General features: G+C 66.6%; 53 protein-coding genes (1 of these 53 only partly in view). 35 read left to right on the top strand and 18 right to left on the bottom strand.

Annotation, left to right across the window (positions count from 1 at the left end):
* Nucleotides 1-91 precede the first annotated feature (91 nt).
* Nucleotides 92-379 carry a hypothetical protein gene (locus tag DMB37_RS40160; protein WP_228540822.1) on the bottom strand — a complete coding sequence of 96 codons (288 nt, stop codon included), beginning with the start codon at nt 377-379 and terminating at the stop codon, nt 92-94.
* 367 nt (nt 380-746) lie between these two features.
* On the opposite strand from DMB37_RS40160, the gene DMB37_RS40155 reads away from it, so the two are divergent.
* From DMB37_RS40155 to DMB37_RS40135, 5 genes are read left to right on the top strand one after another with little or no spacing between them, the layout of a single operon-like run.
* Nucleotides 747-1,625 carry a metal-dependent hydrolase gene (locus DMB37_RS40155; protein ID WP_135237201.1) on the top strand — a complete coding sequence of 293 codons (879 nt, stop codon included), beginning with the start codon at nt 747-749 and terminating at the stop codon, nt 1,623-1,625.
* Nucleotides 1,626-1,657: 32 nt separating this feature from the next.
* On the top strand, nt 1,658-2,521 hold the full coding sequence (locus tag DMB37_RS40150) for a metal-dependent hydrolase (protein ID WP_135237200.1): 864 nt from the start codon (nt 1,658-1,660) through the stop codon (nt 2,519-2,521).
* Nucleotides 2,518-4,056, top strand: a complete 1,539-nt coding sequence (locus tag DMB37_RS40145) for an NAD(P)/FAD-dependent oxidoreductase (protein WP_135237199.1) — start codon at nt 2,518-2,520, stop codon at nt 4,054-4,056. The genes DMB37_RS40150 and DMB37_RS40145 overlap by 4 nt, the downstream gene beginning before the upstream one ends.
* Nucleotides 4,053-4,997, top strand: a complete 945-nt coding sequence (locus tag DMB37_RS40140) for an SDR family NAD(P)-dependent oxidoreductase (RefSeq protein WP_135237198.1) — start codon at nt 4,053-4,055, stop codon at nt 4,995-4,997. Before DMB37_RS40145 ends, DMB37_RS40140 begins: the two co-directional genes overlap by 4 nt.
* 4 nt (nt 4,998-5,001) lie before the next feature.
* The gene (locus tag DMB37_RS40135) at nt 5,002-6,054 is read left to right on the top strand and encodes a ferredoxin--NADP reductase (RefSeq protein ID WP_135237197.1); all 1,053 of its coding nucleotides are present in this window, start codon (nt 5,002-5,004) and stop codon (nt 6,052-6,054) included.
* A gap of 9 nt (nt 6,055-6,063) precedes the next feature.
* Here the strand turns inward: DMB37_RS40135 and DMB37_RS40130 are convergent, their stop codons facing one another.
* The 3 genes from DMB37_RS40130 to DMB37_RS40120 are packed head-to-tail and all read right to left on the bottom strand — an operon-like array spanning nt 6,064 to nt 7,979.
* Nucleotides 6,064-6,783, bottom strand: a complete 720-nt coding sequence (locus DMB37_RS40130) for a TetR/AcrR family transcriptional regulator (protein ID WP_135237196.1) — start codon at nt 6,781-6,783, stop codon at nt 6,064-6,066.
* Nucleotides 6,784-6,840: 57 nt separating this feature from the next.
* Nucleotides 6,841-7,788, bottom strand: a complete 948-nt coding sequence (locus DMB37_RS40125) for a magnesium transporter CorA family protein (RefSeq protein ID WP_135237195.1) — start codon at nt 7,786-7,788, stop codon at nt 6,841-6,843.
* A gap of 2 nt (nt 7,789-7,790) precedes the next feature.
* Nucleotides 7,791-7,979, bottom strand: coding sequence for a hypothetical protein (locus tag DMB37_RS40120; protein ID WP_107656469.1), 189 nt, complete (start codon nt 7,977-7,979; stop codon nt 7,791-7,793).
* A 540-nt stretch (nt 7,980-8,519) separates the two neighbouring features.
* On the opposite strand from DMB37_RS40120, the gene DMB37_RS40115 reads away from it, so the two are divergent.
* The gene (locus DMB37_RS40115) at nt 8,520-8,858 is read left to right on the top strand and encodes a metalloregulator ArsR/SmtB family transcription factor (RefSeq protein ID WP_240772159.1); all 339 of its coding nucleotides are present in this window, start codon (nt 8,520-8,522) and stop codon (nt 8,856-8,858) included.
* 93 nt (nt 8,859-8,951) lie between these two features.
* Nucleotides 8,952-9,476, top strand: coding sequence for a DUF3558 family protein (locus tag DMB37_RS40110; protein WP_167769091.1), 525 nt, complete (start codon nt 8,952-8,954; stop codon nt 9,474-9,476).
* On the opposite strand, the gene DMB37_RS40105 is transcribed toward DMB37_RS40110, so the two are convergent.
* From DMB37_RS40105 to DMB37_RS40080, 6 genes are all read right to left on the bottom strand, one after another.
* On the bottom strand, nt 9,473-11,194 hold the full coding sequence (locus DMB37_RS40105; RefSeq protein ID WP_135237193.1) for an urease subunit alpha: 1,722 nt from the start codon (nt 11,192-11,194) through the stop codon (nt 9,473-9,475). The genes DMB37_RS40110 and DMB37_RS40105 overlap by 4 nt on opposite strands.
* 100 nt (nt 11,195-11,294) lie before the next feature.
* On the bottom strand, nt 11,295-11,612 hold the full coding sequence (locus DMB37_RS40100) for an urease subunit beta (RefSeq protein ID WP_135237192.1): 318 nt from the start codon (nt 11,610-11,612) through the stop codon (nt 11,295-11,297).
* A gap of 50 nt (nt 11,613-11,662) precedes the next feature.
* Entirely contained in the window at nt 11,663-11,965 is a 303-nt protein-coding gene (locus tag DMB37_RS40095) for an urease subunit gamma (RefSeq protein WP_107656465.1), read from the bottom strand.
* 83 nt (nt 11,966-12,048) lie between these two features.
* Nucleotides 12,049-12,438, bottom strand: coding sequence for a PaaI family thioesterase (locus DMB37_RS40090; protein WP_370465442.1), 390 nt, complete (start codon nt 12,436-12,438; stop codon nt 12,049-12,051).
* Between the two features lie 100 nt (nt 12,439-12,538).
* Nucleotides 12,539-13,357: a carbonic anhydrase gene (locus DMB37_RS40085; RefSeq protein ID WP_135237190.1), complete on the bottom strand. Its 819-nt coding sequence runs from the start codon at nt 13,355-13,357 to the stop codon at nt 12,539-12,541.
* 396 nt (nt 13,358-13,753) lie between these two features.
* Complete coding sequence (locus tag DMB37_RS40080) at nt 13,754-14,464, bottom strand: hypothetical protein (RefSeq protein ID WP_135237189.1); 711 nt, start codon at nt 14,462-14,464, stop codon at nt 13,754-13,756.
* Between the two features lie 107 nt (nt 14,465-14,571).
* Here DMB37_RS40080 and DMB37_RS40075 point away from each other — a divergent pair, with 107 nt between their 5' ends.
* The 14 genes from DMB37_RS40075 to DMB37_RS40010 all read left to right on the top strand — a co-directional run bounded on the left by DMB37_RS40075 (nt 14,572) and on the right by DMB37_RS40010 (nt 30,029).
* Nucleotides 14,572-15,618, top strand: coding sequence for an iron ABC transporter permease (locus DMB37_RS40075; protein WP_135237188.1), 1,047 nt, complete (start codon nt 14,572-14,574; stop codon nt 15,616-15,618).
* Entirely contained in the window at nt 15,615-16,700 is a 1,086-nt protein-coding gene (locus DMB37_RS40070; protein WP_206055137.1) for an iron chelate uptake ABC transporter family permease subunit, read from the top strand. Before DMB37_RS40075 ends, DMB37_RS40070 begins: the two co-directional genes overlap by 4 nt.
* Complete coding sequence (locus DMB37_RS40065; RefSeq protein WP_135237187.1) at nt 16,697-17,566, top strand: ABC transporter ATP-binding protein; 870 nt, start codon at nt 16,697-16,699, stop codon at nt 17,564-17,566. The genes DMB37_RS40070 and DMB37_RS40065 overlap by 4 nt, the downstream gene beginning before the upstream one ends.
* Nucleotides 17,567-17,644: 78 nt before the next feature.
* On the top strand, nt 17,645-18,034 hold the full coding sequence (locus DMB37_RS40060; protein ID WP_107656458.1) for a BlaI/MecI/CopY family transcriptional regulator: 390 nt from the start codon (nt 17,645-17,647) through the stop codon (nt 18,032-18,034).
* A 40-nt stretch (nt 18,035-18,074) separates the two neighbouring features.
* Entirely contained in the window at nt 18,075-19,013 is a 939-nt protein-coding gene (locus DMB37_RS40055) for a M56 family metallopeptidase (RefSeq protein ID WP_107656457.1), read from the top strand.
* Nucleotides 19,014-19,207: 194 nt separating this feature from the next.
* On the top strand, nt 19,208-20,785 hold the full coding sequence (locus DMB37_RS40050; protein WP_135238113.1) for a DEAD/DEAH box helicase: 1,578 nt from the start codon (nt 19,208-19,210) through the stop codon (nt 20,783-20,785).
* A gap of 5 nt (nt 20,786-20,790) precedes the next feature.
* Complete coding sequence (locus tag DMB37_RS40045; RefSeq protein WP_135237186.1) at nt 20,791-21,636, top strand: DMT family transporter; 846 nt, start codon at nt 20,791-20,793, stop codon at nt 21,634-21,636.
* Between the two features lie 53 nt (nt 21,637-21,689).
* Nucleotides 21,690-22,229, top strand: coding sequence for a hypothetical protein (locus tag DMB37_RS40040; protein WP_135237185.1), 540 nt, complete (start codon nt 21,690-21,692; stop codon nt 22,227-22,229).
* A 182-nt stretch (nt 22,230-22,411) separates the two neighbouring features.
* On the top strand, nt 22,412-23,848 hold the full coding sequence (locus DMB37_RS40035) for a GuaB1 family IMP dehydrogenase-related protein (RefSeq protein WP_135237184.1): 1,437 nt from the start codon (nt 22,412-22,414) through the stop codon (nt 23,846-23,848).
* Nucleotides 23,849-24,088: 240 nt separating this feature from the next.
* On the top strand, nt 24,089-25,495 hold the full coding sequence (locus DMB37_RS40030) for a hemolysin family protein (protein WP_135237183.1): 1,407 nt from the start codon (nt 24,089-24,091) through the stop codon (nt 25,493-25,495).
* Nucleotides 25,488-26,552, top strand: a complete 1,065-nt coding sequence (locus tag DMB37_RS40025; RefSeq protein ID WP_135237182.1) for a hemolysin family protein — start codon at nt 25,488-25,490, stop codon at nt 26,550-26,552. Before DMB37_RS40030 ends, DMB37_RS40025 begins: the two co-directional genes overlap by 8 nt.
* Nucleotides 26,549-27,448 (top strand): 3-methyladenine DNA glycosylase, encoded by a 900-nt coding sequence (locus tag DMB37_RS40020; RefSeq protein WP_240772158.1) that lies wholly within the window; start codon nt 26,549-26,551, stop codon nt 27,446-27,448. The genes DMB37_RS40025 and DMB37_RS40020 overlap by 4 nt, the downstream gene beginning before the upstream one ends.
* A gap of 344 nt (nt 27,449-27,792) precedes the next feature.
* A complete protein-coding gene (locus tag DMB37_RS40015) occupies nt 27,793-29,367 on the top strand; it encodes an LVIVD repeat-containing protein (protein ID WP_135237181.1) in 1,575 nt (524 codons plus the stop codon).
* 2 nt (nt 29,368-29,369) lie between these two features.
* Entirely contained in the window at nt 29,370-30,029 is a 660-nt protein-coding gene (locus DMB37_RS40010; protein ID WP_135237180.1) for a DUF305 domain-containing protein, read from the top strand.
* A gap of 6 nt (nt 30,030-30,035) precedes the next feature.
* Here the strand turns inward: DMB37_RS40010 and DMB37_RS40005 are convergent, their stop codons facing one another.
* Nucleotides 30,036-30,794 (bottom strand): NAD(P)H-dependent oxidoreductase, encoded by a 759-nt coding sequence (locus tag DMB37_RS40005; RefSeq protein WP_135237179.1) that lies wholly within the window; start codon nt 30,792-30,794, stop codon nt 30,036-30,038.
* 172 nt (nt 30,795-30,966) lie between these two features.
* On the opposite strand from DMB37_RS40005, the gene DMB37_RS40000 reads away from it, so the two are divergent.
* On the top strand, nt 30,967-31,917 hold the full coding sequence (locus DMB37_RS40000) for a hypothetical protein (protein ID WP_135237178.1): 951 nt from the start codon (nt 30,967-30,969) through the stop codon (nt 31,915-31,917).
* 152 nt (nt 31,918-32,069) lie between these two features.
* Here DMB37_RS40000 and DMB37_RS39995 read toward each other — a convergent pair whose 3' ends face one another.
* The 3 genes from DMB37_RS39995 to DMB37_RS39985 all read right to left on the bottom strand — a co-directional run bounded on the left by DMB37_RS39995 (nt 32,070) and on the right by DMB37_RS39985 (nt 34,998).
* Nucleotides 32,070-32,633, bottom strand: coding sequence for a hypothetical protein (locus DMB37_RS39995; protein WP_135237177.1), 564 nt, complete (start codon nt 32,631-32,633; stop codon nt 32,070-32,072).
* A gap of 713 nt (nt 32,634-33,346) precedes the next feature.
* Nucleotides 33,347-33,982 (bottom strand): DJ-1/PfpI family protein, encoded by a 636-nt coding sequence (locus tag DMB37_RS39990; RefSeq protein WP_135237176.1) that lies wholly within the window; start codon nt 33,980-33,982, stop codon nt 33,347-33,349.
* A 275-nt stretch (nt 33,983-34,257) separates the two neighbouring features.
* On the bottom strand, nt 34,258-34,998 hold the full coding sequence (locus DMB37_RS39985) for a hypothetical protein (RefSeq protein ID WP_135237175.1): 741 nt from the start codon (nt 34,996-34,998) through the stop codon (nt 34,258-34,260).
* A 734-nt stretch (nt 34,999-35,732) separates the two neighbouring features.
* Here DMB37_RS39985 and DMB37_RS39980 point away from each other — a divergent pair.
* From DMB37_RS39980 to DMB37_RS39945, 8 genes are all read left to right on the top strand, one after another.
* Nucleotides 35,733-36,773: an iron-containing redox enzyme family protein gene (locus DMB37_RS39980; RefSeq protein ID WP_240772157.1), complete on the top strand. Its 1,041-nt coding sequence runs from the start codon at nt 35,733-35,735 to the stop codon at nt 36,771-36,773.
* Nucleotides 36,767-37,060 (top strand): hypothetical protein, encoded by a 294-nt coding sequence (locus tag DMB37_RS39975; protein ID WP_135237174.1) that lies wholly within the window; start codon nt 36,767-36,769, stop codon nt 37,058-37,060. The genes DMB37_RS39980 and DMB37_RS39975 overlap by 7 nt, the downstream gene beginning before the upstream one ends.
* Before the next feature lie 46 nt (nt 37,061-37,106).
* Nucleotides 37,107-37,802, top strand: coding sequence for a 2OG-Fe dioxygenase family protein (locus DMB37_RS39970; RefSeq protein ID WP_240772156.1), 696 nt, complete (start codon nt 37,107-37,109; stop codon nt 37,800-37,802).
* Nucleotides 37,792-39,870: a molybdopterin-dependent oxidoreductase gene (locus tag DMB37_RS39965; RefSeq protein WP_135237173.1), complete on the top strand. Its 2,079-nt coding sequence runs from the start codon at nt 37,792-37,794 to the stop codon at nt 39,868-39,870. The genes DMB37_RS39970 and DMB37_RS39965 overlap by 11 nt, the downstream gene beginning before the upstream one ends.
* A gap of 22 nt (nt 39,871-39,892) precedes the next feature.
* Nucleotides 39,893-40,498, top strand: coding sequence for a LysE family translocator (locus DMB37_RS39960; RefSeq protein WP_167769090.1), 606 nt, complete (start codon nt 39,893-39,895; stop codon nt 40,496-40,498).
* 12 nt (nt 40,499-40,510) lie between these two features.
* A complete protein-coding gene (gene dapF, locus DMB37_RS39955) occupies nt 40,511-41,320 on the top strand; it encodes a diaminopimelate epimerase (RefSeq protein WP_135237171.1) in 810 nt (269 codons plus the stop codon).
* Between the two features lie 81 nt (nt 41,321-41,401).
* Nucleotides 41,402-41,839 carry a DUF2000 domain-containing protein gene (locus DMB37_RS39950; RefSeq protein WP_135237170.1) on the top strand — a complete coding sequence of 146 codons (438 nt, stop codon included), beginning with the start codon at nt 41,402-41,404 and terminating at the stop codon, nt 41,837-41,839.
* A gap of 219 nt (nt 41,840-42,058) precedes the next feature.
* On the top strand, nt 42,059-43,072 hold the full coding sequence (locus DMB37_RS39945; RefSeq protein ID WP_135237169.1) for a triacylglycerol lipase: 1,014 nt from the start codon (nt 42,059-42,061) through the stop codon (nt 43,070-43,072).
* Nucleotides 43,073-43,238: 166 nt separating this feature from the next.
* On the opposite strand, the gene DMB37_RS39940 is transcribed toward DMB37_RS39945, so the two are convergent.
* Nucleotides 43,239-45,302: an acyltransferase family protein gene (locus DMB37_RS39940; protein WP_240772155.1), complete on the bottom strand. Its 2,064-nt coding sequence runs from the start codon at nt 45,300-45,302 to the stop codon at nt 43,239-43,241.
* A gap of 314 nt (nt 45,303-45,616) precedes the next feature.
* Complete coding sequence (locus DMB37_RS39935; protein ID WP_135237167.1) at nt 45,617-46,255, bottom strand: helix-turn-helix transcriptional regulator; 639 nt, start codon at nt 46,253-46,255, stop codon at nt 45,617-45,619.
* On the opposite strand from DMB37_RS39935, the gene DMB37_RS39930 reads away from it, so the two are divergent.
* Both DMB37_RS39930 and DMB37_RS39925 read left to right on the top strand, forming a co-directional pair.
* Nucleotides 46,254-46,865, top strand: a complete 612-nt coding sequence (locus DMB37_RS39930) for a DUF4386 family protein (RefSeq protein WP_240772154.1) — start codon at nt 46,254-46,256, stop codon at nt 46,863-46,865. The two genes, DMB37_RS39935 and DMB37_RS39930, sit on opposite strands and share 2 nt — an antisense overlap.
* Nucleotides 46,866-46,976: 111 nt before the next feature.
* Complete coding sequence (locus tag DMB37_RS39925) at nt 46,977-47,366, top strand: hypothetical protein (RefSeq protein ID WP_240772153.1); 390 nt, start codon at nt 46,977-46,979, stop codon at nt 47,364-47,366.
* 170 nt (nt 47,367-47,536) lie between these two features.
* Here the strand turns inward: DMB37_RS39925 and DMB37_RS39920 are convergent, their stop codons facing one another.
* Complete coding sequence (locus DMB37_RS39920; RefSeq protein ID WP_240772152.1) at nt 47,537-48,031, bottom strand: hypothetical protein; 495 nt, start codon at nt 48,029-48,031, stop codon at nt 47,537-47,539.
* Between the two features lie 384 nt (nt 48,032-48,415).
* Between DMB37_RS39920 and DMB37_RS39915 the strand changes: the two genes are divergently transcribed.
* The 3 genes from DMB37_RS39915 (at nt 48,416) to DMB37_RS39905 (ending at nt 56,861) form a co-directional block, all read left to right on the top strand.
* A complete protein-coding gene (locus DMB37_RS39915; RefSeq protein WP_135237165.1) occupies nt 48,416-49,399 on the top strand; it encodes a hypothetical protein in 984 nt (327 codons plus the stop codon).
* A 551-nt stretch (nt 49,400-49,950) separates the two neighbouring features.
* Nucleotides 49,951-54,483 carry a HAMP domain-containing protein gene (locus DMB37_RS39910; RefSeq protein WP_135237164.1) on the top strand — a complete coding sequence of 1,511 codons (4,533 nt, stop codon included), beginning with the start codon at nt 49,951-49,953 and terminating at the stop codon, nt 54,481-54,483.
* Complete coding sequence (locus DMB37_RS39905) at nt 54,483-56,861, top strand: SpoIIE family protein phosphatase (protein WP_135237163.1); 2,379 nt, start codon at nt 54,483-54,485, stop codon at nt 56,859-56,861. The genes DMB37_RS39910 and DMB37_RS39905 overlap by 1 nt, the downstream gene beginning before the upstream one ends.
* Nucleotides 56,862-56,913: 52 nt before the next feature.
* On the opposite strand, the gene DMB37_RS39900 is transcribed toward DMB37_RS39905, so the two are convergent.
* A protein-coding gene (locus DMB37_RS39900; RefSeq protein ID WP_135237162.1) for a hypothetical protein crosses the window boundary here: on the bottom strand, nt 56,914-57,154 show its final stretch. It continues 656 nt past the right edge of the window; 241 of the gene's 897 nt are visible here — the last part of the coding sequence; its start codon lies beyond the right edge, outside the window; its stop codon occupies nt 56,914-56,916.

Here is a 57,154-nt window from a genome sequence, read left to right as displayed (position 1 = left end):
ACCAACCCCTCCAGCATGCCCGCACTCCGCTCGGGGCGCACTGTGTTCACCAGAGCCCCAACCAAATCGGCCACGCGCACCGGGGTGACGGTCAGGCGGCGGGGCTCATGGTGGCGCCTTCGAAGAACTCCGCTTCGGTCATGCCGAGCCGCGTGGTGACCAGCTCGAGGGCGAGGCGAAGGACCTCGGGCGCGGTAGGCGCGACCACCTGCGACTGCTCGAGCCGCGTGGTCCCGCATTCGACGCGCACCCGGCAGCGCCAACCGGTGCGGTCAGGGTAGGGCTGGGGTCGTCCGATCGCGACGTATACCGGCACGCCGTCGTGCAGGAACTCGTTCGTGGCCAGCAGGTCGTCGGCCGGCGTGATCATCACAGCCATCTCAGCCACGACCGATCACAAGCAATGTTGCAGCTACAAGTCGGTTCCTCATCGGATGCTCCCGGTAATACTCAACAGGCAGGGCACTTACGACTATCCGTTCGCGATGAATCTAACTCGACTGCCGACACTCCGCAACATTTGAGCAAACATTCAGTCACGGCGGTTGAACCCCCCACCTCTTCGACGGCCGCGCCGCCCGTCGGCCGACGAACTCTGGTCAGCATTACCAGACACGCCAGTCCAACAGGCACAACGGAATTGCCTCTACCTGCGACATCCGAAACGCCTATTGCCTCATCCGTCTGAGACGGTATCGTACTAGTAGTACCGCATACTGACGGTACCGAGCTCAATGAGGTGCGAGATGACCGAGCAGAGTGTGCGAACCAAGGAACGCGCGGGCAGCGGATATCCGAGAGCGAGGCGAATCAGATTCCGCTTCGGCGAGCCGGTGCCCATGTCGAAGTACTACGCCGGCGGCGACATGGTGTTCAGCCACTTCATTGCCGGTCTCTCCGCGGGATTCCCGCCGGGCGAGGAGTCGTTCATCCGCTCGGTGCGCCGATTCGCCGACGAGATCACCGATCCGGTGCTCAAGAAACGAGTCGCCGGTTTCATCGGCCAAGAGGCGATGCACGGCCAGGAACACCGGCGGCTCAACGAGAAGCTGATCGAGATGGGCTACCCCATCGAGTGGCTGGACGCACCGGCGGCCGTCGAACGGCAGAAGCGCCTCGAACAGCGCATCCCCGCGCGGCTGCACCTGGCCGCCACCGCGGCGGCCGAGCATTACACGGCGGTGCTGGCCGAACGCGTGCTGTCCAGTCCTGAGATCCAGGCCCTCGCCGGCGACGACGAAGTGCGAAACCTTTTGAACTGGCATGCTTTCGAGGAGCTGGAGCACAAGTCGGTGGCCTTCGACGTGTACCGCGCGGTCGGCGGCACGGAGACGATGCGCATCCTCACCATGGCGACCCTGGTGGCGCTCACTCTCCCGCTCACCGCTGTCGGCCTCAGCGTATCGCTCGGCCGGGATCCAGACGCGCGACGTTATCCGTTGAGCCTGGCCAGAGAAGCCTTCACGCTCTTCCGCGGGCCGGTCTTCCGTGGCATCGGCCGCGAGCTGGTGCTGTATCTGCGGCCCGGCTTCCATCCCGACGACATCGATTCACGAGAGTTGTTGCAGCGCTGGCAGAAAGAACTCTTCGGCACCGACGGCACCCTCGTCGGCCACCTCGAGTAGCCCCACCGAACCCCGAATCAATGGAGATTCCCATGACTTCCAGTGCGCAGCACACCGGCGCGGGCAGCTACCCGAAGGTGCGGCGGATGAAATTCCGCTTCGGCCAGCCGGAACCGATGACCAAGTACTACGCGGGCGACGACATCGTGCTCAGCCATCTGGTCGCACTGCTCTCGGCCGTCTTTCCGCCCGGCGAGGAATCGTTCATCCGATCGGTGCGCCGCTTTGCCGACCAGATCACCGATCCGGTGCTCAAGAAGCGGGTCGCCGCCTTCATCGGCCAGGAGGCGGTGCACGGCCAGCAGCACGGAAAGCTGAACGAGCAGCTGTTCGCGCTCGGCTATCCCCTGCAACAGGTGGTGAGCCGGCAGCACCGACTCGTCCAGCAGGCCGAGCGGCTGGCGCCGCCCGCCGCCCACCTCGCCATCACGGCCGCCGCCGAGCACTACACCGCGGTACTGGCGGCGCGGGTGCTCTCCAGCAGCGAAATCCAGGCGCTCGCGGGCGATCCCGAGGTGCGCAACCTGCTCAACTGGCACGCCCTCGAAGAGCTGGAACACAAGTCGGTGGCCTTCGACGTCTATCGCGCGGTCGACGGACCGGAGTGGCTGCGGATCGCCGTCATGTCGGTGCTGTACGCCTTCACGATTCCCGTGGTCGGGCTGGGAGTGCTCGCCGCGATCGTTGCCGATCCCGCCGCATGGCGGCCGGTCACCGTCGCCCGGCAGTCCTATCGGCTGGCGCGCGGGCCGATCGTGCGCGGTCTGCTCAGCGAGATCCAGGTGTATCTGCGGCCGGGGTTCCACCCCGACGATGTGGACACCGCCGCCCTGCTGCGGCAGTGGCAGAACGAATTGTTCGGCGCCGAAGGCGCGCTCGTGGATCGCGTCCGATGAGCGCCCTGCTGCCCGATTACGAAGTGATCGTGGTCGGGGCGGGGTTCGGCGGCATCGGTGCTGCCATCGCCCTGCAACGCAAGGGTATTCACGACTTCGTCATCGTGGACAAATGGGATCGGGTCGGCGGGACCTGGCATGCCAACACCTATCCCGGTGTCGCCGTGGATATCCCGTCGTTCATCTACAGTTTCTCCTATGAGCAGCGCGGCGACTGGTCGCGAATCTTCGCGCCGGGCACCGAGTTGCGCGACTACGCCGAGAGCATGGTCGACAAGTACGGGCTCCGGCCGAAGCTGCGACTGAACACGACGATCGTCTCGGCGGCGTTCGACGCCGAGGACAGCGTCTGGTTGCTCGGCACCGACGGCGGCCGCACGCTCACCGCCCGCTACGTCGTGATGGCGATCGGCGGGCTGGAACGCCCGAAGATGCCCTATATTCCAGGCCTGCACGACTTCGGCGGCACCCTGATGCACACGGCGCTGTGGGACGACGATGTCGCGCTGACCGGCAAGCGGGTCGCGGTGATCGGGACCGGCGCGACCGCACTGCAACTGGTGCCCGCCATCGTCGACGAGGTGGCGCACCTGAGCGTCTTTCAGCGGACACCGATCTGGGTGTTCCCGAAAACCGATGCGGCGGTGGGCCGGGTCGGGCGCGCGGTGCTCGAACGGCCGTGGGTGCGTTCCGGTATCCGCCTGATCGGCACCGTCGCCACCGAGATCGGCATGGGCGGCATGGTGGCCGGCCCGACCTGGCTGTCCGACGCGGGCCGGCGGCTGGCGGAGATTCCGGCGCGGCGGTGGATGCGCGGCCAGGTGCACGATCCGGTACTGCGCGAGAAGCTGATTCCGGCCTACGGGCTGGGCTGCAAGCGGCCGTCGATGTCGAACGACTACCTGTCGACGTTCAATCGACCGGATGTCAGCCTGGTCACCGAGCCGATCGGGTTCGTCGGCGAGCGCGGGATCACCACCGAGGACGGGGTCGAGCACCCGGTCGACGTGCTGATCTGCGCCACGGGATTCAAACTGTGGGAGAAGGATTCGATACCGCCCTTCCCGGTCACCGGCCGCGACGGGCTCGATCTCGGCGAGTTCTGGGACCGGCATCGGTTCCAGGCCTACCACGGCGTTTCGGTGCCCGGGTTCCCGAATATGTTCACCATCACCGGACCCTACGGCTTCGTACTCGGCTCCTACATCTGGATGATCGAGGCCACCGCCGCGCACCTGAGCCGGGCCATCGCCGAGACCAAGCGGCGCGGCGCGACCGAGTGCGAGGTCAGCAAGCAGGCGCACGACGGATACTTCGCCAAATGCCTACGCCGCCAGCAGAAGAACTTTCTGTTCACCGACGCCTGCACCGGATCGAACACTTACTACGTCAACAGCCACGGGGATTCACCGTTCCGGCCGTCTACCCACGGCGAGATGTACTGGCAGAACCGGCATTTCGATCTCGACGACTACCACTATCGGAATACCGTTCCCGCACCGCGGACCGGCGCGATCCTCGAGGAATCCGTATGAAACTCACCAACATCGAGCCGAACCTGGTGGTGGTGACCGGCGCGGGCAGCGGCATCGGCCGGGCCATCGCTCTCCGATTCGCCAGGGCGGGCGCACATGTCGTGGTCTCCGACCTCGACCTGGACTCGGCCCTGGCGACCGAGGCGATGATTCGTGCACGCGGCCTGCGGGCCTCGGCGGCCCGCCTCGACGTCACCGATCCGGCCGCGTGGGAGACGTTCGCCCGGGACGTGCTAGCCGACCACGGCGTGCCGGACGTCCTGGTCAACAATGCGGGCATGCTGGTCAGCGGCGCGTTCGTGGACCTCTCGCCCGCCGACTGGGATCGTCAACTCGGCGTGAACCTGCTCGGGGTGGTGCACGGCTGCCGTGTCTTCGGGCAGCAGATGATCGACAACCACAAGCGCGGGCACATCGTGAACATCGCATCGGCTGCCGCGTTCACGCCGACGCCGGTGATGTCGGCGTACTCGGTGTCCAAGGCCGGGGTGAAGATGCTCACCGAGTGTCTGCGACTCGAGTTCGGGCCCAAGGGCATCGGGGTCAGCGCGATCTGTCCCGGTGTGATCAACACCAATATCGGCGAGCACGCGGTCACCGTTGGGGTGGATCAGGACCTGATCGAGCGCGGCAAGGAACTGACCCGGCGCGTACAGGACGCGGCCGCGAAATTGCCGTTCTCGCCGTTGAGTCCGGATCTGGTCGCGCGGGCTGCCCAACGGGCGGTGCGCTATGACCTCGCGGTCGTGCCGGTGCGCGCCGAGGCGTGGCTGGGGTACTTCATGCTGCGCATCGCGCCGGGGGTGAACCGGCGGTTGACCCAACCGTTGGATCTGCAACGGCTCGAACGGATCGGACGGCGCGTGCTGCAGCTGATCGATCCGGCCGCCGCGACGCCGGTAGCCCAGCCCCTTTCACCGCCGCTCGAGGTGTCGAGGTAGCACGATGAACGCGGACAACGGTGTGCGCGGACATGTTTTGAAGGTCGGTGCGGTCGTCGAGGAGACGGCCGATGCCCGCACCCTGATCTTCGAGGTACCCGACGAGCTGAGCGAACGCTTCCGCTACCGCCCCGGTCAGTTCCTCACCCTGCGGGTGCCCAGCGAGCGCAGCGGCTCGGTGGCGCGGTGCTATTCGTTGTGCAGCAGCCCGCACTGTGACGACCGGATCGCCGTGACCGTCAAGCGGATACCGGGCGGCTATGCCTCGAACCTCCTCTGCGACACCGTCGCCGTGGGTGACCTGATCACGGTGCTGGAGCCGTCCGGTTCGTTCGGCCCGCGCGACCTGGACGCCGATGTCCTGCTGTGCGCGGCGGGCAGCGGCATCACACCGGTCATGTCGATCATCAAGTCCATGTTGGTCGGCGGCAGCGGAAATATTGTTGTGCTTTATGCCAATCGGAATCGGCAGTCGGTGATCTTCGCCGACGCGCTCGACAAGTTGGCGAGCCGCTACCCCGGCCGTTTACGCGTAGTGCACTGGCTGGAATCGGAGCGCGGGCTACCCACCGCCAAGGCGGTTGCCGAACTCGTACGGCCGCACTCGAATCGTGACTGGTTTCGTTGCGGGCCCGCCGGATTCATGACTGCCGTGGGCGCAGCGGCCGCGGCGTTGCACGTACCGGCGACTCGTATACACACCGAGGAGTACCGATCTCTGCGGTCGAACCCGTTCGATGAACCTCCCCGCGTCAGCGAAATACCGCCAGCCGCAACAGATGTCGCCATCGCCGAAGTAGAGATCGATGGCGCAACCCACATCCTGAACTGGCCCAAGCACACTCCCCTGCTGGATGTGCTGCTGGACAACGGGATCGACGCGCCCTACGTCTGCCGCGAATCCGCCTGCGGCACCTGCGTCTGCTCGGTGAAGCAAGGCCGCACCCGAATGCGGCAGTGCGAGGCGCTCATCGATGACGAGATCGCGCTCGGCCTGACCCTTGCCTGCCAAACCCTCCCGGAGTCACCCAGGGTCCATATCGCCTTCGACCAATAGCGGGGCGATTCACTCCGGCAAGAACGCGAGGTGAGCCGGCTTGTCCACGTCGATCGACAAACTGTTGAGTTCGGCGACACCGTCGAGCATGCCGCGGGCGATAGTGCTCACGTGCTCGGTGAATCGCTCAGTCGACATCACGTCGGTCCTGGCCCGATTCGCCCCGAGCCACCAGTCGGTCGCCGAGCCCACCGCGCCGAAGATCGCATAGGCGGTGAGCTCCAGACTGCCGGTATCGACATCCTGCCCGGCCAGCCGTTCCTCGATCAGCTGCGCCGCCACCAACGCCGAACGCTGAGCCACCTCGATGGCCCGCTCCGGCTGCTCGGCCTGCTGCGCCATCCGGCTGTGCACCAGGAAGCGGAACACATCGGGCTGCTCCTCCACCACCGCGACATACTCGGCGATCGCGGTGCGCAGCAATTCGGCCACCGAATCGGTGGTCAGGCTGATCTTCGCGAGCACGCGCTCCCACAGCATGCTCTGCACCCGCTCGAGGATCGCCAGATACAGGTCGGTCTTGTCCGCGAAATGCCGGTACAGCTTCGGCTTGGCGCAACCCGCCGCCCGCGCGATGTCATCCATGCTCACGTCGGGCCCGTGCTCGGCCAGCGCGCGGAACGCGGCATCCACGAACTCGCCGCGCACCTGCTCCCGATGCGCACGCCACCGTTCGGTCCTGGCATCCAGGCGCGGCGCGGCGGGCGAGCTACTACCGGCGGCCGTCATGCCAGTCATGATATTGACTACCGAGCCAAGCCACGCCGTGCGGGCCGATCCCCACCGTCAGCGCAGCCAGCCCTTTCGTTTGATGTAGGCCAGCGGGATCACCGCGGCCACCAGGGTCATGCAGGTGGTGGCGACGAAGCCGTGCTGCCATTCCAGTTCGGGCATCCAGGTGAAGTTCATGCCGTAGAAGGTGGCGATGAGGGTGGGCGGCAGGAAGACCGCGGTGATGATGGTGAACACCTTGACGATCTGATTCTGTTTGACGTCGAGCCAGGTCATCACCGACTGTTGCAGGTAGCGGACCTTGTCGTGCTCGAAGCCCGCGTGCTGCTTCACCCCGTCGATATCGGCGATCAGGATGGCGAGCAGGCTCTCCAGTTCGGCGCTGTGCACGGTGCTGTCGGCCATCAGATGTCTTGCGGCACGGGCTAATTGGAGCTGGGTCTCCTGGGTGCGCGAGACGATCTCCTCGGCCGCGTTCATCCGCGACATGGTGCCGCGCATGTCGGCGACGCCGATCTCGCGGCCGCGCTGGTCGTAACCGTTGGTGGCCATCTCGATCTCGTCGTTCATCGCCTCCAGCGCGTCGCTGGCGTAGTAGATGACCCGCTCGGACGCCTCGTTCAGTGCCCAGAGCAGCGCGTACATCACGCCGTGCGCGGAGCCGGTGAGGGCCGGGTTGCGGCGCATCTTCGCGATCGCCTTGTCGAACGGCACGAAGTGCTCGTCCGGCTGCAGCGTCACCAGGAATTCGGAACCTAGTGCGAAGACTATCGTTTCGCGTTCGATGGCGTCGCCGCGCTTGTAGTTGGCGACGACCGGCAGGTACAGGAAGTTGTCCGTCTCCCAGACCCGGTTGCGCGCGGCGGCGAAGTCGACCCCGAGCCGCTCGCGCAGGACCGCGGCGGTGTCGGTATCGCCCGCCGCCAGCGGAATCCAATGTTGTTGCAGGACTTCGGTGTCGAACCGGTCGGCGGGCACGGCGGCGCTACTGAGGGCAGGCATCGCTACCGACCGTAGGACGAGTGGGCGGGCGAACCGGACGAGGAACCGACCGGCCCCTGCGGATGGGCGTAGTGCATGGTCAGCAGTCCCGCACTGATCAGCAGATAGAGGCCGATGGTGAACCAGATCGACTGCCGCTCCAAATTCGGTGCGCGGTGCGCTGTTTCGGCCTTCTTGAACATGATCGCCATGGCGGAACTCCCCTACTTCGTTGCGTCTGGAACTGGCAGTGCCCGCCTACCTCGCGGGTCGAGTGTCCGTGCGCGGGCATGATCGAACCGCGCCCGGATGCCGGCGCGCGGCCTTGCACATTCGCGCTGGTAAGCGCCCTGTGCGACCTCCCGCGCTCACACTTGTCCGCGTTGTATCCGGTGACAAGTGCTCCGTCGGGGGACGGTCGCGCCGACTGGACAGGCTGACGCCGTACGCGCCGACCCGCCGGGTCGAAAAGATCGAGAATTGGTGCCGCGTCAGGCGATCGACCGGCCGCTCAGCACGGCCACAGATCGCGCGGGCAGATCAACGACGAACCGGCACAACCCGTTTCGTTAGGGAGAACCGGCCAGAGACGTCGATACTGTCAACCGGCATCAGCCGCTCACCCCGTTTCGTTGGTTGTTCATTTACGCGGATTCGCGCACTCATTATTAGAAACCCGCTGCCCCACATCCGTCAATCAGTTGCGCAAGTATTCCACTCCGTGCCACGCTACCGACAGGTTGGAGGCGGACGTGACCGAGCACGGCGAGCCGGGTCCCATCCCGGCGGCTCAACTACATGACGCGGCAGCGGTTTTCGGCATGCTCGCGGCCACCGCCCGGCTGCAGATCCTCTGGCTGCTCAGTCAAGGCGAACGCGATGTCGGCACCCTGGCCGGCGAGATCGGCCAAACGGTCCCCGCGGTGAGTCAGCACCTCGCCAAACTCAAACTGACCGGTCTGGTGCGCATGCGCAAGGAGGGCAGGCGCAATGTCTACACGATCGCCGATCCCGGCATCGCCGATATCGTCCACCTCGCCTTCCGCCACCACCGGCTGCACGGTGGCCGGCTGCCCGACGGGGTCGACTGAGACCAAGATCGCCGCTGCTCAGGTCGCATATCTACAGACCGGTCGGTACCGTGACCTGGTCTGACCCCTTTGATGATCGAGAAGGGAGCGGTGATGACCCCGTTCTCTGCCCGCAACGCCGGATGCGCCGTGCTCGCCCTGGCCGGATTGGTGACGGGATGCACCAGCACCCCGGACGCCGCCCCCGCCGCGCCCGCCAGTCCGTTCGCCGACTGCGCGCCGGTGACCACCCAGCAGATCAGCGACGCCGTTCACGCCGACAGCCTCACCGCGCACCGCACCGCGCAGGCCTGCTTCTGGGAGGCGCAGGTGGGTGAGGGCGACGCGGGTATCAGCTTCACCTACTCCGCGCAGGACTCGCTCCAGCAGCTGTGGGACCGTGCCAGAGCAGGCGGCTTCCAGACCGAGCACATGGTGATCACCAAGCACGCCCTCGGCACGGTCACCGCGACCGCGTTCTACGTACGCAACCCGCACGATCCCGGCGACTGCGCGGTCGTCGCCGCGTCCAACGGCGCCATCACGTGGCGGGTCCAGAACCGTTCGCGCACAACAGCACTCGATCCATGCGCGGCCGCCTTGCAACTGGCCACGCTGATGGTCGACCTATCCCCCTAGAACAGGAAATAGCGCTGGGCCATCGGCAGTTCGGTGGCGGGCTGCTCGGTCCAGACCTCGCCGTCGATGCGCACGGTGAAGGTGTCCGGGTCGACCTCGATGCGCGGCATGGCGTCGTTGTGCGGCATGTCGGTCTTCTGGCGATCGCGAACGTTCTTGACCGGCACCAGCTTTCGGTTGATGCGCAGCCGGTCGGCCAGGCCGTCGTCGATCGCCTGCTCTGAGACGAAGTGCAAAGAGGTCGCGGCCGCGACGAGCGGGGCGGCACCGAACATGGGGCGCGGCAGCACCGGCTGCGGGGTCGGGATGGAGGCGTTGGCATCGCCCATCGCGGCCCAGGCGATGGCGCCGCCCTTGAGGACCGCGTGCGGGCGGACACCGAAGAAGGCAGGCTCCCACAGCACCAGGTCGGCGAGCTTGCCGACCGCCACCGACCCGATCTCGTGGTCGAGACCGTGCGCAACGGCCGGGCAGATGGTGTATTTGGCGATGTAGCGCTGCACCCGGGCGTTGTCGGCGGCGCCGTCGCCCGGCAGCGCGCCACGGCGGCGCTTCATCACGTGCGCGGTCTGCCAGGTGCGCATGACCACCTCGCCGATGCGGCCCATGGCCTGGGAATCGCTGCCGATCATCGAGATCGCGCCGAGGTCGTGCAGCAGGTCCTCGGCCGCGATGGTGGACGGGCGGATCCGGCTCTCCGCGAACGCGAGGTCCTCCGGGATGGACGCGCTCAGGTGGTGGCACACCATCAGCATGTCCAGATGCTCGTCGAGAGTGTTCACGGTGTGCGGGCGGGTCGGGTTGGTCGAACTCGGCAGCACGTTGAGATGCGCCGCGACAGTGATGATGTCGGGTGCGTGGCCGCCGCCGGCGCCCTCGGTGTGATAGGCGTGGATGCCGCGGCCCGCGATGGCGCCGAGGGTGTCCTCGACGAAACCGGCCTCGTTCAACGTGTCCGAGTGCAGGGCCACCTGCACGCCCGCCGCGTCGGCGACGGTGAGGCAGGCGTCGATCGCGGCCGGGGTGGAGCCCCAGTCCTCGTGCAACTTGAAACCTGCTGCGCCGCCGCGCAACTGCTCCCACATGGCGTCGGCGCTGACCGTGTTGCCCTTGCCGAGCAGCACAATGTTCAGCGGCCAGCCGTCGGTGGCCTCCAGCATCCTGGCCAGGTGCCAGGAACCGGGCGTGACGGTGGTCGCCTTGCTGCCCTCGGCCGGGCCGGTGCCGCCGCCGATCAGCGTGGTGATGCCGCCGCCGAGCGCCTCGTCCATCAGCTGCGGACAGATGAAATGCACATGGCAGTCGATGGCGCCCGCGGTGAGTATGCGGCCGTTACCCGCGATGATCTCGGTGGACGGGCCGACGACCAGGTCGGGGTGCACCCCGTCCATGGTGTCGGGGTTGCCCGCCTTGCCGATGCCGCAGATGCGGCCGTCCCGAATACCGATGTCGGCCTTGATGATGCCCCAGTGGTCGATGATCACCACCCCGGTGATCACCGTGTCCGGGGCGCCGTCGGCGCGGGTCGCGCGGGACTGGCCCATGGATTCGCGCAGCACCTTGCCGCCGCCGAAGACGGCTTCGTCACCCGCGAGTCCCGGTCCGCCGCTGCGGTCTTCGGTGATCTCGATGAACAGATCGGTGTCGGCCAGCCGAATTCGGTCGCCGGTGGTCGGCCCGAACAGCTCCGCATACCGTGCGCGGCTCAACTCACTCATCGTGCCCTCTCGGAGTCGGCGCACACTTTTTGATTTCCCGCACCGGAAATCCCATGCGATTCCGTATGCGGGAAATCAGAAGTCGTGCGGCTGCGCTTGCTCACTGCGGATCGTCCAGATGGCCGGGAGCGGGGAAGGTGATGCCGTGCACCTCGCGGGTGCCGCCGATGGGGACCAGCGAAACGCGTTGCCCTAGGCCGGGTTCGAAACGCACGGCGGTTCCGGCCGGGATGTCGAGCCGGTAGCCGTGCGCGGCTTCGCGGTCGAACCGCAGCGCGGCATTGGACTGCGGGAAGTGCACGTGGCTGCCGACCTGCACCGGCCGGTCGCCGGTATTGACCACGTCGAGTGCGATCCGGACGGCACCGGCGTTCAGCTCGATAGTGCCCTCGGCACAGCGGTATTCACCGGGAATCATGCCGCGTGCACCCGCCCGTCGGCTTCGCGTCGTTGTCTCATGCGGCGCTCCTAGCCGATCGGATGGTGGACGGTGACCAGCTTGGTGCCGTCGGGGAAGGTGGCCTCGACCTGGACGTCGTGGATCATCTCCGGCACGCCCTCCATCACGTCGGCGCGGGTGAGAACCGTTCGCCCCGAAGACATCAGCTCGGCCACCGAGCGACCGTCCCTTGCGCCTTCGAGCACGTGGTCGCTGATCAGCGCGACGGCCTCGGGGTGGTTGAGCTTGAGCCCGCGCGCCTGCCTGCGCCGGGCCAGCTCGGCCGCGTAGCTCAACAGCAGCCGTTCCTGCTCGTGCGGCGACAGTCGCATGCGGGTTCCTCACCGGGTCGGGGGTGGTCGGGGTGACGGTCATTCTGGCACGCCCGTCCCGGCGATGCGGGACGAGCGCCCGTTCAGTCCCTGGCAGGCAGGTTCTGCAGCCGGACCTGGCCGCGCGCGACCACCCGCTCCTGCTCGTCGGTGATCACCACCTGCCACAGCTGCTGCAACCGGCCGCGGTGGATGGGGGTCGCCTCGCCGTAGAGCGTGCCGTCGCGGACCGCGCGTAGGAAGTCGGTGTTGTTGTTCACCCCGACGACCGTGCCCTTGCCGCCGTACCAGATCCCGCCCGCGACGCTGGCCAGCGTCTCGATGACGGTGCAGTAGACGCCGCCGTTCTGAATGCCCGCGGGCTGGTACAGGTGCGGTTTGACGGTCCACTCGCCGCGCACCCGGTCCGGGCTCAGCTCGGTGTATTGCAGACCGATCAGGTCGCTGAACGTGCCTTCGCTGGCCTCCGTCATCTGTTCCGGCGTGATCGTCGCGAGCCAATCCGCCGCCGGCTTCTCCTGATCTGTCATGCGGTCCACTTTTGCACAGCGGTTTCCACCGATTACCGCTGGCTCACCCGCCTGCCAGCGTGACCGGTCGTCCGTTCAGCGGCTGGGTGGGGCGGTTGCTGTGCGGGAACAGGGCTCGGAACCGGTCCACACCTGCGGTGGCGACCGGCACCGGGTGTTCGAGCACGGTCCACGAGACGCCCTCGCTGCACGGTGGCGTGGTCAGCGAGCCTCGGTAGCGGAACTGGTCGAGGTCCGCGGGCAGGAGGGCGCGTAAGTCGGTCGGGGTTTCGATGATCGTCTCGGCGTCCACCGTTGTCGGTGCGGTCGAAAGGATTTCGTCGAACGGCGAGGCCTCGTCCGCCGCCTCCAGCAAGACGCCGAGCACCGCGAGATTTCCCGCGCTGCTCTTGTGCACCAGGTGCAATTCCATGGCCGTGCCGCTGCCGTCGACGGTGTGTTCGCTCGGCAGGTGGAAGTGGAACTGCGTGAGTTCGTAGGCCACTCCCCCGACGACGAGGCGATTTCCGTTGCCCGCCTGCAGGTTCGCCTGCACGGTATGGCCGTTGTCGACCAGCCGCAGCGTCGGCACCGAGCCGTAGTCGAGGGTGATGTGCTCGGCCGGGTCGAGCCGGGTATGGCTCGGTAGATCGATGGGCGACTGTTCGTGGCCGCTCTTACAAGTGAGGTAGTCGTGGTCCAAATCGGCCCAGTGGTCGGGACCTTCGGCGTCGTAGTCCCAGTGCGGTGCGGCATGCGCGGCCGCGCTGATCGGGACCTGACTGCGCGATTTCGGCTCATCGCCACAGGCGGCGGCGAGCAGCAGCGCCGTCGCGGCCGAGGCCGCGGCGACGGAACGGAAACGGGTTGGTTCGGCGAGCACCCGGCACACTCCTCGGTACAGGATGAGCGACGGCGAGAACGTTTGCCGGACAAGGCAAACGGGCGTCGGCGACTCGGCAGCGGTGCGGCTTCGGTCGCACCGAAAGGTCGGCGACACGGCACCGGACAGCGCGGCGGTTTCCGACCCGCCGTTTTGTCCGAAATGCGACGAATCACCCAGGGGTTCAGGGGATTTCGCTTCCGTGTCGGCGTCACAGTAGACCCGCGAAATCGCGGCACGCCAGGGAACGAAAAAGCGAGATAGGTCACACCTGGACAAAGCGAAGGGCTCCACCCCTGGGGGTGGAGCCCTTCGCGGCAATGGATCGGGGGTCACCGCAGCCCTCGGGACTCTCGACCAATCCTTACGCCGGTTATGACTATAGGTCAGGCTTACCTAACTTAGCAAGGCCGTCGCGCGTCGAACCGGTAATCCACGCTGCTCCAAGGCCGCCAAGAGCCCTTGACCGCGCCGCGTGCCGACCACGGCGTCGGTGCCGGCCAGGTCCGGCACGTACGTCGAGGCGCCCACGATGGATTCACCGACCAGCAACCAGAATCGGCGCGCACTCAGCCCGGAGTAGCGAGCCATGCTCGACTGGATCAGCGTCAGCGACGGCTCGCAGCGATGTGCGAGCCAGACATACATCGCACCCTCGCACGGCAGGCTCACCACACCCGGCTCCTCGGCTAGCGGGTCGCCGTCGAGCACCCGAATAGTGGTGTCGCCCAGCCCGGCCCAGTCGATGCCGCCGTCGTTGTCGGTGTGGATCCACAGGTTCTCCAGGCCCGGATCCCAGGCCCGACCCTCGGCCACCAGCAGCGCGATCACCCGGCCGACCACCGCGTGGATCAGCGCGGTCGCCACCACCTCGGCCGCGACATCGGCGCGGATCATCTCCGCCGCGTGCCTGCGATACATCCGTTCGATCCGGCCTTCACGCACCCCGTCGGCGAGCCGCCACCATCGGCGCTTGCCCTGCTCGACCATCGCCGCCACCGCATACACACGCGGATGCTCGGGCTGCAGCGCGCGCAGCCTGTCACACGTGCGATCGAACGCCAGGTACGTATGGCGCGGCGGGCAGGTGGTCATGAGCTCGGGCATTGAACCTCCTCGAGGATTGGCCGTAGCGGTGCGTACCGCAAGATAGGTTAGGCTTACCAGACCAACCAGTACTCTGCTACAACGAATCTCAGGAGTAGCTCGTCACCGTGACCACGCTCGGCACCACACGGCGGCGTCGCCTGACCGGCCTGCTCGTCCTGACCGCACTGCTCCTGCTCGCCGTGGTTGCCAGCATCGCGATCGGTACCAGGTCGCTGGCGCCGGGCACCGTCTACGACGCCCTGCACAACGCGCTCACCTGTCCCGGCGGACCGTTCAGTTGCCCGGCCGGTTCCACCGCCGAGGAAATCGTACGTGGACTTCGGCTCCCTCGCACGGCACTGGCACTGGTCACCGGACTCGCCCTCGGCATGGCCGGCGCGCTGATCCAGGGCTACACGCGCAACCCGCTCGCCGACGCCGGACTGCTCGGGCTCAACGCAGGCGCGGCGTTCCTCGCGGCGCTGAGCATCTATCTATTCGCGTTCACCGCGCCGGAGCAGTACATCTGGTTCGCCTTCGCCGGGGCACTGATCGCAGGGGTTGTGGTGTTCAGCGCCTCGGCCATCGGCGGCGGCAAGGCGAGCCCGTTGAGCCTGGTGCTGGCCGGCGCGGCAGTCAGCGCATTTTTGCAGGCGATGACGAATGCCATTGTGCTGCTTGACCCCGCGGCGCTGGATACCTACCGATTCTGGGTCGTCGGCACCGTCGCAGGCCGCGACGCCTCGGTGTTGTGGCAGGTACTGCCGTTCCTGGCACTCGGTCTGCTGCTCGCCCTCATCGCCTCCCCCGGCCTGAACCTGCTCAGTCTCGGCGACGATGTCGCGCGCGGGCTCGGGGTGAATATCGGCCGCAGTCGTGCGCTCGGACTGGCCGCGATCGTGCTGCTGTCCGGCGCGTCGACCGCGGCGGTCGGCCCGATCGCATTCCTCGGCCTGGTGGTGCCGCACCTGGCCCGGGTGATCACCGGACCGGATTACCGCTGGCTCATCCCGTACTCCGGATTGTTCGGCGCGCTGCTGCTGCTGCTCGCCGACATCGTCGGACGCGTCGTGGCCAAACCGGGTGAGTTGCAGGTGGGCGTGATGCTGGCCGTGGTGGGTGCGCCGTTCTTCATCGCGTTCGTCCGTCGTCGGAAGCTGGTGAGCCTGTGACACTGTCACTGAAGACCGAGGGTGCCCGGCCCGCGCTGCGGGTCGGGCCCGCCTCGGTGGTGTTGCGTCCGGTGATGGTGCTCGTCGTCCTGGCGCTGGTCGCGCTGCTGGTGCTGTGCTTCTGCCTGGACGTCGCCACCGGCGAATCGCACATTCCGCTCGGCCGGGTGATCGACGTGCTGACCGGCGGCGGAACCAGAGCCCAGCGGTTCATCGTGCTCGACTCCCGGCTGCCGCGGGCGCTCACCGCACTGGTGGTCGGGGCCGCGCTCGGACTCGCGGGTGCGATCACCCAGTCCATCCTGCACAACCCGCTCGCCGCGCCGGACATGCTCGGCATCACCACCGGCGCCAGCCTCGGCGCCGTCGCGGTGGTCGTCGGTGGCGGTGGCACCGGGCTACTCGCGACGTTCGGCGCACCGCTGGCCGCGCTGGCCGGCGGGCTGCTCACCGCGGTGGCGATCTATCTCTTGGCTTGGGGACGCAGTCCGACGGGCGATCGGGGCGTGACGGGTTTGCGCCTGGTCCTGATCGGCGTCGGGATGAACGCCTTGCTGCTGGCCGGCATCAGCTGGTTGCTCACCCGCGCCACGTTGCAAGACGCCCAACGAGCCCAGTTGTGGCTCAACGGATCGCTGAACAACGCCGATCGATCCGGTTTGCTCCCAGCGGCATTCGCGCTGGCCGTGGTAGTGGTCGTCGCGCTGGGCTCGGCCCGCACCTTGGCCGCGCTGCGGCTCGGCGCCGACACCACCCGGTCGCTGGGTGTGCACATCCAAACCCAGCAGGCCATCCTGATCGGCGCGGCGGTGGTCGGCGCCTCGGTGGCGACCGCGGCCGTCGGGCCGGTGAGTTTCGTCGCGCTGTCCGCGCCGCAGATCGCGCGGCGACTGCTGCGCACCCCCGGCGAACCGCTGATCGGGTCGGCGCTCACCGGTGCCATTCTGGTGGTCGGCGCGGATGTCGCGTCGCGCTCGCTCTTCCCGGCCGACCTGCCGGTGGGCATCGTGACCGCGGCTTTCGGCGGACCGTTCCTGCTCTACCTGCTCGTGCGAATGAATCGGAAGGCGACGCTGTCATGACCACAGACGCTGCGACCACCGCGGAATCGGTGCCCGCCCGGCTCGCCGCCGACGACGTCACGCTCGCCTACGGCGACCGGGTGATCATCGACGGGCTGACCCTCGACATCGCGCCCGGCGTGATCACCACCGTGATCGGGCCCAACGGCTGCGGCAAATCCACCCTGTTGCGCTCGCTCGGCCGGCTGCTCCGCCCGCAGCAGGGCCGAGTGTTGTTGGACGGCAAGGCTATTTCGACGATGAAGACCAAGGACGTGGCCAGGGTGATCGGCATGCTGCCGCAGTCGCCGGTCGCGCCGGAGGGGCTGACCGTCGCCGATCTGGTCGCGCGCGGGCGGCATCCGCATCAGTCGTGGTTCCGGCAGTGGTCGGCCGCCGACGAGGACGAGGTGATGACCGCGCTCGCGCAGACCGGCATCGCCGATCTGGCCGACCGCGCGCTCGACGAGCTCTCCGGCGGACAACGCCAGCGCGCCTGGATCTCCATGGCGCTGGCCCAGGGCACCGACATCCTGCTGCTCGACGAGCCGACCACCTATCTCGACCTGGCGCACGCGGTGGACGTGCTCGACCTGGTCGACCGGTTGCACGCCGAGCTCGGCCGCACCGTGGTGATGGTCCTGCACGACCTGAATCTGGCGATCCGCTACAGCGACGAGCTGATCGTCATGCGCGAGGGCCGCATCGTCGCGCAGGGTCGGCCCGCCGACATCATCGACGTCGCTTTGCTGCGCGAGGTTTTCGACCTCGACGCCTCGGTTCTGGAGGATCCGGTGTCCGGTCGGCCGATGGTGGTGCCGATCGGAACGCGCCACGTTCTCGGCAAGGCAGGCGGGCCCGTCATGCCCGAATCCACCGCCGTATGACAAATACCACACCAGCTATTCCATAGTTACGACACCCTGTAGTACGCATGCGCGTCGTTGAGTCCGTAAAATTGTGGAATGGCAGGACTTGGTGAACTCGAGAAAGCGGTCATGGACCAGTTGTGGTCGACCGATGAACCGCAGACAGTCCGGCAGGTGCACGAGGCATTGGCCGCACGCCGCGAGCTCGCGTACACCACGGTGATGACGGTGCTGCAACGACTCGCGAAGAAGAATCTCGTGGTCCAGCAGCGCGACGACCGTGCTCATCGCTACGCGCCCGTGCACAGCCGGGACGAATTGGTCGCCAGCCTCATGGTGGACGCACTGCAACAGGCCGACGCCGCGGGCAGCCGCGCCGCCGCGCTGGTGCACTTCGTGGAACAGGTCGGAAAGGATGAGGCTGCCGCACTTCGCGAAGCACTCGCTAAGCTCGAAGCGAACGAGGACACACCGCCCCCGCAGTAGACTCCTCGCGACCTTGCCCCCAACGCAGTGAGCTGAGTCGATGAACGCAACCGCGCCGGTATTCGCCGGACTCGCATTGCTTCTCGCGGGGCCTGCCCCGGCCTTGCTCAGCCGGGCGACCTGGACATACCGGACGCCCCGCGCCGCGCTCGTGCTCTGGCAGGCCATCGCGCTCGCCGCCGTGCTCAGCGCGTTCGGCTCCGGCCTGGCCATCGCCGCCGAACTGCTGGTGCCCGGACCCGACGGCAGGCCGACCACCGCACCCACCCGCGAGATCGACGCGCTCGGGTTACCGCTGTGGCTGGCCTACGTTTTCGTGTTCGCGCTGACACTGCTGGTCGGCGCGCGGTTGTGTTATGCGATCGTCCGGGTCGGGGTGCACACGCGGCGTAGGCGGGCCAGGCACCGGATGCTCGTCGACCTGCTCGATCAGAGCGGTCCGCGCCGCCGCGCCTCCGATATCCGGGTGCTCGCCGCGACCGAGCCGATCGCCTACTGCCTGCCCGGGCTCCGCCAGCGCGTGGTGATCAGCGAAGGCACCCTGACCAACCTGGACGACGCGGAGATCACCGCCATCGTCAGCCACGAACGCTCACACCTGCGCGCCAGGCACGACCTGGTGCTCGAGGCATTTACCGCTGTGCACGAAGCGTTTCCGCGATTCGTGCGCAGCAAGGCCGCGCTCGGCTCGGTGAAGCTGCTCATCGAATTGCTCGCCGACGACTCCGCGGTGAAGGTGACCGGGCCGAAGCCGCTCGCACGTGCGCTCGTCGCCTGCTCGAAATCCACCGCGCCCCAGGGTGCGCTCGCCGCGGGCGGGCCGACCACCCTGATTCGCATCCAGCGCCTCACCGGGCGGATCGGCGACGTTCGGGTCGCCACCGCCGCCTACCTCGGTTCGGCCGCCATCCTCGTCGTACCCACCATGGCCGTCGCGGTGCCCTGGCTGGTGGAGCTCGAACGCCTGTTCCGCGGCTAGCGGATCATAGGACGTATCCTGGACACTTGGCCTGCTACTCGGCCGGCCGCATCGTCTCTTCGCGCTGCTGTTCTCCCGTAGCGCGCACCGCCCCATCTACAACGCGTTTTCCGAGCACGAGCGCGTCCTACGAAAGGCACACAGCACCCGTGACCCCCTCGACACCCGTCGCCGCGGCGCCCACCGTGACCTTCATGGACCTGGGCCTGCCCGCCGTGCTCGTGCAGGCGCTGCGCAACGACGGCATCGAGGCACCGTTTCCCATCCAAGCCGCGACGGTGCCGGATGCGCTGGCGGGCAAGGATGTGCTCGGCCGCGGCCCGACCGGGTCCGGCAAGACCCTCGCGTTCGGGCTGCCCATGCTGGCCCGGCTCGCCAGCGGATCGACCAAGCCGGGGCGGCCGCGCGGACTGGTGCTGGTGCCCACCCGCGAACTGGCCGCGCAGATCGAACGGGCGCTGGACGGACCCGCGCTCGCGATGGGGCTGCGGGTCGCGTCGGTGGTCGGCGGCGCGCCGATCCGGCGACAGGCCGAGCGGCTCGCGCGCGGCGTCGATCTGCTCATCGCCACACCCGGGCGACTCTCCGATCTGATCGCGCAGGGGTCGGCGGGGCTGTCCGAGGTGCGGATCACCGCGCTGGACGAGGCCGATCACATGGCCGACATGGGGTTCCTGCCGCAGGTCACCAAGCTGCTCGACCAGACACCGAAAGATGGTCAGCGCCTGCTGTTCTCGGCCACGCTGGACGGCGAGGTGGACAAGCTGGTCAAGCGCTACCTGCGCTCCCCCGTCACCCACTCCACCGCGCCCGCGTCCGCGTCGGTCACCACCATGACGCACCACCTGCTCTTCGTGCGCGACAAGCTGGCCAAGCGGTCCGTGGCCGCCGAGATCGCCGCGCGCGACGGGCTGACCATCATGTTCGTGCGCACCAAGCACGGCGCCGACCGGCTGGCCAAGCAGCTGCGCGGGGCAGGCGTCGCGGCGGGCGCGCTGCACGGCGGCAAGGCGCAGAACAACCGGACGCGCACGCTGGCGGCGTTCGCGGACGGGTCGGTTCCGGTGCTGGTCACCACCGATGTCGCGGCCCGCGGTATCCACGTCGACAACATTTCGCTGGTGGTGCACGTCGATCCGCCCGCGGAGTCCAAGGCGTATCTGCATCGCGCCGGGCGGACCGCGCGGGCGGGTGAGGACGGGGTGGTCGTCACGCTGGTGATGGACGAGGAGCGGCGCGAGGTCGAGGCGATGACTCGTAAGGCGGGTGTCGAGATCGTGGGGATCGATGTTCGGCCCGGCGATCGTCGGCTGATCGAGATCACCGGGGCGCGCCAGCCATCGGGCGTTCCGGTGGCCGCGCCCGCGCCGCCCAAGCAGCCTGTGGCGGAGAGTAATTCGGGGACTGGTCGGCGACGCTCCGGAGCGGGGCGGCGGTCGGGTGAGACGCGCGGCGGGGGTGCGCCGGTGCGGGCCGAGCATGCGGCGGCCGATCGGCGCAAGGATGGTTCGGCGAAAGGGTCGTCGCGCGATCAGGGTTCGAAGGGCCGGTCCGGCGCGGGTAGTTCGGGCGGGCGCGCTGCGGGTTCACCGAGTGGCAGTGGTTCGAGCGTGCGTGGGGCCGGATCGGCCAAAGTCGGGGGTGGCGCGGGCGGACGTGGGCGCGGGTCCGGTCCAGCTGGGACTACCGGCGGCGACACGCCCGGGAATGAACGGCGACGCGCCGTGCGCCCGGAGCACTCGCCGGGGACTCGCAACCGTGGGGCAAACTGACGGTTGTGACCAGTCATCCAGCGGGTGCGGTGGGTTGCGCCCTGCTGGCGGCGCTGTTCTTCGCGGTAGCCGCGGTCGCGCAGCAACAAGCGGCGGCTGCGGTACCGGAGGGTGACTCGCTCATCCGGGCACTGCTGCGCAGCCCGCGCTGGTGGGCCGGAATAGCCGGCGATGTAGGCGGTTACGCGATGCAGGTCGCCGCGCTCGCGTTGGGCTCGGTACTGCTGGTGCAACCAATCCTGGTGAGCGCGTTGGTGTTCGCGCTACCGCTGGCGGCCAAACTCAACGGCCGCCGCGTCAGCGCGCGCACCTGGGCGACCGCGCTCGCGCTCACCGCGGCCCTGGCCTGCTTCCTGCTCGTCGGCGATCCGTCGGCCGGCAATACCGATGCACCCCTGCATCATTGGCTGCTGCCGCTAGCCGTCCTGGCCGCGCTCATCGGCGCAGCCACCATCATCGGCCTGCGCAGCGCCGCCCCCGGACGCCGCGCCCTCCTCCTCGGTGCCGCGAGCGGTTCGCTCTACGGCGTCGCCGCCGCCCTCACCTCCTACGTCACCATGCTGTTCGAACACGGCCTCACGGAGGTGCTCGGCAGCTGGCAGACCTGGGCCCTCGTGACCGCCGGGATCACCGGTGTCTACCTGCAACAGCGAGCATTCCAAGCCGGCCCCCTCACCGCGTCCCTGCCCGCGGTCACGATCGCCGAACCCCTCGCCGCCGCGTTCATCGGCGTCACCGTCCTCGACGAACGCTTCCGCACCAACACCTTCGGCCTCGTCATCACCGGCCTCGCGGTGGTCGTCATGTGCGCCACCGCAATCCGCTTATCGAGCGCCCAAGCCGCCGCCTGATCCGGCATCATGAGTAGCGGGCTGTCCGCGATAGCCGAGGATCAGGGGGACGCATGCAAGGGTTTCTGGTTGCCGCGCTCGGGGCCTTCGTAGGCGGATTGGCCGGTTTCCTGTCCTCGCTGATGCTGGCACGGCAGGAAAGACGAGCCACGATCACCAGTGAGCTCATCGCCACGTTCTTCTCGGATTCATTTCTGGCGCACCGTATTTCGATCTCCGACCTCTGGTACAAGTTCAAGGCCGGTGAGGTGCTCGCCGAGGATATCGCCGGTGGGTTCTGGTTCCCCGGCGTCGCCCCGCACTACGTCGGCGACACCTTCGGCACCCTCAACACCCATCAGCACCTCACGGCCTACATCGGCTTCATCGTGCGACTCGATCACGAGATGACGCACCGTCGGCTGCATCGGGACGAGATCCGCAGTGCGTTCGGGATGCAGTTGCACTACGCCGACGAACTGCTCACCCGAGTCGCGCAGGCGACAGCCGCGCAGGCCGAGCGCCACAACGCGCTCGCACCCGCGTGGGTCGAAGCGGCGCGGCGTGTCCACGATGCCCTGGTCGTCTCGACCACCTCGATGAACCGCCGCTGAATCCGTGAGTCGCACCGCAGTCGGGTTCGCTATGAGCGCGCCGGGACGTGGCGGTACGCGGGTCGGCGGCGTGGGTTGCACCGTCCTCCCAGCCAGCGTGCCCGCGCGACGCTGTGAGGTACATCTCCACCGAGTGCTGGAGAATTGCGCGCTACCGACCGGACTTGGTTATCATCGGTTAAGTGCAGTTTCTCCCTGGCCATCAGCCGCCGTATGACCTGACCTACGACGACCTCTTCCTCGTCCCTAATCGGACGGATGTCGCCTCACGGTTCGATGTCGACCTCTCCACCGTCGACGGGTCCGGCACCACCATTCCCATCGTCGTGGCCAATATGACCGCGGTCGCGGGTCGTCGGATGGCCGAGACGGTGGCCCGCCGCGGCGGCATCGTCGTGCTTCCGCAGGATCTGCCGATCAGCGCGGCCGCCGACACCATCGCGTTCGTCAAGAGCCGCTCGCTCACCGCCGACACCCCGGTCACCCTCGACCCCGAACGTTCGGTGTCCGAGGCCGTCGCCTTGATGCACAAGCGCGCCCACGGCGCCGTCATCGTGATCGACGCGGGCCGCCCGGTCGGTGTCGTCACCGAGGCGTCCTGCACCGATGTGGACCGGTTCGCCCGGCTGCGCGACGTCGCAATCACCGATTTCGTGCAGGCCCCCGCCAGCACCTCCCCGCGCGACATCTTCGAACTGCTCGAGGCCAAGCACGCCCAGCTCGCGGTGCTCACCGCCGAGGACGGCACGCTGGCCGGCGTGATGACCCGCACCGGCGCGGTCCGCGCAGGCATCTACCAGCCCGCCGTCGACAACCAGAGCCAGTTGCGCGTCGCCGCCGCGGTCGGCATCAACGGTGACGTGGTCGCCAAGGCCAAGGCACTGGTCGACGCAGGCGCCGACGTGCTGGTGATGGACACCGCGCACGGCCACCAGGCCAAGATGCTCGAATCCCTCAGCGCCGTCCGCGATCTCGGCCTCGGCGTGCCGCTGGTGGCGGGCAATGTGGTGTCCGCGCAGGGCACTCGCGATCTGGCCGCCGCGGGCGCCGACATCATCAAGGTCGGCGTCGGCCCCGGCGCCATGTGCACCACCCGCATGATGACCGGCGTCGGCCGACCGCAGTTCTCCGCGGTCGCCGAATGTGCCGCTGCCGCCAAGGAACTCGGCGTGCACATCTGGGCCGACGGCGGCGTGCGGCACCCGCGCGACGTCGCGCTGGCGCTGGCCGCGGGCGCGTCCAACGTGATGATCGGCTCGTGGTTCGCAGGCACCTACGAATCCCCCGGCGACCTGCGCCTGGACCGTGACGGCAACGCCTACAAGGAAAGCTTCGGCATGGCGTCCAAGCGCGCCGTCGCGGCCCGCACCGCCACTGACAGCGCCTTCGACCGGGCCCGCAAGGCCCTGTTCGAGGAGGGCATCTCCAGCTCGCGTATGCGCCTGGACCCCGAGCGCCCCGGCGTCGAGGACCTCATCGACCACATCTGCTCCGGCGTGCGCAGCGCGTGCACCTACGCGGGTGCCCGCAGCCTGGCCGAGTTGCACGACAAGGCGGTGCTCGGCGTGCAGTCGGCCGCCGGTTTCGCCGAGGGACGCCCGCTGCCCAGCGGTTGGTGAGACACGCCGACACGGCACGACCACCGGCCCACGCGACTCGACGCGTGGGCCGGTAACATAGTGGTTGCCGGTTTCCGGCAGCACATCTTCGGCTTGCGAAAGGATCCAGTTGTCACCCGCGTCCGAGGGCGCAGCACAGGAGGGCTCCTCTACCGAGCCGGGTGACAAACCCGGCGTCCTCCTTCCCCCAGCCCCATTCCCCACCGTGCAGTTCCCAGTCCCGTTCGGCGGGTGCTGACGATGTCCGTCGCACTCACGGTGCTCAGCCTGCTGGGGTTCATCGCTCTCACGGCAGGCACCGCCCTCTTCGTCGCCGCCGAATTCTCGCTCACCGCGCTGGAACGCAGCACCGTAGAGGCGCACGCGCGCGACGGTGACGTCCGCGCCAGGATGGTCCGCCAAGCCCATCGGACGCTGTCGTTCCAGCTGTCCGGCGCGCAGCTCGGCATCACCATTACCACCCTGATCACCGGTTATATCGCCGAGCCCGTGCTCGCGCGGCTGCTGGATCCGCTGTTCACCGGAGTCGGGCTGAGCGACACCGCCGCCCGCGGCATCTCGCTCACCCTCGCCCTGGTCCTGGCCACCTCGCTGTCGATGATCTACGGCGAGCTGGTGCCGAAGAACATCGCGATCGCCAAGCCGCTGGCCACCGCGCGCACCACGGCGCCGCCGATGGTCGCGTTCTCCGTCATCTTCAAGTGGCTGATCCATTTCCTCAACAACACCGCGAACTGGGTCGTCCGCAGGCTCGGTGTCGAGCCGGCCGAGGAACTGCGTTCGGCGCGTTCGCCGCAGGAACTCGGGTCGCTGGTGCGCACGTCCGCGCTGCGCGGCTCGCTCGACCAGCGCACCGCGCTGGTGATCGACCGGTCGCTGCAGTTCGGCGAGCGCAGCGCCGAGGAACTGATGACGCCGCGGGTGAAGATCGAGGCGCTGGACAAGCTGGACACCATCGCCGACCTCATCGACGCCGCCCGCCGCACCGGCTACTCCCGCTTCCCGGTGATCGACGGCGACCTGGACAACACCCTGGGCGTCGTGCACATCAAGCAGGCGTTCACCCATCCCGCGAACGTGCGCCGCACCATCCCGCTGCAGATGCTCGCCCACCCGGTGCCGATCGTGCCCGCCAGCCTGGACGGCGACGAGGTGCTCGAACGAATCCGGGCCGACGGCATGCAGGTCGCGCTGGTCGTCGACGAATACGGCGGCACCGCGGGCATCGTCACGATGGAGGACATCATCGAGGAGATCCTCGGCGACGTCCGCGACGAGCACGACGAGGAAGAACTCGACGTGCGCCGAGTGGCCGACGGCTGGGACTGCTCCGGCCTGCTGCGCATCGACGAGGTCTCCCGCGCCACCGGATACGACGCCCCCGAAGGCGAATACGAGACCCTCGGCGGGCTCGTGCTCACCCGGCTCGGCCGCATCCCCGAAGCCGGCGACGAGGTCGTGCTGCCCAATCCGCGTTCCCAGCAATGGTCTTCGGGCGAGCAGCCGAGCACCGGCGGCTGGATCGCGCGGGTAGAGCGCATGGACGGCCGCCGGATCGACCGGGTTCGGCTGCTTCCGGTCGCCCCCGACGACCTCGCGTTCCGGCAGCTGCAAGCCGAACCAGAGCAGGAGCACAGCCATGGGTGACCTCTTCGGTGTCCTGCTCACCGTGGTGCTGCTCGCGAGCAACGGCTTCTTCGTCGCGGCCGAGTTCGCCCTGATCTCCGCGCGCCGCGATCGCCTGGAAGCACTGGCAGCGCAGGGAAAGCGCAACGCCGACATCGTGATTCGGGCGGGCGAGAACCTGTCGATGATGCTCGCCGCCGCCCAGCTCGGCATCACCATCTGCTCGATCTTGCTCGGCCGCGTCGGCGAACCCGCGGTGGCCCACCTGCTGGAGGGGCCGTTCGATTTCCTCGGCATGCCCGAGCAGCTGCTGCATCCGGTGGCGTTCGCCATCGCCCTCGCCATCGTGGTGGTGCTGCACATCCTGTTCGGCGAGATGATCCCGAAGAACATCGCGCTGGCCGGGCCGGAACGCAGTGCGCTGCTGCTTGTTCCGGTGCACCTGATGTGGTTGCGGGTGGCCCGTCCACTCATCGCCTTCTACAACCTCTGCGCGAATCTCACGCTGCGGATGTTCCGGATCGAGCCGAAGGATGAGCTGCAGGCGACCGTCTCCTCGGTGGAGCTCGCCGAGATGATCGGTGAGTCGCGCTCGGAGGGCCTGCTCGACGAGGAGGAACACCGCAGGCTGACCCAGGCGCTGGGCACCAGTGAGCGAGTGGTCGCCGATGTGATGGTGCCGCTGGCGACGACCAGGACAGTTCCGTTGCGCGGCAACGGAACCACGCTCGGTGACATCGAAAGCGCCGTCGCCGAGACCGGCTTCTCCCGCTACCCCGTGCGCGCGAGCGACGGGTCGCTGGTCGGCTATATGCACGTGAAGGATGTGCTGGACAAGGTCGCCGACGAGAACGCGGGACCGACGACGCCCATCCCGCGCACCGACATTCGGCCGTTGCCGACGTTGAGCGTGCACACACCGCTGTACGAAGCGCTGGCCAGGTTGCGCCGGACGAACAGTCACCTGGGTCGTGTCGTCGACGCCCGCGGTAACACCACGGGCATTGTGGCGCTGGAAGACCTGGTGGAAGAGTTCGTCGGCACCGTCCGCGACGGGACGCACCGGATCGTCGAATGAGCGGGTCGGAAGTCGCCGTCCTAGCCGAAGCGCGGTGGCGCGCACAGGCTGCGGAGCACCTGGTTCGGGTGGATCACCTGGTCGGTCCGTATGTCGAACGGCGGGCCGCCGGGTCGTCACATCCGGTGATCGACTTCCTGTTCACCTATTACGGGCACAAGCCCGCCCAGTTGCGGCGCTGGCATCCGGGATTCGGCGTCGGACTGGCGGGGGCTCGCGAATACGACGGCGCGCGGGGCTACCACCGGCTCGCGGCGGATTCGCAGGTTTTTACGGCGGACCCCGGCTATCTCGCGCGCCGTCGCGACACCATCCAGTTCATCGCAAACCTGTTGCGCGCCACCGCATCCCGGCCCGCGCAACTGTCCTGCTTCGGGCTGCACGAATGGGCGATGGTGTATCGCACCGACGATGTCAGGCATCAGCAGGTGCCGCTGCGGTTGGGCCGGTCCGGCACCGATGAAGTCGTCGAGTCGATGTCGCTGCGCTGCACGCATTTCGACGCGTTCCGGTTCTTCACGCCCGATGCGGTGGGTCGGAATATCGAGCCGTTGACTCGGGCCGATCAGGTCAGCCGGGAACAGCCCGGGTGCCTGCACGCGAATATGGATCTGTACAAATGGGGGTTCAAGCTGGTCCCGCTGGTTTCGTCCGCGCTGATTCTGGACTGCTTCGAATTGGCCTGTGCGGCAAGGGAACTCGATATGCGCGCCAGTCCTTATGATTTGGCAGAGTACGGGTACGAACCTGTGCGCATCGAAACACCCTCCGGGCGGGCGGAATACGTGCGGTCCCAGTCCGCGTTGGCGGAGCGATCGGCGGAGTTGCGCGGTGCGCTGCTCGCGGCCTGCGAGGATCTACTCACCTACGACGTGGCGAAGCTTCTCGCGGACTGAACTCCGCACGGCGAGTGGCCGCCGATCCCCCGCTCGCACTTCCCCAGCCTGCCCGTGGCCCGCCCCCATCGGCGCCTCGCGCCTCACTGCCCGCGCCGCACTGCCCGCCTCCCGCGCCCGCACCCCACGTTCCGAGCCCCGCACCTGCGCTCGCACCTCACGACCCGCGCCTCAGACGGTGCGCCATGCCGACGACACCGTCCTGAACAGCTAGTTCATCGAATTTCCGCAAAACCTCCCGCATAAGTTAACGGTAGTTACTACTATTCAGTCAGTTCCCCGAGCTGTCCCAGTCAGCGGAGGGATGTCAGAGCAACACCTTGATGAAGGTTGGGGAGTCGACGATGCGCTCATTGGCGAGCCTGCGGCGTTTCAAACCATTGGCCCTGGTCACGGTCGGCCTTGCCGCCGTGTTGATGCTGCCCACCAGCGCATCGGCCGACCTGCAATCCGACATCCAGAACGCGGTCCAGGAGTTCCTGGACGTCGGCCGCACCTCGGTTCCTCGGGCCGACTGCGGGCCGGGCTCGCTACCCGAGAACGGCATGCAGGGCGACGTCACGGCGGCCGACCGAGACAGTGGCCGGAGCACCCAGGGCTATCGCTGCAACATGTCGTTCGTGGGCGGCTTCGCCGGTCGCGGCGCAGGCATCACCTCGACCAGCTTCGAGCACTGCTCTTATATGGGCTCCTTCTTCCCAGGTGACCTGATCAGCGAGGGTCGCGGCGTTCAGGTCGTCGACGCGTCCGATCCCGCGAACCCGCGACCGACCGCCAACCTGACCGAACCCGCGATGCTCGCCGGCACCTGGGAGAGCCTGAAGGTCAACACCGCGCGCAAGCTGCTGGTCGGCACCGGGGTCCCGGTCGGCACGGGCGTCGGTTACCTGTCGGTCTACGACATCTCCGACTGTGCGCATCCGCGGCTGCTCAATACCGGGCCCGGCACGAATATGCTGATGCCGCTCCCGATTACGACGCACGAAGGCGGCTTCTCCCCCGACGGCAACACTTACTGGGCCTCGGGCATCGCGCCTGGCTTCGTCAGCGCCATCGATCTGTCCGATCCCACCAACCCGCACGTCGTCTGGCAGGGCCTGACCGGGATCGAGGCGCACGGCTTCGGCATCAGCGCGGACGGCAACCGGATGTACATCTCCGCGCTCGGCGGCTTCACCGTGCTCGATATCAGCGCGGTGCAGCGCCGTGATCCGAACCCGCAGGTGTCCCATATCGGCCGGGTGTTCTGGACCGACGGCTGGGCGACCCAGCACAGCATTCCGGTGACCTACAACGGCAAGCCGTACCTCTACACCGTCGACGAAGGCGGTTCGGGCGGTGTGAAACTCATCGATATCTCCGATGACACCAATCCGAAGGTCGCCGCGAAGATCAAGCTGGAAATCAACCTGCCGCAGAACCTCGACAGCAATATCGGTTCGTCCATGGGTGGTTCGGCTTTCGCCTACGAATCGCACTATTGCACCGCGGACCGCCGGGACAATCCGACGGCGCTCGCCTGCGGCTGGATCTCCTCCGGTATCAGGGTTTTCGATGTGCGCGACCCGTTCGACATTCGTGAGATCGCCTACTTCAACCCACCGGCCCGCACCGGTCAGAACCTCAGCCTGTGGAATTCACCGCACGCGCTCGCCTCGATCATCGGGGTGCCGTTGATGAGCGCGCCGCCCGCGATTCGCGCGGTGCTGGAAGGGCAGTTCAATCCGACGGACGCGCTCACCCCGCGCACCGGCAGGCTCGCCTTCGGCGACGTCTCCACCGACTGGTGCCTCTCGCCGCCGGAATGGCGTGGCTCGCAACTGTATGTCACCTGCTCCGACAACGGATTCATGGTGCTGCAGCTGGAGAACGACGTGTATTCGCCGCCGGCGGACCAAGAGTCGATCGTCGGGTCGTAGCGATGCCACGCTGGATGCGCGGCGGCGCGCTCGCCTCCCTGGCCTTCGCGCTACTGGTGCTCGGCGCCGCGCTGCGCCCGCTCGTCCTGCCGGAATCACACACGGCCGCACCGGTTCTCAGCGCCGTCGAGATCGGTTTCGTGCAGGACATGACCGCGCACCATCAGCAGGCGCTGATCATGGCGCAACGCCTCGACCGCGCCGTCGATCCGGCGGTGTTGCGGCTGACCCAACAGCTCGACGACACCCAACGGCTGGAGATCGGCACCATGCTCGGCTGGTTGCGTTTGGCCAATGCCTCGCCGGTGCCCGCGCGGCCGATGGCATGGATGCACACCGATGAGGCTCTGCCGCACCAGCATTCGGCACCGGTCGCGCAAACCGATGGGAAGAAGTCATCGGACAGCGTGATGCCTGGGATGGCTACCATGGCGGAGCTCGATGCGCTCGCCGCCGCGCGCGGTCGTGACGCCGAGATCCTGTTCTTGCAGCTCATGTTTCGCCATCATCAAGGCGGGATTCTGATGGCGCAGGCCGCCGATCATTTGCTCCCGTCCGGGCCGGTGAAGGAGACCGCGCGTTCGATGATCCACGCTCAGGGGCAAGAGGCCGGGCTGATGGGAATGCTGCTCACCCAACGAGGTGCCGCGCCACTGCCCTGAACCAATTTAGTGGGCAACGTGCAGGCCGAACCCGGCGGACCCAGGCGTTTCCCGGCCCGACTCCAACCGCAGGCTTCGGTCGTAGTCGCCGCCACCTTGCGGCCGATACCGAATCGGTTCGAGCTTTTCCAGTTCCGACATCCGCCGACGCAGATCGTCAGCGATCTCACCGAACCGTTCGTCGTCGACCCGAATCGTCCCGTGCACCACGAACGGCGGCAACACATCCATGCCCGGGTAGTACAAGATTCCGTGCTGAATCGGAAACAACAGATCCTCGATCGGCCCGTTGATCCCCCGATCGGAGTAGGACGGTTCTTTCCCGCCGACCGAAACCACCAGCATCGCCCGCCGGCCGGCCAACACCCCCGCACCGTATCGCGGTATCGAATCACCGCCAGCCCCATAGGCGAACCCGCAGGTGAGGACCCGATCCACCCACCCCTTCATGATCGCGGGCATGCTGAACCACCACAGCGGGAAATGCAGCAGAACGGTGTCGGCCCACAGCAGCTTCTCCTGCTCAGCGCGAATATCAGCGCTCAGCGTCCCTTCCCGATAGGCCTCGCCGGAGGCCAACATGAAGTTCGACTCCGCCACCGCCCCGAAGTCCCCGGCATCCGCCTGCGCTTTCCACCCCATCGCGTACAGATCAGTGATCCGGACCTCATGCCCATCCGCCCGCAACTGTTCCACCGCAACGTCTTTCAACGCTCCGGTCAATGAGCCGGGCTCAGGGTGCGCGTACACGACAAGTACGTTCATTCCAGCTTCCGTCACACCCCCTCGCAACACCCCACCCACCACAGGAATTCCAACCCACATTCGCACCCCGAATACTCAGCACGAATACTGTTGCAGCGGAACCTTTTCCACCAATCCGGTTGCGATAGCAGATGGACATAAGTTGTCGGTGGGCGCCGGTAGCGTGCGGCGCATGCCCTCCTCGGTGCACGAAGCCCTCATCCAATTACTCCGACACAGACCAGGATTGGTCACCGAGCTACTGAGTTCCGTCGTCGGCACCCCATTGCCGGAGTTCGATCACGCCCACTCGGACTCCGGCGACCTGCCGGACATCCGCCCCACCGAATACCGTGCCGACCTGGTCGTCACGCTGACCTCCGACAACGTGCCCGTCTTCGGCATCGTGATCGAGGTCCAACTCAAACCGGACAAGGACAAATGCTGGAGCTGGCCGGTCTATCTGACCACCCTGCGTGCCCGCCAGCGATGTCCGGTCCTGCTGGTGGTGCTGTGCCCGAACCAGCACGCCGCCACCCACTGCCGCCAGCCGATCACCGTCTCACCCGGATTCATCCTGACCCCGGTAGTCCTCGGCCCAGCCGACGTACCCGTGATCACCGACCCGCAGTCCGTTATCGCCCACCCCGACCTCACCGTGCTATCCGCGATCGCCCACCGCAACGACCCCGAACGCGACGCGATCTTGTTTACCCTCGCCGAGACCATGCACTGCCTACCCGCACGCAACGAGTACATTGACGTAATAATGGCCGCACTCCCCGCAGGCGCGGCCCGGCACTTCTGGGAGATGCTGATGACGACTAAATCCGGCCCCTACCTGAGCGCACATCTGAACAAGCAGTACGCCAAAGCCAAATCCGAGGGCATGGCCGAAGGCAAAGCCAAAGGCATGGCGGAAGGCATGGCGGAAGGCAAAGCCAAGGGCAAGGCGGAAGGCAAAGCCGAAGGCGTCGCCGAGGGCAAAGCCCAGTCCCTGCTGACCGTACTGGCCGTCAAACGCTTGCACACCACACCCCAGATAGAGTCCAAGGTCAACGGCTGCACCGATCCGGCGCAGCTCGACCGCTGGACCAGACGAGCGATCACAGCGGACTCGATCGAGGAAGTATTCGCCGACTAGCCAGCGACGCGAATCGAGCGCTCAGGTCGGCCGTCACCACCGAGGTGGCGGCCGACCACGCGGTTGAGGTTGAGAAGTGCAGATTTCTCCGAATCACGGACACCTACGCGTCGCCCCGCGGCCAAAGTGGGCCAGGGCGAAGGCGCAGCTGCTCAGGACTCTTCGGTGAAGCGGTACCAGTTTCCCTGGAAGGTTTCGTATCCGATGCCGGAGGTGGGGGTGCCGAGGTAGGGCGGGGCGGTGTCGGGGAAGTAGGCGAAACCCTTGGCGGAGTTGGATTCTTCACCTTGGGTGTAGAAGAGGCAGCCGCCGTCTCGGCGGGTGATGTAGGTGATGGTGTAGACGCCCAGGCGGGTGCGGTGGCCGGGGTTGGCGCAGTCGGTGGCTTGGTTTTGCAGGATGTTGCGGGAGAGTTTCCAGCCGGTGGTTTCCGGGACGTCGTACCAGACGAGGGCGACGAAGATGCCGATCACCAGTGGGGCGATGAGGCTGTAGAAGAAGGAGCGGTAGCGGAACAGGCCGATCAGCGCGAACAGCAGCGCGACCGCGCCGAGGACGCCGATGGCCGACCACAGGACCACCTGGACGGGGAACGTGCCGTCCGCTGCCAACTGCCAGAACAATGCTAGGCAGCACAACACGATCAGGGCTGTCAGCAGCCCCATCCAGAGAATGAACCAACTCGGGGTGCGGCGCGTGGTTCCGGTGGTGCTCACGGTGCTCAACATACGGGGGCTATACCCGGATGGACGGCGAAATCCCCTTAACCCAACGACGTTCAGCACACGCCGGGCAGGTTCCCGCGCCGAACGAGGCGGCCGAGGTACACACCGGATCTACGCCGGGCCGAAGAACTAACAGCTCGGCCGAGCAGAGTATGGCGGCCAGATTCCCGCGCCGAACGAGGCGAGAGTCCGCACCGGACTACCCGGGCCGAAGAACCAACACCTCGACCGAGCAGAGTATGGCGGCCGGATACCTGCGCCGAGCGAAGCCGGGAAGTATGCACCGAATCTGCGCCGCGCTGAGGACGTCGGCGAATACACGAACGCCCCGGTCGAAAGACCAGGGCGTTCGCGAATTATCCGTTCAGCGCGCAATCACAGCGGCGGAAACCCCGACGACCCGGTGGCCATCCAATTCCAGAACATCGCCGCACGATTGGCGAGCAACGCGACAACGTCGAGGACAACGCTTCCCATAAATCTTCCTCACATCCGACAACCTCCAGTGCAGCGCCCAGGGTAGCCGATCCAGCCTGCACCGACCTGGACGCCAACCACAATCCCACTGCCCCACCGCAGCGGACCAGGGGATTTCTTGCAGCCTAACGCTTTACCGGCAATGCAGCGCCTTGGTCTCGCGCTGACGACCGTGCGCAACATGATCCCGACAGCGCCGAGCCGGGTGTGAGCTTCTGGTTGCGTTGTCAGCCCTCGTGCCGATTAGCGGCTTTGAGGTTCGCCACCAGATCTGCGGGCGCTTTGTCGGGAGATCCGGCTTGGTACGGCGGTTGCGGGTCGTATTCGGTCATCAGCTGCACCGCCATCGCGAACTGTTCACCGGCGATGGTGCCGAGCAGACTCAAGCCCATATCGATACCGGCGGAAACTCCGGCCGCGGTCACATACTTGCCGTCGACAACCACCCTCTCAGCCGTGGGTGTCGCGCCGAGACGGCCGAGGGTTTCCAGCGCCAACCAGTGTGACGTGGCGCGGCGCCCGTCGAGCAGTCCGGCGGCGGCGAGCAGCAGCGACCCGGTGCACACCGATGTGGTCCATGTGCTGGTCCGGTCGACGGCGCGCAGCCAGTCCAGCAGCACGGTGTTGCTTCGTTGCTTCGTTTCACCGGGGCCGCCGGGCACCACGATGATGTCGGGAGCGTCGACCTCGTCGAACGCGCGATCGGCGACGATCGCGAGGCTGCCCGCGTTGTCGTTGCGGATCGCGCCACGCTGTTGGGCCACGAAGACCGTTTCGGTCTCGGGTAACCGGCTGAGAATGTCGTAGGGTCCGACAGCGTCGAGGGCGGTGAATCCGTCGAACAAGACAATCGCGATCTGCATTATGTGCTCCCAGGGAAGTCGTCCGGCCAATCCGATAGTGCCCGATCAGAAAGCGACGCGGCACCCTACGTCGATGACCTGGAACGGCTTCGGTGTCGAGAAGCCTGGACCACGTCGCGCCGACGGGCGTGCCGTGCTCATCGTGGGCGATGAGCACGAGGTCGGGTCTGCGGTATTGCCCCGCGTCGAGTGGCAATTCGTCCGGCGACGGACGCACCCGGGGGCCGCTGGACGCAGGTAAACGTCGGCGGTTCCCCCGAGCCGACCCGACAACCTCAGCGAGCCAGGGCGACCTGGTGCGCGGACGAGAGCAAGACGGCGAGTTCCTGCTGCTCGGACTCGTCGAGAACCTCGAAGTAAGGCTGGATCATTCGATCGGTCAACGCCTCTGCGGCCACCCACCGATCGCGCTGCTCGGCCGTGATCTCCTCGAACGGTTCCGGCCAGCCGAGCAGCCGGGCCTGATCCGGCCCGTCGAGAATGGGCGACCCGGCGATGAGGATCGCCTGCAGAGGTGTCAGCAGGTTCGCTGTCAACGCCATGAAGTGCAGCCCTCCACGCAGTTCGCGAAGAACGTGAACCAACTGCAGAACTCTGGCAGAGCCGTTCTGCGGCAACGGCATTGCGCGCCAGCCGGCGAACAGCGCAAGCCCGGCGGGCGACGCCGCGGTCACGACCGCCTGCAGCAGTTCCGCCAGTCTGTCCGCCTCCGGGAACGCGACGAGCTTGCGCCGGCCGAAGTCCTGGCATGCGGCGAGGTAGCCGCGGGCGGCGTCGGCAGGCGGGATCGGCACGGATTCCCAGGCCGACCGGACCCGGTCCGGCGCGAAGAACCCGAACGCCGCGGTGACCACGTCGGCATCCACCTCGCCGAGCACGCCGCCGCGACCGCGGGTGTAGGGGCCGTGGAATCCGTCCACCCCGGTTGCACGCCCGAATTCTCTTGCCTCGCGCGACATCATGAATGCCCCACCCAGCTCCAGGATGTGCTTCTTGACCGTAACCGCGGTTGCCATGTCCGTCTTCCCTGCGTCCGATTCACTCAGTCTCACAGGCTATAGTTAACCATAGTCAGAGTGATCAGTCATTACCCAGCGAACAGTGGAGTGCCGAGGCCGACCGGGCCGCCGAGTTCGGACTCCGGGAGCGAATCACCATCTCCCAGTGCCGATCCGGACGATTGCGCTGGGGCTGCGAATCGCCGGATCCCCGAGGAGCCACGACAGGCACACGGAGCGGTTCACCACCCCTAGCGCGACACCGCCGCAGGTCGAATCTTGACCGATGCCGTCGCACACCAATCAACGCCCAGGACCCATCGCACCGATGACCTGACTGCCTAATGAGTACGCAAGCCCCGAATACCGGGGTGATATCTCTACTCGGCAACTCAACCCTTATCGGCATTCACCGAACCTGCGAACACTTGGGCGCATTCATGCCGAACGCATAAATACGCGAACTCGCTATCCCCCGGCGATTCCGGACACTCGGTTTGTTTCTGTTGCGCCGCAACATAATCGACATCTCACTCTTGACTCCGCCACGGACGCGGCCGTATGGTCATCGCACGGCCCTATAGGGTCGCAGGAGGGTCGGCGGGGATACCAAACCCCCTCCAGCATGGGGTATAAGCATACGTCGTTGAGTCAACGAATGAGCACGACGCAGATTCAGGCCTTCGCCCTGAATCTGCGTGCGAAGTCGAACAAGCACATATTTATAATTGGACAACCCTATGGGGGGTAGTGTGACAACGTCGGTAGTAATCGGCCAAAATCTTGCGGCCATTGTTCAAGAAATCCAGCTAGGCCCGGCTCGGTCCATTCAGGACCAGTTCAGCGGAGACGCTGCGGCCGAGTCGGCGAACATGCTGCGATCAGCCGCCGAGGACACCGTCGAGAGAGCACGCAAAGGATCGACCGATGCTTTGACCGAGTTGCATCTTGCGTTGGAGTCCATTCACCGCTCATATTTCGCCAAGCCGCGCCCCAACGAGTCTTGGTGCAACCGGAAAGGGATTCTCGATCCGGTACAGGCGATCCTCGAGGATTTCGTCATCGAGTACGAAGACCAGCGGATGGACGAGGGACAGATTCCTTTCACCGACGATCCTGATCAGTTCGTCCAGCAACTGAAAGAAGCGGTCCGCGCCCACCCCGCCAATCGGCACCCCTTTTACATCGACTTTCTTCCGTTCAAAGCCGGCATTGCCGATATCCGATACTATCTCGCCCAGGAAACCGCCCTGGATCCGCGGTTCGACGACTTCATCGCATTGATGCAATTGGGCTGCGACAGCCAGCAGAAACTGGAGCTGGCCGGTAACTACTGGGACGAGATGGGCAACGGCAACCCCGCCCAGGTGCACACATCGATGTTCGAGAACGCGATGCGTGAGGTCGGGGCGGACCCCGAGTTCATCCGCACGCACCGGCTGGTGGAAACGCTCATCTGCGGAAACCTCTCGGCGACGCTGGCCGTGAACCCCAGGTTCTACTACCGCTCCATCGGCAGCTTCGCGGTGACGGAGTTCCTGTTCCCGCGCCGCTGCGCGCAACTCCTCGAGGCGTGGCGACGGAACAATCTGTCCGAGCGCAACGGCGATTACCACAAGGAACACATCGGTATCGACGCCAGGCACGCGAGCGGTTTCTTCCGGAACGTCATCAAGCCGGAGATTCGCAAAGATCCGAGCGCAACCGGTGACATCTACTGGGGGGCGATAGCGCGCATGAACTCATCGCAACGCTATCTCGATGCGCTGCTGAACGAGCTCGTCACATGCTGATCGAGGTCGACGACAACACCCTGGCCGTCCGGAAGGGCGAGATCAGCGTCGAGTCCGCCGCGTTCCATGAATGGTGTCTGTTCATCAATATGCACACCGCCGAGCTGCGCGTTTCGGCTACCGCGGCGGATCTGGACGAGAACGAAAGGGAACTCGTCATCGCCATCACCGAACTGTCGGACGTGTTCGACGTGCCGTGCACCATCACCGTCGGGCCGTCCTGTGCACAACTGATCCACCAACTGCCGCTGGCAGCCGACTTCGTCACCGTGCGTATCTCCGGCTGACCGAACCAGCCCACGTCGAGCGGGCTGCACACTGAAAGGAAGACCTGTGTCCGAACTGCAAGATCGCGGCTTCAAGTTTGTCACCCTGCCACCTATCGGTGCTGACGTACTTTCCAGCTACGACGACATCGAACTCGATCCTTACATGGCGCACGGCACCAGGTACAAGCGGTTCTCCCAGTATCGGCTGACATTCTCCGGCGACGAGGGGTGGCAGTTCGAACTGCTGCCGCACCGGGCCTACTCGGCATTCAAGAAATTCAATAATGTCGCGGGCGGCATCCTTCGTGAGTACACGCCGATCGCCGTCGACTTCGTCAGCACGATCAAACACATCGTCGACCAGGAGCGCTTCCTCGACCAGACCGTCGACTGGCAGATCAACGTCCACCAGAACCGGAGCAAAACCACGACCGAGAAGTCGGCGGAGCTCACGCCGGAGGGAATCCACCAGGACGGTCACGAGTTCGTGATCATCTCGATCCTGAGCAGGAACCAAGTCCGGGGCGGCGAGATGCGTCTCTGGCCCGCGAAAGACGCCGACCCGATCTGGCGCGGCACGCTCGGCGCCGGCGACGCGGTCATTCTCGACGACCAACGCGTCTATCACGACGTGACGCCGATCGAACCGGACGGTTCGACGACCGGCACCCGCGACATTCTCATCGTCTCCTTCTCCCGGTGGGACGAACGCTGGTACGGCGAGGAACACGAACAAGCGGTCCTCTCCGATGTCAGCTGATCCTGGTGAGACCGCCGCGGCTCGGTCGGCGACCAGGCTGGTCCACGGTGCCTGTCCCCTGGATTGCCCCGACGGCTGCAGTTGGACGGTCACCGTCGACGGCGACGAGCCGGTGAAGCTGGCCGGGCGCAAAGACCACCCGTTCACCGCCGGTGCGCTGTGCGTCAAGGTCGGCCAGTACCTCGAACAGACCCGGTCACCGGCGCGGCTGCTGAACCCGAAACGGCGCGTCGGGCCGAAGGGGTCGGGCACATTCGAAGAGGTCGATTGGTCCACGGCGATCGACATGATCACCGACCAGCTCCAGCACGCGATCGATCGGTGGGGTGGGGAGTCGATCTGGCCCTACCAAGGCACGGGAAACCTCGGCTATATCCAAGGCCTGCAGGGCAAGTCGGGCAGGCGGCTGTGGAACGCGATCGGCGCGTCGCGCCATCACATGACGATCTGCTCGATCGCCGGGCAGGAAGGACTCGCGCAGTCCACCGGTACCTCGCTGGGGATCGACCCCGAATCGTTGGCGGCGTCTCGGCTGGTGCTCATGTGGGGTGTCAATACCGTGACCTCGGGGCACCATCTGTGGAAGTTCGTCCAGCAGGCGCGCAGGCACGGCGCGTGGATCGTCGCGATCGACCCGATCAGGACCCGGACAGTCAAACTGGCCGACGAGCACATCGCACCCCGTCCCGGCACCGACGCGCATCTGATACTCGGCCTGATCCACGAGCTCGTCGCGCGCGACGCGGTCGATGTCGACTACCTCGAGTCAATGACCAACGGGTGGACCGATTTTCGCGGCCGCCTGCCTGAATTCGCGCCTGCCGCCGTCGAAAAGACAACGGGCGTACCGGCATCGGTGATCACTCGCCTCGCCGAGCGAATCGCGTCGTCGCCCCCGGTCGGCATCCGCGCGGGGATGGGGCTGCAACGTCATGCCGGCGGCGGCAACGTCCTGCGGTTGCTGGCATGCCTGTCGGCGGCGACCGGCGACTGGGGTCGCTACGGCGGCGGCGTGTCCTATTCGACCGACGGGTATTTCGGGCTCAACCGCGCGGCCCTCGACCGCGACGACCTACAGACCCGGCCGGTACGGGGCCTATCCATGACCCGGCTCGGCGACACGCTCAACGATCCGAACCTGTCGCCGCCGGTCAAGGTGCTGTTCGTCTATGGCGCCAACCCCGTAGCCAGCGCGCCCGGCCAAGCCAACGTCATCAGGGGATTGTCGCGCGAAGATTTGTTCACCGTGGTTGTCGACCACTTCCAGACCGACACCTGCGATTACGCCGATATCGTGCTGCCCGCGACGATGCAGACAGAGCATCTCGACATTCACGACGGCTACGGCCACATGTATATCGCCTGGAACGAACCCGCGGTCGCCCCGGCGGGCCAGGCACTGTCGACGACCGAAATATTCCGTCGCATCGCCGCCGGGTTACGGTTGCGGGAACCGTGCCTGTACGACAGCGATTTCGACATAGCTCGCCAGCTGATGGCCTCGACGCATCCGTCACTGGAGGGCATCACCGTCCAATCGTTGCGCGAGCACGGGTGGCAACGACTTAATTACCCCGACGAGTTCATCCCCTTCGCCGACGGCTTCCGCACCGCGAGTGGCAAGTTCGAATTTCCGACGAAAGACTTCAGCGCTCAGGTTGCTGCGGAAACCGCGGGAACGGACGCCCGATACCCGCTGTCCCTGTTGGCGACAGCCGCGCACTACACACTCAACTCGACATTTCTCAACAATGAGTTGCTGGCCGGCAAGTCGAGTGGTACCGCAGTCACCCTGAACCCGGCGGACGCCGACTCGCGCGGAATCGGTGCGGGGTCCCGGGTCCGAGTTTTCAACAGCCGGGGCGAATTCAGCACCTGCGCCGAAGTCAGTGACGCGGTCCCACCCGGGGTGGTCGCGATGACCAAGGGGAGCTGGCTCAAGATCGTCGGCGGTCCGACCGTGAACGCGACGGTCGAGGAACGCGACGCCGACCTGGGCGGCGGAGCCGTATTCCACGACAACAATGTCGACGTCGTGCTACTCGACCGAAAGGACATCAATGATTGACTGGAATTTGTTCTGGCCGTTCATGCTCGCCGCGGTCGTACTGGTGATCATGCCCGGCCCGGACATGATCCTGATCGTCACGCTCGGCACCCGGCACGGCAAAGCCGCAGGAGTGGCGGCGGCCGCGGGCGTAGCTGCCGGACTCGCGGTCCACATCGTCATCACGGTGCTGGGACTGTCCGCGCTCGTGCACAAGTTCCCCGCCGTTTACCAGGGATTGAAGTGGCTCGGCGTCATCTACCTTGTCTACCTTGCGATTTCGTCGTTTCGCGCCGACCCCGAGCCGCCCACCGGTGAGGTTTCCGAAACGAAGATACTGCGCAAGCCGGTGCTGGCATCGTTTCGGAGCGCTGCCATCACCAACATCTTGAATCCCAAAGTAATTCTCTTCAACCTCGCATTCCTGCCCCAGTTCACTAACCCGGGCCTGGGGCACGTACCGCAGCAACTCGCCATTCTCGGACTCATCCTGGTCATAGTCGACTTCGCCATCGACGGCCCCATCGGTTACCTGTCGGGCATATTCGGTAGCCGTATCGCCGAGACCAGCAACAACTACAGTCGCCGAATAAATAATGTGGCCGGAGCAATATTCCTCTGCCTCGCGGGCTGGCTGGCAACGACGTGAAAGTAGCGAACAGTGGTCCCCTTCACCAAGATGCAGGCACTCGGTAACGACTATCTCGTGGTCGAACCCGACCAGCTCGCAGGTCCGATGGACGGCACCGTCGTCCGGCAGTTGTGCGACCGGCACTTCGGTATCGGAGCCGACGGAGTACTCTTCGGCCCGACCGACCGGATCATCGAGCGTGGCGCGGACACATCGGTAGGCTTGCGGATCTTCAATTCCGACGGTTCGGAGTGCGAAAAGAGCGGTAACGGCCTGCGCATGTTCGCCGCGTACCTGCGCCGCAACTATCTGAGCTCCGATAAATTCGTACTCGACGTCCTGGCGGGCCACTGCCCCGTCGAGATCATCAGTACCGACCCGTGGGAGGTGTCGGTGGACATGGGAATGGCGAAGTCCCTCGGTGATCTGGAATTGGAAACCCCTGAGGGCACAGTGGTCACCTTCGATCGCGTCGGCATCGGCAATCCGCATGCCGTCGCCTTCGTTCCGGACGCCACCGAGGAGTTGGCCCGCAGTGTCGGCGCCTGGGCGGCCCACCACCCCGCATTCGGCCTGCACGGCACCAACGTTCAACTCTGCACTGCCGTCGACCGGCAAACGTTGAAACTCCAGATTTGGGAACGCGGCGCCGGCTATACGCTGGCATCGGGCAGCAGCAGCTGCGCGGCCGCGTATAGTGCCTTCCGCGCTGGATACGTCGACAGGTCGGTCACGGTTACCATGCCGGGCGGCGAGGTCACCGTGCTCATCGACAACGACCGAATCCATTTGCAGGGGCGCTGTGAGTTCGTCGCCCACGGCAGCACGTTCGACAGCTAGCACGCAAGGTGATCATCCGGGCGATGGCAACGTCGCCGTAGCGAAAGGGACGCGCAGATTTCGGATACCGGTGGGGTTTCGGTGGCAAGCGAAATGAAGCTGTATGTCGTGATCAACAAGGTGCTTCGCGAGGAGCCAGGACGGGCGATCAACGTCGCGACCCACGCGATGGCGGGACTCGTCGCCAAAGCCGCATGCAAGGCGCCCGACTTGCTCCAAGCGATGGCATTCATCGACTACCCCGACGCGTCGGGCACCTCGCACGACTTCATCTCCGCCCACGGCCTGATCGTCCTGTCGGCCAAAACCGGTCAGCTGAAGACACTTCGGCGCACCTTCACCGAGCAGGATGTCCACTCGATCGACTTCTGCGACGGCATGCTCGACGGATCGACCGACGAACAACTCGCCCGCGTCGCGGCAACTCCCGCGGACGACATCATCCCGCTGTGTGTCGCGGCGTTCGGACCGGTAGACACCATCGACCCGCATACCCGCCGTTTGTCACTGTGGCGGTAGCGCAGCACCGGCCCGGCGTATCCGACCGACCGCAAAGCGGAGGTTCCCGGCGCGCGAATTTTCTGGCCCCGTCACCGCTACCGCAGAACCGCGCGGCCCCACCAGCCGGGCGGCCGTGACGCGGAGTTGCGCGCCTGGCCGGATTCCGACTGCCCCAGGTGTAGTTTACTGTGCGTTAGCTGTCTGTCCTGGTCCGTGCGGCAGGGAAGGAAGTCAGCGATGGCACGCTGGGGATCTACGGCAATGGCAATGGCCGCCCTGATGTCACTCGGCGCGATATCGGGGACCGCTGCGGCGGATCCGGCACCGGAGATGGCGACGCATTCGTCCGACACGACGGGCCACGGTCCGGTCCTGCCCCAGGGGGACGCTGCCTGGGTGGCCTACGGAATGCTGGGCGATACCGACCTCGCGCCCCAGGGCGCGAACGACTGGGCCTGCAAGCCCACGGCGGAACATCCGCGGCCGGTCATTCTGCTGCACGGCTCCTGGAACAGTGCCCTCGGCGGCTTTTCGCGCCTGTCTCCGCAGGTATCCCAGGCCGGCTACTGCGTCTTCGCGCTGAACTACGGCCGTCCCGACGTCGCCGGCGCCGGCCTCGTGCAACCCTGGATCGGCGCCGTCGGTCCGATCAGGGAGTCCGCGCGCCAGCTCGCCGCCTTCGTCGAGCGGGTCCTCGCGGCGACCGGCGCCGGCCAGGTGGACATGATCGGACACTCCCACGGCGGGTTGGTCATTCGCCAATACCTGAAGGACGGCGGCGGTGCCGACTCGGCGGATCCCGCCGCGAACAAGGTACGCAAGGTCATCACCTTAGGTGCCACCAACCACGGCACCACGCTGCTCGGACTCGGTAGCCTCGCCCTCGCTATCCAACAGCACCTGAACTCTGGTTTCCTGCCGCTCGTGCAGGAATTCATCGGCCCCGGCGGCATCGAGCAACTAGTCGGCTCCCCCTACCTCACACAGTTGAATGCGGGCGGCGACACCGTTCCAGGGGTCGACTACACCGTGATCGCCACCCAGTACGACGAAGTAAGCACCCCCTTCGACGCCACCTATCTGGCCCCCGGTCCCGGCGCCACAGTGCACAACATCCTGCTGCAAGACGGCTGCCCACTCGACACATCCACCCACAACGGCCTGCCCTACTCGCCACGCGCAGCCACAATCGCCTTGCGAGCACTGGACCCGGACAGCGCACCAGAACTGGCCTGCACGCCCAATCTGTAATCCAAGCAAGTCCCTCGCCTGGCGGCGCGCACACCCACTGTGCGCCGCTCGAACGGGCGCGGAAAACTCGGTTACAACCCATGAATAATGTTGCAATGCAACGACTTCAACGATCCCGCGCGGGAGCTACCCCGCCACGACGTCGTAAGGAGTCACCCCGTCGGGCTCACCACCATTGGGTGATCTCGCCGATTCGGCGACCGAGTTCGGGGGCCAGGGAACGAGCGTAGCTCGCGGTGAGGTGGTGCTCGTCGCGGTAGATCAGCACGTTGCCCTCGGCGGCCAGACAGCGGTCGGGGCGGCAGATGGCGTCGGACAGATCCAGCGGAAAGATGTTGGGATGCCTCGACGCCGGTAGCTCGGCGGGGTTCTCCGGGGCGAGCGCGGCCGCTCGGTCCATCCCGCAACTGTAGGGGGTCCCCCGCTGCGCCAGACAGTCGACGGCACGGTAGTGCACCTCACCACGGCGCAGCCAGGGGACATCGCGGATCGCGAGGACGTTGAGTCCGCGGTCCGCCAGTGCGGTCCAGGTGTCGATGAATTCCGTTGGTACGTAGTCTCCTTCGTCCCAGCGGGGCCGCGTGCCGATGGTGAACAGCCACTCCGGGCGGTGTTCGGCGAGCAGATCCAGGACCTCGATGGACCATTCGCGGCATTCGGGGAACGGTGCGAGGGCATAGGAGGGCTCATCGGAGAGGGTGAGCGGACAATTTTCCTTGAGATATGTCACGATGCGGAATTGATGCTCGCTCGCAAGGAGTTCCAAGGCAGGCAGCCAATGTTCGGAGTGTGAGCCGCCGACCAAGGCGATGGTGCGGGCGGCGTTCACGTCACCGTAAGTGCAGACACGGACTTCCCGGCTCGAGGTGATGCAGCCGTCGGAGGTCGGCGCCGGCGCGTCGAGCGGGCCTTCGAACACGGTCGGTCGCATCGGCTCCGGTGCGACGGCGATCTGCTCGAAAAGCGCTGCCGCGCCGGGATATCGGTTGACGGACAGCTCGGTCGCCGGGTGCGCGGGGTTCGCTCGGACCACCGCTTGCCAGCTGAGCGCGGCAGCCAGCACGCCGATGCCGAGTACCGACACCGCCGCTCCGATCCCGCGCTGGTAACGCGCGCCCACACCGGAGCGAATAGTGTTCGGGCGCAGGCGCAGCGGTGTCTCGATCAGCCGCTGTGTCGCCACCGCGAGGACGAGCGAGACGGCGATGACGAGAATTCCGCCATCGATGCCGGGACTGCTCTCGCCGGTTTCGGTCAGGTAGAAGATCAGCACCGGCCAATGCCACAGGTAGAGCGAGTAGGCCAGCGCACCCAGTTCGACGAGCAGCGGTGTCGCCAGCAGACGGTTGGTCCACGGCCGCGGTCCGGTTCCGGTGTTCATACCGGACACGATCAGCGCGGCGGCGGCCAGGACGGGATAGAGCGCGGCGGGGCCGGGGAATTCGGCGCCACCATCGATGAGCAGTCCACACGAGATCACCATGCCCAGCCCGAGGACCGCGAGTATCGCGCGCACCGGCTTGGGAATCGAAATCCAGGGCGCGGCAACGGCCAATGCCGCACCGACGAGCAATTCCCAGGCGCGGGCACCGCTGTCGTAGTACGTCCACGCCTGATGCTGCGCCGACCCGAACGCCGCGTACCAGAACGAGGCCACGCCGAAACCGGCCAGCCAGACCAGCAACCGCCCACGAAATCGCAGAGTCCACGACCAGATCCCGACGACCAGCAGCATCAGCAGATAAAACTGCCCCAGTACCGCCATCGACCACAGATGTTGCAGCGGACTGACCGAGGGATCCGGTGCGAGGTAGTCCAGTTCCGCACCTGCCAAATACCAGTTCTGGTAATACAGCACCGAAGCGAGCGTCTGGGCCGAGATGTCAGCCCAGCGCGTGTAGGGCTGGGCGATCACCGTGGCGGCCAGCACCGCGGCCAGGACCAGACACAGCGCGGGCAACAGCCTGCGGACGGTCCGGCGCACCGTGTATCCGAGACCGATCGCATCCGTGGTCTCGATGCGGCGCAACAACATTGCGGTGAAGAAGAACCCCGACAGGACCAGGAACACGTCCACCCCGCCGGAGACCCGGCCCATCCACACATGGAACACCACGACCAGCGCTATCGCGAGGCCACGCAGACCGTCGAGGTCGCGCCGATACCCGGTACCGACCGCTGCCCCAGGCCGGTCCCCCGCGATCTCGTTCGACGCCGACCTCAGGCTCACGGCGCCATGAACCCAAGTCAACATGCGCCACCTCGTACACCGTCCACCGGCTTCGCCGACCTCCGCGTGAGCACCGTCCGACTCCCACCATCGCTCTGACCGACCCGCCGCCCGGGCCGGGTTGCCGACCAGACCTCCCGGCACTCCGCCCGCAAACCATGCCGCAGCAGGCACCGTCGAATCAAACCGGCAGCAACACCCGACGCCGGATGATGCGGTTCGGTTGCCTTGGCGCCGAGGCTGTTCAGGGTTCTCGAAACATGTCGGGGATTCCATCGCAGGCCTCGTCTTCGATGATGACGCGATAACCTCGGTTACGGAACCGCAGCACCACCCTGGTCGGCAGCAGTTTCCTCGCCGTCTTGTGTGCCGCGCTCGTACTGCGCTGCGCGGTCGATGAGTTCCTGCGTATCCCAAGTCAGCTCGCGGCTCTCGATCGCCGCCAGAGTCTTTTTCACCCAGGCGATTTCGGCTCGCGCCATCCAGATCGTGTAATCGTTCTCGATCAGGAAGACGCGCGGTAGCTCCTGCGGTGCGTCGCGTACGCCGCAAATCTGCTCCTCGAGCGCGCGCCTGAGTTCCGCGTCGCGGTGCCGGAGCATGCGGGCGACCTCGGCCGGTCCGTTGATCGTCATGAACGACAGCGCGGCGGGAAACAGCGGATACTCGCGGGCCGGAATGGCCAGCGCGTTGTACATCGCGGCGAACAGTTCGGCCCGCCCCGCGGGGGTGAGGTGGTAGACGGTGCGCGCCGGTCGCCCGCCGACCCGCTCGGTTTGTCCGGCCTCGATAAGCCCGTCACGCTCGAGACGCTGCACCGTCTGCTGAATGCTGTTGCTGCTGCGGATGTTCACCACATCGTTTTTGCCCCGCTCCACGATCAGCTTCCGCATGCGGTACTGGTGCATCGGCCCGTGGCGCTGGGCAGCCGGCGCACTGATCGTCGGCACCATGCTCTACATCGTCCCGACCGCCATACACGGGAACCCGCCGATCGAGTCCGCGCAGGAAACACTCGAATACGTGCACGCTCGCCCCTTCTGGCGCGTGCTGCACCTCGTCAATATCGCCGCGGTGATCGTCTGGGCATGCGGGTTCACCGCCCTGGCCAAGGCAGCGTCGGCGAACGCGCTGACCAGGCAGCTGTTCGGAATCGTGTGCACCACGGCCGCAGCGACATTCGCCGTGTACTTCAGCCTGCACGCATTCGGGCTGCCCACGGCCGCCACGCAGTACTTCGACGCAGGCGCGGACCGCACGGCCGTCCTGGAACGCACCGAAACCACCCTGATCGCGCTCGGCAGCATCGCCTTCACCGCGCAGGCGCTACTCGGCGCGGCAGTCGCCTTCGCGGGTTACCTTTTCGCGCGCTCACCGATGCTGCCGACCTGGCTCGGCGGTGTCGGCATCATCGCGGGCCTTGGCTGGCTGACCGGCGCGCTCCTGGTCGACTTCGCCGTCATCGTCGCGTTCACCATCCTGACCTGGCTGTGGACCCTCGTCGTCGCGGGCGTGGCGCTGCGGGGATCCTTCGCGGTGCGTCCGCCGCACCCCACATCGTGAGCGAAATCGGTGATTACCCCGATGTGGACACAGCCCAGGGCGGCATAAGATTTCCTCGCGAGACCCGAAACATCAACGGGGCAACGCTTTCCGAACAGTCCGGGGGCCGAGGTGACAGCTAATCGCCGGTGGTCGACGACCGCTGCTGCGCTCTACACCGTGTGGGGTGTGCTGCACATGGGGCTCGGCGTCTCCATGGTGATCGGCGACCTCGCCGACGGCGCGCCCGGCACCGAGTCGGCGGCCGAAAGCCTGCTGTACTTCATCTGCGTGACCACGCTCGGTGCGCAGGCCATCTTCGTCGCGGCGACCATGAACAGGCTCAATAGTCGCCTGGGTTTCTGGCTCAACGCCGTCGTGCTCGGCGTGGTCGATCTGGCTTTCCTCGTGCTGCTAGCAGCGCCCGGTTACGTCGACCTGATCGGCGCGATCGTGGGACCGGTCGTCTGGCTGCTGGCCACCGCGTGCGCGACCGTCGCATTGCGGCGCCCGTCCACCTGATATCGGCGTAAATCGGACAGCCCTGCACGAATACGACGAAACCCGCATCAGCACAGAGCAATTCGAACGCCGAGTCCCTCCTGTCGCGCACACGACTTTTTCTGGTCCAGCCCGAAGCGGTGAGTGGTGGCGGCGTCCCCGGCATACCGGCCGGGGACGCCGCCGCATACTCAGCCGAGCGTGAACGTCGCGCGGCCCGCGATGTGCTCTAGATCAACATTCTGCGGATAGACCTTGGAGTACGTGTCGATCCACGCCTCCACCTTCCCGGCGCCCGGCCCCATGCCCATGCCGGTGATCACGTTGTCCGGCAAGCCGACCACCGAGGTGCCTTCGACACGCTGTGACTGCCCGCTGGTCCGGCCGGTGTCGAGGTTGCGCCAATGCACGGTGACGAAGTAGGCCCCGCAGAACTCCCCGGTCTGCGTGATCTTCACCCGAACACCGAATACACCGGACTGCGGCTGCGGCACCGTCTCGGCATTGATGATCGCCGCACAATTGGGCCCAGGCACCCGCGTGAGAGTCGAGGTGAACTGGGTAACCGGATCGTCGGGGTTGGCGCCGGCCGACCCGGTGAATCCGCTCACCGCGGCCACCATCGCCGTGGCGACCACACCCGTGCGGAACATAAACCGTTGTAGGAAAACATTTTTCATACTCATACCCCCTCTTTCGCCCGGCACAGCGGCAGCGTTATCGATCTTCGAGCCCGCAAACTCAGGGGCTGGACAATGCCCGCCACTCGGTGATGGGCGGGCCGAAGCGTTCGATTCCTCGAAGGTTCGGCGAATCCGCGATCGGTCGCGCTGGACCGGGCGAACTCCGCGCGCGGTACCGGCATGAGCGGCGTGCCGCGTCGGAGTCGAGTCTGCAACGAGTCCCCGTCAGCCGCCTGCTGTTTCGTTCGTGGCGTGTCGGAAGCTGCTGCGTTGCAGGGTATTCGACGTACAAATCTCGGCCATTCAGCAGGTTTGGCAGTCCCGGATACCCGACAATGGTGAGCACCGGCGTTTCGTTGCCGGTCGGTGGCCGATAGGAGAGCCCCGATGACACAGCTCGAATCCCACTCCACCGCACCCGATTCCCCCAAACCCGACCAGCCCGTGGCAACCAGCGTGTTCGTCAACGGATACATTCCGCGGCGGCGTGGGCTGGTCCTACTGCTCGGTGTGCTCGCCGGGTTCCTACTGACCGTGGTGTGGTCGGCGCCGTTCGTGGACACCACGATCGGTGGCACGGTGGCCGACGGGCTACTCGGCCACGACGCCAAGGAAACCGCGATCACCGGCATCGGCGCGGGCATCGTGTTCGCGTTCGTCTCCGGCCTGGCCGGCACGTTCACCGCGTGCAATATCGCCGTCTTCGGCGCGGTGGCGCCCCTGGCGGGCAGCGCGGGCGGCTGGTGGAACCGGGTGCAGGCGGTGCTACGGCCGCTGCTGTGGATGGCGCTCGGCATGGTCGTCGTATCCGCCGCCTACGGTGTCGTGGTCGGCATCTTCGGGACCGACATGCCTCAATTCGACACCGCGCCCAGCCAACCCGGCCAGATCTCGCCGCGGCTGATCCAATCCATGGTGGTGTTCGGCGTGATCGGGGTGATCATGACCTACCTCGGGCTCGCCGTCCTCGGTCTGGTGCGCGACCCGTTCGCCCGCATCGCCGCCCGCTTCCCGAACGCACCGCTGGTCGTCTTCGGCGGCCTGATCGGCGCCTTCCTCATCGGACGCCCGTTCCCGTTGTTCCGCAAGCTGTTTCGCGACGCCGCCGAAGAGGGCAACATCCTCTACGCCGCCGGCGCCTTCGTCCTGCAGTCCCTCGGCAACATCATCATCCTCGCCGTCCTGCTCATCCTGACCGTCCTCGTCGGTGGCCGCCTGCAACGCTGGTTCCAAACCGACCCACGCCGCGTCAGCATCCTCAGCGCCACCGCCCTGCTCACCGTCGGCGTGTTCACCTTCCTCTACTGGGATGTGCGCCTGCTCGCCATGCGCGACATCATCCCGTGGTATCCGGTGGCGCCCTGGGTGTAGTCCGAACTTCACAATGGACTTCCGCGCCTTGGACATCCGATCCGACCGCACCACGTTCCCTGTGCGGCTCGGGATGACGAGCCGATGCCCCGGCGTTGTTGCACAGCACCGCGATCTCGCGGCCGGATAGTTCCACACACAGCTTCGCACCGGCGGCACGGTCCGCCATGTCGACGGCGCGGGATTTCGGCTTCGACGCGGTAGCGGGCGGCCAGCCGGTCGGCGAGTTCGGTGCCCGCATTCCACGATCCGACAGCACCACGATGACCGACCGTGCGCCTTGTGCGCCTCGCGAGGTAACCGTCGCGCCGATACGGCCACCCGTGTGGCGGAAGCGCGATTGCGAGCGTTGTCGGCCGAGCCTTACACCATCCGTCTTCGCCTGATCGGCTGGGGGGAAACGAGTCTCGGCGATCGCGCAGCGGCTAAAGTCGTCGAGCAGTGGGTGTTCAGCAGCTAGCACCCACTACTTTGCTGACGATTCCTTCGGGCACGACATGGCGGGAAGCCGTCGTGCCTATGGGATCGATAGACCAGATCTGGGGACGAGGATGACCGACACGGTGGCTGCTGCCTCGGCTGGACGTAAGTACACACCCGCGGCTACGGATCAAGTCGAGTTGCGCCAGCTACTGGCCGGGTTGACGGCGGTGCGTGACGGTGATTTCGGCACTCGGTTGCCGATGGACGGTGACGGGCTGCTCGGCGAGATCGCGACGGTGTTCAACGGCATGGTGGATCAGCTCTCGCTGTTCACCTCGGAGGTCACGCGCGTGGCGCGCGAGGTCGGCACCGACGGGCGATTGGGCGGGCAGGCCGAGGTGCCGGGGGTGTCGGGCACCTGGAAGGACCTCACCGACTCGGTGAACGCGATGGCGGGCAACCTGACCAGTCAGGTGCGCGATATCGCGCAGGTGGCAACGGCTGTGGCCCGCGGCGATCTGTCCCAGAAGATCGACGTGGATGCGCGCGGCGAAATTCTGGAGCTGAAGAGCACCGTCAACACCATGGTGGACCAGTTGTCCGCGTTCGCCGACGAAGTCACCCGGATGGCACGGGAGGTCGGCTCGGAAGGACAGCTGGGCGGCCAGGCCCAGGTACCGGGAGTCGGCGGCGTGTGGCGCGATCTCACCGACTCGGTGAACTTCATGGCGGGCAACCTGACCGCGCAAGTCCGCAATATCGCCCAGGTCACGACCGCGGTGGCGGGTGGTGATCTGAGTCAGAAGATCACGGTGAGCGCCCGCGGAGAGATCCTGGAGCTGAAGAACACCATCAACACGATGGTCGACCAGTTGTCGTCGTTCGCCGACGAGGTCACCCGGGTGTCGCGCGAGGTCGGCACGGAAGGGATCCTCGGTGGTCAGGCGGACGTGAAGGGCGTCTCGGGCACGTGGCGCGATCTCACCGACTCGGTGAACTTCATGGCGGGCAACCTGACCGCGCAGGTGCGTTCGATCGCGCAGGTTGCTACCGCGGTCGCCGGTGGTGACCTGAGCCAGAAGATCCGGGTCGACGCGCGCGGGGAGATCCTGGAACTGAAGAACACCATCAACACGATGGTCGACCAGCTGTCGTCGTTCGCCGACGAGGTCACCCGAGTGTCGCGCGAGGTCGGCACGGAGGGCCGGCTGGGCGGGCAGGCGGACGTGAAGGGCGTCTCGGGTACCTGGAAGGACCTCACCGAATCGGTCAACGTCATGGCCGACAATCTCACCGCGCAGGTGCGTTCGATCGCCCAGGTCACCACCGCGGTCGCCGGTGGCGATCTGAGCCAGAAGATCCGGGTCGACGCGCGCGGGGAGATCCTGGAACTCAAGGAGACCATCAACACGATGGTCGACCAGTTGTCCGCCTTCGCCGACGAGGTCACCCGGGTCGCCCGCGAGGTCGGCACCGAGGGCAACCTGGGTGGTCAGGCGACCGTACGCGGCGCCTCGGGCACCTGGAAGGACCTGACCGACAACGTCAACGTCATGGCGTCCAACCTGACCAATCAGGTGCGGTCGATCTCTCAGGTCGCCACGGCGGTGGCCCGCGGCGACCTGAGCCAGAAGATCAACGTGGAGGCCAAGGGCGAGGTCGCCGCGCTCGCCGGCGTCATCAATACGATGGTCGACACGCTGTCGGCGTTCGCCGACGAGGTCACCCGGGTGGCCCGCGAGGTCGGCACCGAGGGCATGCTCGGCGGCCAGGCCCGGGTGCCGAATGTGGCGGGCACGTGGAAGGACCTGACCGACAACGTCAACTCGATGGCGAACAACCTGACCAATCAGGTCCGCAACATCGCCCAGGTCACGACCGCGGTCGCGCAGGGTGATCTCACCCGCAAGATCGATGTGGACGCGCGCGGGGAGATCCTCGAGCTGAAGACCACTATCAACACGATGGTCGATCAGCTTTCCGCATTCGCCGCCGAGGTGACCCGGGTGGCCCGCGAGGTCGGGTCGGAGGGCCGCCTCGGCGGTCAAGCCGAAGTCGAAGGCGTATCGGGCACCTGGAAGCGGCTGACCGAGAACGTCAACGAGCTGGCCGGCAACCTGACCCGCCAGGTTCGCGCGATCGCCGGGGTCACCAGTGCCGTCGCGGAGGGTGACTTGACCCGGTCCATCACCGTCGAGGCCTCCGGCGAGGTCGCGGAGTTGAAGGACAACATCAATTCGATGGTGGAGTCGCTGCGCGAGACCACCAAAGCCAACCAGGACCAGGACTGGCTCAAGACCAACTTGGCCCGTATCTCGAGCCTCATGCAAGGCCAACGCGACCTGCACGTGGTGGCCGAGCTGATCATGGACGAACTGGCGCCGCTGGTTTCCGCGCAGTTCGGCGCGTTCTACCTGGCCGACGACACCGCCGCGCCGCCGGAGCTGCGGCTGATCGGCTCCTACGGCAGCCCGGAGGAGCCCGACAGCCCTACCCGCTTCACGTTCGGCCAATCCCTGGTCGGCCAGGCCGCGCGCAGCCGCCGCACGATCGCGGTGGACTCCGTTCCCGGCGACTACGTCACCATTTCCTCCGGGTTGGGCCAGACCGCGCCGGTCAACCTGCTGGTGCTGCCGATCGTGGTCGAGGATCAGGTGCTCGGCGTGATCGAACTGGGCTCCCTGCACCGCTTTACCCGTATTCACCAGGACTTCCTCGACCAGCTGATGGAGACGGTCGGCGTCAACGTCAACACGATCGTCGCCAACGCCCGCACCGACGAGTTGCTCGGCGAGTCGCAGCGGCTGACCTCGGAGTTGCAGGCCCGCTCGCAGGAGTTGCAGGTTCGCCAGGAGGAACTGCAGCGGTCCAACGCCGAACTGGAGGAGAAGGCGGAGCTGCTGGCCATGCAGAACCGCGACATCGAGGCCAAGAACCTCGAGATCGAGCAGGCGCGACAGGAGCTGGAGACCCGGGCTCAGCAGCTCGCGCTCGCCTCGAAGTACAAGTCGGAATTTCTGGCCAACATGAGCCACGAACTGCGCACCCCGCTGAACAGCCTGTTGATCCTCGCTCAGCTGTTGGCGCAGAACCCGGCTCGCAACCTCACCCCCAAGCAGGTTGAGTACGCAGGCATCATCCACTCGGCGGGTTCGGATCTGCTGCAGCTGATCAACGACATCCTCGACCTGTCGAAGGTGGAGGCGGGCAAGATGGACCTGACCCCCGAGCGCGTGCCGCTGCGCAAGCTGCTGGACTACGTCGAGGCCACTTTCCGGCCGATGACCACCCAGAAAGGCCTGGGCTTCCGGGTGAGCACCGCGCCCGAGTTGCCGGTCGAGCTGCTCACCGACGACTCGCGACTGCGCCAGGTGCTCGGCAATCTGCTGTCCAATGCGGTGAAGTTCACCGAGACCGGGTCGGTACAGCTGCGAATCACACCGACGCGAGCCGACGACGTGCCCCCCGCCGCGCGCCGCCACGGCCCCACCCTCGCCTTCGAAGTGATCGACACCGGCATCGGCATCGCCGAACATCAGCTCGAGTCGATTTTCGGCGCGTTCCAACAGGCCGACGGCACGACCAGCCGCAAGTACGGCGGCACCGGACTCGGCCTGTCGATCAGCAGAGAGATCGCCTATCTTCTCGGCGGCGCCATCACCGCCGACAGCACCCTCGGTCAGGGCAGCACCTTCACCCTGTACCTCCCGATCGCCCGACCGGATTTCCAGCAGGCGCCACACCACGACGAAGACACCCGGCAGCTCGAGGACGGCGCCCGGCACGAGGCCGCTCCCGCGCCGCCCCAGCGGCAGCAGCGCAGGCTGCTGATCGTGGAGGAACGTCCACAAGGATTGTTGTCCCTGGTCGCACAGAGTGCGGTGGCTGATCTCACCGACGGCAACGACCCGCGCGGTCCGGTGCAGATCGTCGCCGCGGTCGGCGCGGAGGAGGCGGTGGCGGCACTGGCCGTCGACGCGTTCCACTGCGTGGTGCTGGAGTTGGACATGCCCGACGATGCCGCGCTGCGATTCCTGGAGACCATGGAAGGGGACGCCGCGATGCGCGGTGTTCCGGTACTGGCGCACAATCGCCGACTCGACGCCGAGCAGGAGCGTCTGTTGCAGCGGCTCACCGCGAACCGTCCGCTGGAGTTGCTGTCCAGCCTGGACGAGCTGCGGGAGCGGATCGTCCTGCATGTCACGGCCGCGGCACCGGGAGATGTGCTGCCCCTGGTGCGCCGCGAGGACGCCACGGCCGCGGCGCCGCAGCGCTCGGACGGCAAGCTCGCAGGCCGTACGGTGCTCATCGTCGACGACGACGCCCGAAACCTGTTCGCCCTCAGCAGCATCCTCGAACTGCACGGCATCAACGTGCTGCACGCCGAGAACGGGCGGGAGGGAATCGACACCCTGCTTGCCCGCGCGGAGACGGATCTGGTCCTGATGGACGTCATGATGCCCGAGATGGACGGCTATGCCGCGACCGCGGCGATCCGCCGGATGCCGCAGTACGCGGATCTGCCGATCATCGCCGTGACGGCCAAGGCCATGCTCGGCGACCGGGAAAAGTGCCTCGCCGCAGGCGCCAACGACTACGTGACCAAACCGGTCGACGCGGACGCGCTGCTCGCCTGCATCCAGCACTGGCTCGACGCCTGATGCCCGCCTCGGACACCGGTGCGGACGCGACTTCCGGCACCGGCCCAACCGAGGGGCCTGCGGTCAACCGCCTCGCGGCCACCGTCGAGCGGTTGCGCAACGAGATTGCCCAGGCCCAAGCCACCGCCGATGGCCGTGCGCTGATCGAGATGGCCAAGGGCGTCCTGGTCGAACGGCTGCGTTGCGGGCCGGCCCAGGCGGCGCGCCAACTCGGGGTGCTCGCCGAGCAGGCGGGTGTCACGCCGTTGGAGCTGGCCGCCGAGGTGGTGAACCAGGCCGCACAAGACAAGGTCAGTGCGGCAGCGGGAGAATTCCTGCTCCGCGCCGCGGCACCGGGCGATGCGTCGGCGGCGGTACGGCTGCGCACGGCGGAGAGCGGTCTGCTCGCCGCCGGCGACACCCAGCGGGTGGCCAAGGCGCTGCTCGACCACGCGCTGGCGCCGCTCGGTGCCTCGGCGGCGGCGATCTGGGCCGCGGGTACCGACGGATCGCTCTCGCTGCGGGGTTTCGTCGGTATCAGTCCGCAAGAGGCGCAGCGGTGGCGATATGTGCCACCCGGGGTGGCGACCCCCGCTCGGCAGGCGCTGATCGAACGAAACGCGCTGTGGATCGAGGACCTGGGTTCGTCCAGGTTGCCGTCGATCGGCGACCACAGTGGTGGCCGGGTGGCGATCCCGGCGGGCACCAGCGGCAAACTGCTCGGCGTGCTCGAGGTGTGCTGGCCGCAACCGCTCGAACCACAACGGCCGCAGATACAACGGCAGCTGGAGGCCTTGGCCGAACTGTGCGCCCACACCTTGGAATCGGACATGGCCGGTGCGCCGGTACCCAACGGACCTGACGTCGCCGACCTCGTCCGGCTGGCCGAGGCGCTGTTCGACTCGGTCCTCGTGCTGCTACCGCACCTCGACCACGACGGTGCCGTCACCGACTTCCGCATCCAGCACGTCAACTCCCGCTTCGTCGATCTGGCAGGCCGTCCCCGCAGCCGGATAAACGGCGCCCTGCTGCTCGAGGCGTACCCGATGGCGGCGGGGGCAGGCCAGATATTCGAACTGATCGAGCATGTCTACGCCACCGGGGAGACCTACCGCGCCGACCGGGCGGTGCTGACCGAATTGGTCGACCAGATACCACTGACCGTCTCGGCGGCGCTCAGCATCAGCCGCCACGGTGACGGGGTGCTCATGGTGTGGCAGGTCGAGGATGAGACGGTGCGGCTCGCGGCGCTGCTCCAGCACGCGCAACGCCTCGGCCGCGTCGGCGGATTCGAGGAGAACCCGGACATCGGTGAAATCACCTGGAGCAGCCAGCTGTTCGACCTCTACGGACTGGCGCCGACCGCGAACCCGATCCCGCTGCGCCAACTGCCCGACCACGCGCACAACGACGACGCCGACGCGGTCCGACGGTTCCTGCGCACCGTGCTCCGCTACGGCAACGCCGCCTCCACCGCGTTCCGGCTGATCCGGCCCGACGGCGTAACCCGCCACATCCGGATCATCGCCGAGCCGGTACTCGACACAGCAGGCAATCTGCTCGCCATCCGCGGTGCCTACCAAGACATTTCGGCACAGCACTGGACCGAGGTCGCGCTGTCGGCCACCCGCGACCAGCTCGCCCACACCGAGCAACACGCCGCCGAGCAGAGTCGCCTGGCGCGCCAACTCCAACAGGCGATCATGCCCGCCGCGCAACCGTCCATCGACGCCTTCGGGCTGCACATCGCGGTGCGCTACCAGCCGACCGAACAGGACCACCTCGTCGGCGGCGACTGGTATGACGCAATTGTGTTGCCCTCCAAGCAGATTCTGGTGTCGGTCGGCGACATCACCGGCCACGGCATCACCGCGGCCACCGACATGGTCGTGCTACGCAACGCACTGCGCGGTCTCGCCGCCACCGGAGCGGGGCCCGGGCAACTGCTCACCTGGCTGAATCTGGTAGCCCATCACCTGACGACCGACATCTATGCCACCGCCATCTGTGGCCTCTACGACCCGCAGACCCGCGTCCTGAGTTGGGCCCGCGCGGGCCACCTCCCCCCGGTGCTGGTCCGCGCCGGGCAAGCGACCGCCTTGCCGCTGCTCAACGGGATAATTCTCGGTGCACTGGCCGAAACCACGTATGAAGAAGGCGAACTCCAGTTGGAACCGGACGACGTCCTCCTGCTCTACACCGACGGCCTGATCGAGCGCCGCGGGCGACACCTCGACGAGTGTGTCGAGCGACTGCTCACCGCGTCGGCTCGCTTCAGCGGCAGCCTCGACGAGCGCTTGGACGATCTGCTCGACAACAGCGACTCCGACACCGACGACGACACCTGCGTGGTAGGGCTGCAAGTGGGACCGGGGCTAGCATCTCCGAATGACTCGTAGCGCCCGGATGAGCGCTATGGGACCGGCGCGCCGGCGGGGCTGGTCAGCTTGCTCACCGGATCTCTACTCGCACAGCAGAATCCACGCGCGGCCCGATGGTGTACACCCACTCGCGTGCGACGGGGTCACCGAGCTGTGCGCGAAACCAACTGGCCGTCCATCGGGCAGCGGTCGTGGCGGTCTCGTGCTGCGGGGCGGTACCGGGCCGCGGATCGGGCGCGGCACCAGGTGGGTTGTCGATATCGGCGAGCCCGAAGTGGTTGGCGCCCAGCAGATGAACGTAGGCCGCCGAG

This window comes from Nocardia sp. CS682 (genome assembly GCF_004634405.1).
GTDB lineage: Bacteria > Actinomycetota > Actinomycetes > Mycobacteriales > Mycobacteriaceae > Nocardia > Nocardia ninae.
The sequence above is the reverse complement of the archived record's forward strand: the minus strand, read 5'-3'. Positions and strand labels throughout refer to the sequence as shown.

Excerpts from the sequence above, each read along its gene's own strand:
- DMB37_RS40160 (WP_228540822.1), bottom strand. The coding sequence starts at position 379 with ATGGCTGTGATGATCACGCCGGCCGACGACCTGCTGGCCACGAACGAG.
- DMB37_RS40155 (WP_135237201.1), top strand. The coding sequence starts at position 747 with ATGACCGAGCAGAGTGTGCGAACCAAGGAACGCGCGGGCAGCGGATAT.
- DMB37_RS40150 (WP_135237200.1), top strand. The coding sequence starts at position 1,658 with ATGACTTCCAGTGCGCAGCACACCGGCGCGGGCAGCTACCCGAAGGTG.
- DMB37_RS40145 (WP_135237199.1), top strand. The coding sequence starts at position 2,518 with ATGAGCGCCCTGCTGCCCGATTACGAAGTGATCGTGGTCGGGGCGGGG.
- DMB37_RS40140 (WP_135237198.1), top strand. The coding sequence starts at position 4,053 with ATGAAACTCACCAACATCGAGCCGAACCTGGTGGTGGTGACCGGCGCG.
- DMB37_RS40135 (WP_135237197.1), top strand. The coding sequence starts at position 5,002 with ATGAACGCGGACAACGGTGTGCGCGGACATGTTTTGAAGGTCGGTGCG.
- DMB37_RS40130 (WP_135237196.1), bottom strand. The coding sequence starts at position 6,783 with ATGACGGCCGCCGGTAGTAGCTCGCCCGCCGCGCCGCGCCTGGATGCC.
- DMB37_RS40125 (WP_135237195.1), bottom strand. The coding sequence starts at position 7,788 with ATGCCTGCCCTCAGTAGCGCCGCCGTGCCCGCCGACCGGTTCGACACC.
- DMB37_RS40120 (WP_107656469.1), bottom strand. The coding sequence starts at position 7,979 with ATGGCGATCATGTTCAAGAAGGCCGAAACAGCGCACCGCGCACCGAAT.
- DMB37_RS40110 (WP_167769091.1), top strand. The coding sequence starts at position 8,952 with ATGACCCCGTTCTCTGCCCGCAACGCCGGATGCGCCGTGCTCGCCCTG.
- DMB37_RS40105 (WP_135237193.1), bottom strand. The coding sequence starts at position 11,194 with ATGAGTGAGTTGAGCCGCGCACGGTATGCGGAGCTGTTCGGGCCGACC.
- DMB37_RS40100 (WP_135237192.1), bottom strand. The coding sequence starts at position 11,612 with ATGATTCCCGGTGAATACCGCTGTGCCGAGGGCACTATCGAGCTGAAC.
- DMB37_RS40095 (WP_107656465.1), bottom strand. The coding sequence starts at position 11,965 with ATGCGACTGTCGCCGCACGAGCAGGAACGGCTGCTGTTGAGCTACGCG.
- DMB37_RS40090 (WP_370465442.1), bottom strand. The coding sequence starts at position 12,438 with ATGACGGAGGCCAGCGAAGGCACGTTCAGCGACCTGATCGGTCTGCAA.
- DMB37_RS40080 (WP_135237189.1), bottom strand. The coding sequence starts at position 14,464 with ATGCCCGAGCTCATGACCACCTGCCCGCCGCGCCATACGTACCTGGCG.
- DMB37_RS40065 (WP_135237187.1), top strand. The coding sequence starts at position 16,697 with ATGACCACAGACGCTGCGACCACCGCGGAATCGGTGCCCGCCCGGCTC.
- DMB37_RS40060 (WP_107656458.1), top strand. The coding sequence starts at position 17,645 with ATGGCAGGACTTGGTGAACTCGAGAAAGCGGTCATGGACCAGTTGTGG.
- DMB37_RS40055 (WP_107656457.1), top strand. The coding sequence starts at position 18,075 with ATGAACGCAACCGCGCCGGTATTCGCCGGACTCGCATTGCTTCTCGCG.
- DMB37_RS40050 (WP_135238113.1), top strand. The coding sequence starts at position 19,208 with ATGGACCTGGGCCTGCCCGCCGTGCTCGTGCAGGCGCTGCGCAACGAC.
- DMB37_RS40040 (WP_135237185.1), top strand. The coding sequence starts at position 21,690 with ATGCAAGGGTTTCTGGTTGCCGCGCTCGGGGCCTTCGTAGGCGGATTG.
- DMB37_RS40030 (WP_135237183.1), top strand. The coding sequence starts at position 24,089 with ATGTCCGTCGCACTCACGGTGCTCAGCCTGCTGGGGTTCATCGCTCTC.
- DMB37_RS40025 (WP_135237182.1), top strand. The coding sequence starts at position 25,488 with ATGGGTGACCTCTTCGGTGTCCTGCTCACCGTGGTGCTGCTCGCGAGC.
- DMB37_RS40020 (WP_240772158.1), top strand. The coding sequence starts at position 26,549 with ATGAGCGGGTCGGAAGTCGCCGTCCTAGCCGAAGCGCGGTGGCGCGCA.
- DMB37_RS40015 (WP_135237181.1), top strand. The coding sequence starts at position 27,793 with ATGCGCTCATTGGCGAGCCTGCGGCGTTTCAAACCATTGGCCCTGGTC.
- DMB37_RS40010 (WP_135237180.1), top strand. The coding sequence starts at position 29,370 with ATGCCACGCTGGATGCGCGGCGGCGCGCTCGCCTCCCTGGCCTTCGCG.
- DMB37_RS40005 (WP_135237179.1), bottom strand. The coding sequence starts at position 30,794 with ATGAACGTACTTGTCGTGTACGCGCACCCTGAGCCCGGCTCATTGACC.
- DMB37_RS40000 (WP_135237178.1), top strand. The coding sequence starts at position 30,967 with ATGCCCTCCTCGGTGCACGAAGCCCTCATCCAATTACTCCGACACAGA.
- DMB37_RS39990 (WP_135237176.1), bottom strand. The coding sequence starts at position 33,982 with ATGCAGATCGCGATTGTCTTGTTCGACGGATTCACCGCCCTCGACGCT.
- DMB37_RS39985 (WP_135237175.1), bottom strand. The coding sequence starts at position 34,998 with ATGGCAACCGCGGTTACGGTCAAGAAGCACATCCTGGAGCTGGGTGGG.
- DMB37_RS39975 (WP_135237174.1), top strand. The coding sequence starts at position 36,767 with ATGCTGATCGAGGTCGACGACAACACCCTGGCCGTCCGGAAGGGCGAG.
- DMB37_RS39965 (WP_135237173.1), top strand. The coding sequence starts at position 37,792 with ATGTCAGCTGATCCTGGTGAGACCGCCGCGGCTCGGTCGGCGACCAGG.
- DMB37_RS39960 (WP_167769090.1), top strand. The coding sequence starts at position 39,893 with ATGCTCGCCGCGGTCGTACTGGTGATCATGCCCGGCCCGGACATGATC.
- DMB37_RS39945 (WP_135237169.1), top strand. The coding sequence starts at position 42,059 with ATGGCACGCTGGGGATCTACGGCAATGGCAATGGCCGCCCTGATGTCA.
- DMB37_RS39930 (WP_240772154.1), top strand. The coding sequence starts at position 46,254 with ATGCTCTACATCGTCCCGACCGCCATACACGGGAACCCGCCGATCGAG.
- DMB37_RS39935 (WP_135237167.1), bottom strand. The coding sequence starts at position 46,255 with ATGGTGCCGACGATCAGTGCGCCGGCTGCCCAGCGCCACGGGCCGATG.
- DMB37_RS39920 (WP_240772152.1), bottom strand. The coding sequence starts at position 48,031 with ATGAGTATGAAAAATGTTTTCCTACAACGGTTTATGTTCCGCACGGGT.
- DMB37_RS39915 (WP_135237165.1), top strand. The coding sequence starts at position 48,416 with ATGACACAGCTCGAATCCCACTCCACCGCACCCGATTCCCCCAAACCC.
- DMB37_RS39910 (WP_135237164.1), top strand. The coding sequence starts at position 49,951 with ATGACCGACACGGTGGCTGCTGCCTCGGCTGGACGTAAGTACACACCC.
- DMB37_RS39905 (WP_135237163.1), top strand. The coding sequence starts at position 54,483 with ATGCCCGCCTCGGACACCGGTGCGGACGCGACTTCCGGCACCGGCCCA.